Raw genomic sequence first — 40985 nt, forward strand, 5'->3', positions numbered from 1 at the left:
GGAAGAGCTCATTAACCCGGGTGCGCACGGTCTGGCCATCGACGAGGCTCACATAGGGCAGCATATGCGCAAGGCGGGTCTCGCGCGCATACCATTCCGGCGTCATCGTGCGGGGATCGAGCGCAGCATCAGGGGCTTCATCACGGGGCATAGCTGTCCCCGCCATGGATGGACCTGTTGCGCGTGGGCGGTGTCTCCTGCAGCGACGTCATCATCACATCGATGAAGCGCGGGTCCCAATCTGCGGCCTTCCAAAGCACCGGATAGAGCAGAGCCGCGACAGCCAGCATCGCAATATGCTGGACCCAGACGAAGAGAAGCACCGAGCCGAAGAGCCAGACCATCGCATACATGATGGGCAGGCCCAGGAGCTTCGGCGGACGCACGAGGCCGAGGAAGAGAGGCGCGCGCTCAGCCACCGGCAAAGACCGCGGCAACGATGGTGGGGGCGGCGGCGACACCAGCGATCCCGACAAGCACCCAAAGCGCCTGGCGCAGGTCGATGATGTTGAAGAACCAGCTCAAGAAAACGCCGAGGACCGCGAGTGTGGCGATGACCACACCAAGAGGGCCGGTCAGCGCATCGACAATGCCCTGCAACAAGCTCTGGATCGGGGAGAGATCGATGCTCTGCGCAAGGGCGGGCTCGGCAATGAACAGGAATAGCGCCAGCGAGGCGACAAAGAGGTTTGAAATCTGTTTCATGAATTTGATCCTTCCAATCGGGCTACGACAGCCATGACGCGGGCCACGTGGTTCTGGGTTTCTCGGTAAGGGGGAATGCCACCGTGTTGGCGCACGGCGTCGGGACCGGCGTTGTAGGCCGCCAGCGCCAGATGCGGATCGCCGAAGCGCTCCAGCATCATCGCGAGGTAGCGGGCAGAGCCGTCGAGGTTCTGTTGAGGGTCACGCGGGTCAACGCCGAGGTCGCGCGCGGTGTCGGGCATCAGCTGACCAAGGCCAATGGCGCCCGCATGTGAGATCGCATCCTGCCGGTAGGCGCTCTCAACCTCGATATTGGCGCGGTAGAGAGCCAGCCAATCCCTCACGGAGAGCTCTGCGCGCCGCAGGCCCGGATGGCCGGCATAGCGCAGGGCCGTTGCCTCGATGCCTAAGAGAACGTCTGCGCGGGGCAGGGGTGCTGGCTGGGCGAGTGCCGCAAACCTCAGCGCGTCAGGTTCGGAAGCTGCTTCAGTCTCGCCAAGAATGGCCAAACCATCGGACGCCGATCCCTGACCAATGCCGTCATTGTAGTTTCGAGCAAAGCTGCTTTGGGAGCGTGACGGGATCAGGGAGCCGTCGCTCTCCATGACCAGGACCATTTGAGCTGAGGCAGGTGCTGCGACCAGCCAGAGACAGACGAGGTTAGCTGCCAGCGCCCTTGTCTGATGGGGCTTTGTCTGGCGGCGCAAGTTTGTGCGTACGGCTTGTCCCCGCCTCAAGCGGCAGGTCGACATGTGCAAAGCCAAGGCCAATAAAGAAAGACACCACGCCGGAGATCGTCTTGAACTCGCGGATCTTGATATCGTTGTAGGTCGTCCGCGTGCGGGCGGTGACGAGGAGCTTTTCCACCCCGTCATCAGAGACAACACGCATGATCCAGACCCCGTAATAGCTGGGGCCTTTCTTGTGTGCCGACTCTTGGCACAGGATTTCTGCGCTATAGCCGCTTTCCACGAGTTCGCGGAACCTGGCTTCCGTAACCACATTTGGTGCTTCGATGTCCCAGTTCATGGCCCGGCTCACGCTTTCTCCAATGGCGTGACCCCAGGCATTCCTACTTGAAGCCCAGAGTTACGATAGTATACTATCAACCGCAAGATGTAATATCGCGCTTTAGCTGTAGTTTGGTTACGCAAACACTAGTCACGGCCAGTGTCCGCGATCAAGGAGATAACAGGTTTGAGAAACCCAAGGTTGACAGGCCTGCTCCCATTACAAGCTATGGCCCTCCTGATCTGCCTCTCTGGGCCGGGTTTCGCGGAATCCTGCCTCGCGCCGTCCCGTCCCTTCCTGCCAAGCGATTCGCAGGCAGCGCGGGACTATGCGGACATCATCCGTGGCGATTTCGAAGACTACATTCAGGATATCCAGCGCTATTTCCGTTGCCTCGACGGCGAACGGGCCCGTGCCTTCGAGGAAGCGAGGGAGGTTAGTGAGGACTACGGCCAATTTCTGCATTTGGTAGGGGATTGATGGGCAACCTCGGGAGCATCAGACTTGCAGCCCATGGAAACCAGACGCCGATAACACCCTTATATATCTACTTTTTAGATAACAGATTTCATCCGCTAGCGACGTCACAAAAGGTATGTGACGCGTGGCAAAGACAATCAGAAGCAAGGGACAGGTGGCACTCTGCCAGGCGTTGGTCGACGCTCGCATCGATGCGGGCCTTGGCCAGGAAGACTTGGCGGACAGGCTCAGATGCCATCAATCTCTCGTGGCGCGCATTGAGAGCGGCGAACGCCGGATCGACGTCGTCGAACTGGTCGTTCTGGCGCGCGCCATCGGCTTTGACCCGTTCGATGTCTTGGCGATCGTCGAAGCCGCCACGGAGCCCGACCACAGGATTTAAGCGATTTCATCAATCGAGAACACGGGAGGTGACTTCTCCCGGTGTGAATTCGTTACCGCGAGGACGAACAGTAACCGATTTTAACGAGGCCCGGCACACGGTTGCAGCAAACGCTTTGGATCTGAGCTGCTATCCGCAACGCCAAATTGCAGGAAGTCAGTAAACAGTGAACGAAAATGAGGTCGAAGGCGTCGCGATCGCCAATTTGATTGCAACCGATGAAGAAACCATTGTCGGCTGGGTATATCGCTGGAACACAGGTGCTCTGGCAATCCGGTGGGACATCCATGGCCCGCAGCGTGTCTCAAAGATTTACCCGGAGCTCTGCGATGCGGATAAAGCCGAAATTGACTTCGCGTCTCTCATGCAGCTGCCCTGTCGCAACGACTGACATGGTAGAATATGGCCTTTATGGCCCTCGATTGTGTGAGTGTGCCTGCGTTGCAGGTTTGATTTCGTACAAGGCCCTGCGCGACTTCGCTGCGGCTCAATAGTCAGTAATTGACCTGCTCAAAACCGTAATTCCCGCTATAGTCACGCCACTCAACGAAGACGGATCTGTGATAAATGCTCGGGCAGTGCTCGCCCCATCGCTCGAGACCGGCATGCGCATCAGGAAGCGCTGCGGGTGACGACACCCTCCAAGAAAAATCGCCCTGGATCCCGTAGGTGCCGAGGACAACGGCGGCGCTGCGGTTGCAGTCGCCATCTCGCCCGGATTCGTGCTGGCGGGCATAACGAACGTCAAAGACGCGGATGGAACGCACGAAGTTGAATTCCGGCCCGCTGATATCGATGTCGGCGCGGTCTTTTACGAGCTGGAGGGCGTAATCAGCCCTTACGAGGTTGTCCCAAGCCGCGTTGGAGCCTTTGCGCCCAAGCATCCCGCCTGCCCTGGCTGCCTGATCGAAGAGCGGGGTTGAAGAGTTTGGAGGGGTTCCTGAATCACCATATAGGGCATCGAAGATCCGGTCCGCGGGCCGCGATCTAGCAGGTCCATCGTAAGACGCACCCATCGGGCAGCGCCAAATCTGAAGCGGCGGCTCCACCGGCCATGGAGTTATGCGCCGGATGAACTCGGCCCGTGCGCGGGCGCAGGGCACGGAAGCTGGCCATCCACCGGACAAACACAGCAGGATGGCACAATCGATCTGATAGGTTTGGGCGCGTGCTTGTGTCGGAACTGTTGGGCCGGTCAAGGCGAGAGCTAAAAAGGCCGCCAGAGGGAGGTTTTTGAATTCGAAACGCATGGCAAGGACCCTTGACAATCTTCACCCAGCATACCTACGAAAATATACTATTGCAACAATGATGATGCGTGTTGCGGTTGCGGCGGTCAGCAAGATCGCGAGGTGACCGAGCCGCCCGTCGTCATCCGCCACGTTCCGCGCTGCGCCAATCCCACGGCATGTCAAAGCGTCCGAGCCATCTCGATCGTCAAATGAGTCTCGAATTGCCCTTAAATCGGTTCTACCTAAATCTGTTTGGCGAATAGGACGCATTCGGGCTCTCAGCAGTTCTGCAACGGCTCAGAAGCAGACGGAACCTTGAAGGCTTCGAACCTCGTGAGTTCGAGGACCAGGCCAGGCTGGCTTGAAGCAGGCCGTGCACCCGTTTCAGGTCGCTGTCGCTTAGCTTGCACTCGCAATCGACGTCGATCACACCTTCATGACCTCTCACAAGCTCAGTGAAAACGGTTCTCCTCCTCTTCAGGCTTGCCGTGACCGTAGAGGTCGGCGTTTTCGTGTGCACGGTCTTCGTGTTCGAACTCCAGGCTGGAATGGGCGATGTTGAAGTCCTCCTTCAGCCGGTCCTTGATCGCTGCCTTGATCTTTTCGATTTTACCCCAGCCGCCCGCTGTCAGCACCACGTGGCAGTCCAGCGCCGCCTTGTCCTCCTCCATCTGCCACAGATGCACGTGGTGAACGTCCGCGACACCATCGACGCTCCGCATCGCCTCAACGACGGCTGCATTGTCGATGTCGGGGGGGCTGCCGAGCATCAGAGTTCTGATCGGACCGCCAATCTCAGTGAAAGCCAGATAGAGGATGTAAAGGGCGATGCCGATGGTGATTGCTGGATCGACCCATCGCATGTCGTAGAGGATGATCAGGGACCCTCCAATGATGACTGCCACAGAGGCCAAAGCGTCCGACAGGTTGTGCAGAAAAAGCGCTCGGATGTTCACACTGCCTTTCTGCATCGAATAGGTAAGTAGCGCAGTCAACGTGTCGACGACCAGTGCCACACCGCCCAGGATCACCACCGTCCAACCAGCGACCTCGGGCGGGTCGATCATCCGCATGCCACCCTCATAGATCAGGTAGAAACCAATCAGAATCAGGGTCGTGTAGTTGATGAGTGCCGCGACAATTTCAATCCGTCCATAACCGAAGGTCATGCGTTCATCGGCGGGTCGTCTGGCGATTTTGCGCGCAACGAACGCGATCACCAGTGACGCCATGTCCGAAAAATTGTGTAGGGCATCTGCGATCAGCGCCAGGCTGCCGGAAAGGATGCCGCCAACGATCTGCGCGACGGTCAGAAGCCCGTTGGCCCAGATTGCGATGGAGACCCTACGATCACCTGATTCAGGATCAATGTGGGTATGGCCATGATCATGCGGCACGGTTGTTCTCCTCATGGCTGTGGTTCGGTCGACTGAGACCAGGGACCTTTGGCAACATTCCACGACGGATGCGGTGAACCCGGGCATTCATCCAGTGACGGATGACGTGGCGATAGAGAAAATCACGCGCAAATCCGAAGTTCTGTCTATATTTCACGTAAAAGTCGTCGGGCGTATCAAAGGTTCCAAAATCACGAACGATACCGGTTTTCTGAATATAAGTGCTGCCGCCGCTCCAACTGACTGGTGGCGCACTCAGGCAATCCGTTCCGGCCCCGTAGCCGCAAAGGCTTTCTGTTTCGCTGAATTCCTTCTGAAGCGACTGCAGGAAGGGGGCGTCCAGAATGAAGCCTTCGAGATTGATCCAGCCCTCTTCTGTTTCGACTTCGACCCACGAGTGCAGAATTTCGGACGGTGCGAGGGGGTAGACCAGTTCGGGCACCACGCCACGCTGCAGGGCCTTGTGGATGGTGAAGCCGTGCAGGCGGCAGCGGATGCCTACGCTGCGCAGCAGTGCCATGAGAAGCGTCCCTTTCGTGTTGCACTGCCCGTAGCCGTCGGTCAGCACCGCAGAGGCGGGAATGTCGTCGACGCGGTTGTAGCCGAACGCAATCTCGTTTCTTACAAAGTCATAAACCGCGCCAATCCGGTCGACACGGGCAAGGTCATGCCAGCCACGATCTCGTATCAGGTTCGAGATTGAGGGCGAGTCAAAATCCAGCAGTCTTGTCGCGGTTAAATAGGAATCGGTGGATGCCACAGGGTCTCTCCGCGAATCGTTCACGAGGAGTCTTAATCTCTACAGTGACTAGAGAGACAAGCCTTTTCTCAAATGTCACTTTCGATCATGATTTTATCCGATCGTGCCAAGGGCCGGGAAGGTTTCGAGCAGCCAGAAGGCAAGGCGGCTGATTTGACCTGTCATCACGCCGATACCCATCAGCACCATCAGTCCGCCCGATATACGATAGAGCCATCGACCAGCCGCACCGATCCGCTTTAGCCTGCCTGCAATCTCGTTGGTGAAGAGCGCTATGATCAGAAACGGCAGTCCAAGTCCTGCCGAGTAGATTGCCAGCAAGGCCATCCCGTCCGCTCCAGATGTCGCGCTTACTGCCAGGATCGACCCAAGCACAGGGCCTATCCAGGGCGTCCAGCCAAAGGCAAAGGCAAGACCCAAAAGGTAGGCTCCAACGGCGCTGCCGCCGTCAACTTTTACGTCGGGCCTCGTGTCACGCATCATGGCGGGGATCTTGATCGCGCCCATCATGACAAGTCCGAACAAGACGATCAAAAAGCCACCCGCAAGCCCGAGTTCGTATTTCCAGCGCAAGAGCATCCCGCCCAAAAGACTTGCCCCGACCCCGAGCGCCACGAAGACTGTCGAAAACCCGAACACGAACCACAAACTCAGGATCACGCTGCGCGCCCGTTCGGCAATGCTGCGCGCCGCCCCGGATTTCACGGCGGGCTGTCCCGCGATGTAAGACACGTAGCCAGGAGCAAGAGGCAGGACACAAGGCGACAGAAAGGATATGGTGCCACCCAGAAAAGCCGCGACGATTCCAACACCTGAAATTTCGAACATTCAATTCCTGCCTTGCTTTAGCCTGTGAAACGCGCACCGTTGTAAAAGCTAAAGCTACTGTAGGAGCAATGCCGTTTTATTACGCTCTGCGGGGTGCCGCGAGGATGATGGCAGCACCCAACAAGCATACAGTGGTGCCGAGCAGATCCCACCTGTCCGGCCGGTGCCCTTCGGCGAGCCACATCCAGAGAATGGACGCGGCAATATAGATCCCACCATAGGCGGCAAAGGCGCGTCCCGCAGCCACAGTGTCGACCTGAGCCAGAAGCCAGCCGAACGCCACCAGCGCCGCCACACCGGGGACAAGCCAAAGTGGGGACGCGCCAAGACGCCACCATGCCCAGATGGCAAAGCATCCGGCGATCTCAGCCAAGGCCGCGAGCGGATAGACGAGCACTGCGGTCATCTCAGGCGCCGATCTCGTCGTGGTCCGTCAGGCACTCGGAATGGTCGCGCAACACCTCCAGCACACGGCAATCGGCCGTGTGCCCGCCGCTGCATTCGTGCACCATCCTCTGCAATTCTGTCCGAAGGGCTTCAAGTCGGGCCATACGTTGCTCAACCTGCTTGAGTTGTCGGCGAGCGATGGCATCGGCCTCCGCGCACGACTTGTCTGGATGATCGCTCAGATCAAGAAGCTCACGGATTGCGTCCAGCGAGAACCCGAGTTGCCGCGCATGCCGGACGAAAGACAAGCGGTCAAGCTCACTATCTCCATAGCGCCGCTGACCGCCAGCCGATCGCCCGGGCTCGGGCAGGAGTCCGATCTGCTCGTAATAGCGGATCGTCTGCACCTTCGTCCCGGTCCTTTTTGCCAAAGTGCCGATTGTGAGCATATCACCTCTCCAAACTATCTACAGCCCGTGTAGCTTTAAGCGTTTTTTTGCACAAGTTCCGCTCGGCATCTCACAGGTCAGTGAACATCGCTCTTTCATCCAGAATAGGTCTTGAACCTACAGTAGCTAGAGGGTGTAAACGCGCCTAAAATATAGAATCAAATTCGGGCGGAGCGGCGTGCGGCTATCAGGTCTTCAGAAAGTACTACGGGTTTTGGCGGGTGTGGCGGCGCTCGTTTTCATCTGGTCGTTGTTGTGGTGCGACTATTTTGTCGCCCAGCATCGGGTCTCGACGGGCGCACTATCGTAAGTATCGTGAACAGACAAAAAAGGACTAACCTTGAAACGGCGCTAGCCTGAGAGCGCGACACCATGGAGAGCGGGTCCAGCTTGCGTTCGACGCGGAAAAACGACTGTTTTGTAGGAAGCCCAGACGAGCATCGCTGTCGCCTAGTTGGTCGGAGTCTTGGCTCTGCCCACTGTTTGAGGGGTCGACGCCGTCACAAAGGCGTTCGGGACTAGCACGTTGCTGTAACTTCCCGAGACTGAGCGCGAAGAAAAAGAGGTCAGAATATGCGTACAACCTTGGCAGGGTATCAGGGATTGCTTATCAGTCTCGCACTCTTTCTTGTTTTTGTGGCAAGCCCTGTTCGCGCCTTGGAATCCAATGCGTATCGTTCCGAAGTTCTGACGGCACGTTTGATCGTCGCGGAAGCAGGAATCGCCCCAGGATCGCAGTTCCTTTCGGCGGGTTTGAAGATTGAACTGGAGGAAGGATGGAAAGCGTACTGGCGGTCGCCAGGCGAGGTTGGCCTGCCGCCAGAGATCGATTGGGAGGGGTCCACAAACCTTGAATCCGTCGACATGCTTTGGCCCGCACCCACGCGTTTCCGCGCCTTCGGAATTGAAAATTTCGGCTATGCCAAACAAGTAATATTTCCATTGCAGTTGCGGCTTGCGAACTCTGATAGAGCGGCCGAGCTGAAGGGACTCGTCGATCTGCTGATCTGCTCCAATGTGTGCATTCCGGAAAGGTTTGAATTGACACTCCCTGTGCCATTGGGAACGGGCGTCGATGCGAAAGCCGCGACCGATATCGCGACATGGGCCGCTCGCGTACCTGTTGCAGGGCCAGAAAGTGCAATAGCGGTCTCGGGCGCATCGCTGAAGCAGGATCAGGCATTGGTTGTTCAAATGACGCGGCCTTCTGGCTGGAACAATCCCGATCTTTTTCCAGAGTTTGGTGCAGGCTCTGCATTCGGCGCACCCGACATCCGCCTTACAAGTGATCGCACCGGTCTCTGGGCAAGTATCCCGATTCTCGCGTTAAGCGAGGAACAAACCTCCCTTCGAATTACGGTCGTAGACGAGGGTGTCGCGGTTACATTCGATGATGTGAACACTACCGACGTTGTACCTGCGCCACCTTACGCATCCGAGACCAGCCAAGATAGGGGTCAGTTTTTCCCGATTCTCTTGCTGTCCTTCCTGGGAGGGTTGATACTGAACGCAATGCCATGCGTCTTGCCAGTTCTATCGATTAAGTTCGGGTCGGCGCTCCGAATGAAGAATCGCTCCCTTTCACAATTGCGCGCGGGATTTCTCGCTACGGCTGTGGGAACTGTTGCTTTTATGTGGGTGCTGGCCTTGGCGGTCATAGCGCTGCAGACGCTCGGATATGCCGTTGGATGGGGTGTGCAGTTTCAGAATGCATATTTCCTAATTGCACTCATTCTCGTTGTCGGACTCTTTGCGGCAAATTTGTTTGGAGTTTTTGAAATTTCTTTGCCCAGCAGCTGGATGGTTAGGCTATCTGGCCGCTTTGGGCGGGGGTATGCCGAAGACTTCTCCACCGGCGCTCTGGCTGCGATACTTGCAACGCCTTGTTCAGCCCCGTTGCTGGGGACAGCCATTGCCTTCGCCCTTTCTGGCACGACAGGCGATATACTTGCGGTTTTCACAGCGATGGGGATTGGGCTTGCACTGCCATATATTCTGGTTGCCGCTTGGCCTGGTTTCCTGTCTCGACTGCCCAAACCGGGACCCTGGATGATAAGCGTGAAGATCGTTCTCGGATTGCTGCTTGCCGGAACCGTTGCATGGCTATGCTGGGTCTTGATTGGTGTGACGTCGCCAACTCTCACAGGCCTGGTGCTGCTGGGTCTTGGGCTCATCGTACTGGCGGCGAGAGCCTATCAGGTTCAGCCTCGTAACGGTTTGCTGTGGGGAATGACTGCGGTTTTGGGCATGACGTTGGCGGCCCCTGCACTGCTGCCAAAAAGCTCCGATGATGTAACAGCCTCGATCACTTCTTACTGGGTCGAGTTCGACCGGTCCCGGATCGCGCGTGAAGTGTCGCAGGGCAAAACTGTCTTCGTGGACGTTACTGCGGATTGGTGCATCACTTGTAAAGCAAACAAAACCCTGGTCCTGGATCGTGAACCAGTTTTGGGAGCACTTGGCGAGGAAGGCGTGATTGCGATGCGCGCGGATTGGACGCGACCGGACGCGAAAATCCAATCCTATCTCGAGGCGCACGGCAGATACGCAATTCCGCTCAACATCGTCTACGGTCCAGATGCTCCTGAAGGTATCATTTTATCTGAACTACTATCTGCGGATGCCGTTCTCGAAGCACTGTCGGCTGCCAATCTCAGCGCTGTCCGAAAACGATGACATAGTGCCGTTGCATTGCTCAAGGGAGGCAGAACCTACAGTGGTTTAGTTTCAGGTGAAAGGAAAGCTGTTATGTATCTGAGACCACGCGGCCCCAATTTATTTGTTGATCCGATCCAATCGGGCCGTGGCGGCGGCACGCATAGGGTCGGTTTCCGGAAGGCTTTCGGCCAAGGTGCGCGCATTGTCGGCGGCGTTCTGGGCAGCATCAAAGTCACCCAATACACTGTACGCCTCCGCAAGCCGAAGCCATCCTTCAAGATTGTCTTGGTCATCCAACAATCGCGCCGCCAAGCGGTCAACCATGGAGCGGACGAAAGCGCTGCGTTCCTCGACCGACATGTCCTGAGCGGCCTCGATATCGGCCGCACCGGGGCTACGCGCGTCCCGAGAGTCCGGAAAGAAATCAGCTAGGGTGACAGGGCTCTCTCCAACCTGTTCCCCCAATCGGTTGGCGACAGACAGGAAAAGTTCCATCCACGGATAGGCGCGATCCGCTCTCTTGAGGCGCTCGATCAAAAGCGTCCTTGCTTCATCTGGAACCCCGTCCTGTTCGAGGATCCGGGCTCTATAGAAAATTGGGCCTGGATCATCGGGGTCCATCTCCGATGCGCGTTCGATCACGCTTTCCGCTTGCGGCGTCACGATCCCGTTCTCGGCTGCGATCAAGGCCTCGGCATATAGCAATAGGGTTGAGATATCTGCATTGTCGCGGACAGTGACGCGTTCGAATGCATCGGCGGCATCATCGTAACGAGCCATACGCATATAGGTCTGACCGAGCAGAACCCAACCATCACTTGGTCCACCAGACTCGTCTGCTTCAAGCCGGGTTTTTAGTCTCTGGGTCAACTCTGAGAGGTTTGCGGCTTCCTGGGTTTCAGATGCGCGAGACGCCAGAGGCTGGCTTTCGATCTGTGGCGAGCCGATTTGAGAATACAGAGCGAAGGCTACCAATGGCGTGGCAATGGCGGACGCGAAGATGGTGCTTCGCCCACTTGCGCGCGACGATTCACGTGTCGCAAGCCGACCGGCAGCCAGAATGCGGCGTTTGATTTCAACCCTGGCCGCGTCGGCCTCGGTAACGGATATCAGATTCCGCTCTTGATCAGTATCAATTTCGGAAAGCTGATCCTTGAGGATAACCAACGCTCCATCCTTTCTGTTCAGGACTTCACCCGTTCGATAGAGACCGGACAAGAACAGAAGGACAGTGATGGATGCCATCGCGCCTAACACCAACCAAATCATGGGTCTCTCCGTCCTTCATTTTCATGAAAAATGGCTTCGAACTCACGCTCTTCATCGGGGCTCAGTGGATCAGCAGTGCCATCAAGAACGGCCCTGCTTCGGCACCTGATTGTGACAAAGACAACGCCAATCCCAACGGCAAAAAGAACCGCTGGTCCGAACCACAACAGATACGTGGCGGGTTTCAGTCGCGGCCTGAACAGGACGAAGTCACCATATCGATCTACGAAAAACGCAATGATCTCGTCATTTGTTTCACCTGCAATCAGACGTTCGCGCAGCAAGGTGCGCATCGTTCGGGCAACACCCGCATTTGAGCTATCGATATCCTGATTCTGGCAGACAACGCAGCGTAGCTGCTTTGAGAGCTCCCGGGCGCGCGACTCAAGCACCGGATCATCCAGCAACTCATCTGGCTCCACAGCCCATGCCGCGGTTGTTGCGGCAAGCATCAGCACCAGTGAATAGAGCCAACTCTTCATGATTGACCACCTGCTGCGGCCAACGCAGCACGAATTTCATCCTGTGCCTCTGGCGTCACAATGGGACCAACGTAGCGATAGACTACGATACCGTTCGCATCGATCACAAACGTCTCAGGCACCCCCGAAATACCCCATTCGATACCGACCCGGCCCTCGCTGTCTGATCCGATCCTCTCATAGGGGTTGCCAAGCTCCTCCAGCCAGTTTGCGGCATCTGCTGGTTTGTCCATGTAGTTAATCCCCATCAGCCGAACACCGTCCTGTTCAACAAGCCTGGTTAGCACCGCATGCTCAGCACGACAGGGCACGCACCATGAAGCGAATACATTGACCAAAACCGGCTCGCCAATGCTACGAAGGGCTGCGGCCGACAGTCCGGGGGTCTGCGTGCTCTCTACCGGTGGAAGCTCAAAATCCGGAACTGGTTCGGAGACCAAAGCGGAAGGAATTGCGTTAGGATCTCGGTCTGGGTTGAGCCCCCAGAACAAAAATCCACCCAAGACCACTGCGACCAGCGCTGGCATCGCGAGAAGGATTTTCTTCATCATATCATTCCGCCGGTTGAAGCGCTGACGACCGGCTTTTTGGCGACGGCGCACCCACCCGCAATCTGCGGTCCGATAGCGAAAGGGACCCGCCAAGCACCAGCATCGTCGCTCCGATCCATATCCAATTAACCAGTGGTTCGTAGAGAATGCGCAAATTCCACTGGCCCGACGCCTTTTCGGTCGCAGGCTCACTGATGGTGACGTAGAGATCACCTCTGAGCGTTGATCGGATTGCAGATTCGGTTGTGGACGTCCCCGCAACTGGATAGTTTCTGCGCTCTGGACGAAGAAGCGTAATCTCCCGTCCATCTTTCAAGACGCGAAGCTGGCCTTGTTGTGCGATGTAGTTTGGACCACGCAACCGTTCGACACCGTCGAATATTACCTCAAAACCGGCGATTTCCACGGTCGTCCCCGGTTCTGCGAAAAGAACACGTTCTTCCTTCCAGGCTGTGGAACCTACAAACCCAAGCACAAGCATTGCAACGCCAAGATGCGCGAGCGTCATACCGTGCACAGCGCGCGGCAAGTTCCGCGCGCGACGCAGCGACTGTGAAAGGGGTAAATCAAAGAGCTTGATGCGCAACGCCCATTCGCGCAACGTTGCAACAAAAACCCAGGCTGCAATCCCTATTGAGACCACTGCAAGCAGGGGCCCGTCTGTCTGAAGGTACCAAACGATCCCCGCAACACCAATCGCGATACCAAAAACCAAACGCAGCCGCTGCCAGATACCGGGAAGATCGGCCCGTTTCCAAGACAGGAATGGGCCAATTCCCATGATGATGACTAGCGGCAGCATGAAAGGGATAAACGTCGCGTTGAAATACGGTGGTCCTACAGAGATCTTTTCATCAGTCACCGCTTCCACAAACAACGGATAGAGTGTTCCAAAAAGGACGGTCGCCGTTGCGGTCGCGAGCAGAAGGTTGTTGAGCAAAAGCCCCGCCTCGCGGCTAATCGGCCGAAATACGCCACCCGATCCAAGCTGAGGCGCGCGCCATGCGTAAAGTGTCAGTGAGCCGACAATGGTTACGCCAAGAAGGCCGAGAATGTACACGCCGCGCGCCGGGTCGACCGCGAACGCGTGAACGGATGTCAAAATGCCGGATCGGACGATAAATGTCCCCAGAAGTGACAGTGAAAAGGTCAGGATGGCCAAAAGAATGGTCCAGCTTTTGAACGTGTCCCGCTTTTCCGTGACGATAGCGGAGTGCAGGAGTGCCGTACCCAGCAGCCATGGCATGAAGGATGCGTTTTCCACCGGGTCCCAAAACCACCAGCCGCCCCAGCCAAGTTCGTAATAGGCCCACCAAGAGCCGAGTGCGATCCCCGCAGTGAGGCTGATCCAGGCCGTCAGAGTCCAAGGCCGCACCCAACGCGCCCATGCGGGATCCACCCGACCCTCTATCAGAGCCGCGACCGCGAAGGAGAAGACGATCGAGAAGCCGACATACCCAAAATACAAGAGCGGGGGATGCATCGCCAACCCGATGTCCTGCAGCAGAGGATTAAGGTCTGTGCCATCCAGAGGCGGCGGAAACACCCGCTCGAACGGATTGGATGTAAAGAGCATGAAGCTCAGGAAACCGACGCTGATCCAGGCTTGAACGGATAGAGTTCGCGCTTTGAGACCAACCGGAATGTTTCTGCCCAGCAGCGCGACCCCAGCCCCGAAAAGTACGAGAATAAAGGTCCAGAGAACTAGAGACCCTTCGTGGCTGCCCCAAGTGCCGGCAACCTTGAAGATCATCGGCTTCAGAGAGTGGGAATTTTCAACCACGTTTCGAACCGTGAAATCACTGACAACAAAGGAGCGCATGAGCGCGCCAAACGCAATTGCAACTAACGTCACCTGAAGCACCGCTGTTGTCTTTGCACTTTCCATCCAAAGCACGCGTCCCGTGCTTGCTCCGACAATTGGCAAGATGCTTTGAACAATCGCGACGGCAAGCGCGAGGGTAAGGGCGAATTGTCCGATCTCAGGTGTCATTTTGCGTCCTCCTGAGTAGCGCTTCTGCATCCGAGCCGGACAAGGTTTCCGCATCGGGATAGTTCAGCATGTTCATCGTCCATTCTAGTGAGATCATATCGCGACATTCTCCACTTTCCGCCTGTGTTCGCTTCTGTGAATCGCAACCGAGTTGGGGTTGGGCGGAAAACCGAATGGGATGAAGTTCTTTGCGCGTGCATGCCGTGAGCAGGATCCGACAGTTGATTCGCGTCCTTTGTAGTTCCTGTAGTCGCTGTAGGTTCAAGCGTTATTTTAGACTGATACCTTAAAAAATGACCCATGCTTGCAGTGCATCTGCGTAGCAGCTTTGTATCTGCAGGCCCGGTTTCCGCAGGCGTCGGATTTAGCGGAAATTGCCGTTGCCTTCCCTTGATGGCCACCTGCAGGGTCAGACGAAGCAGCGAAACATTGAGTGACGGCAGGTTTTGAAGCGCTGAATAGAGAGCATTAGCTTCACAGGTGCGTGACGTGCTGCCGCAGGGCAAGAATCACGCTTGAACCTACAGTAGCTAGAGGGTGTAAACGCGCTTAAAATATAGAATCAAATTCGGGCGGAGCGGCGTGAAGCTTTCAGGTCTTCAAAAAGTGCTATGGGTATTGGCGGGCGTCGCGGCGCTCGTTTTCATCTGGCTGTTACTGTGGGCGGACTACCGCGCCGATATTTCCCAAGCCGAGACCGAACCACCTTTCCTTGCGCAGTTCGAACTGACGGACCATATGGGCATGATCCGCACCGAAGAGGACTTTGCGGGTCGCTGGATGCTTGTGTTCTTCGGGTTCGCCAATTGCCCAGATGTCTGCCCGACGACGCTTGCAGAGGTGGCGGCGGTCATGGATGGACTTGGCGAGGATGCCGCAAAAGTGCAGCCGATCTTCATCTCGATTGATCCCGAACGCGATACGCCAATGGCTCTTGCCGACTTTGTGCCGCGCTTTGATGCAGGCATCATCGGTCTGACCGGAACATCCGATCAGATCGCTGAGACCGCTGAAACCTTTCCGATCTACTTCGAACGGATCGAAGAGGCCAGCGCGCCGGATGGCTATACAATGGGGCACACATCGCACCTGTTCCTTTTTGATCCGCAGGCGGGCTTCGCCGATTCCTGGCCCTACGGCACACCCGCCGAAGAGATCCTTGCGGATCTGAGAGAGAGGATCTGATCGCCATGACCCGACTTTCCGGAGAAACGGCCCTTGTTCTTGCTTGGATCATTGCGCTTATCTCATCGCTTGCCGTGCTCTTTATTGGCGAGGTTCTTGGTCAAACGCCTTGCGTCCTTTGCTGGTTCCAGCGCGCCTTCATGTTCCCCCTGGCTGTCGTTCTTGGGCTCGGGCTGTGGTGGCAAGATCCTCGCGTGGGGCGCTATGGCGTTGCGCTGGCGCTTGGGGGGGCGGCGGTGGCGTTGTATCACATCGGCCTCTATGTCGGGCTGATCCCCGAGGCGATCCAGCCCTGCAAGGCGACCGGCCCCTCTTGTACCGACGACAACCAGGTGGTCTTCGGCATTCCGATTCCGCTGATGGCGCTTGTCGCCTTCACGATGATCGGGGTGCTGTCGGCCATTTCACTGAAGGAAAAACAAACATGAATCGACGCGGTCTCGTTCTATCCGTTCTGGCTGTTGGTGCCGCAGGTTTTGGCGGCGCGGCCTGGTATGCCACCCGCCCCCAACCCATTGCAGAGGCAGTCCCTGTCGCGCCTGAAGTGAACGATGTGCTGATCCGGCCCTATTCCCCGATCCTCGGCCCCGAAACGGCACCTGTCACGATTGTCGAGTTTTTCGATCCAGCTTGCGAGGCCTGCCGCGCCTTCTATCCCGTGGTCAAGGATATCATGACTGAGCACGGTGATGCGGTCCGTGTCGTCATTCGATACACTGCCTTTCACGGGGACGCTTCGGTGGAAGCGATCCGTGTTCTCGAAGCTGCGCGGATGCAGCATGTGTTCGAACCCGTGCTGGAAGCGGTCCTGCGCGAGCAGCCGCGATGGGCGTCCCATGGCACTCCGGCACCGGGTTTGATCCTTGAGATTGCCGCAAGCGGTGGTCTGGATGTCGAAGCTGCTCGGACACAGATGCTGGCCCCCGGTGTCGTGGCCGTGCTCAATCAGGACCGCGCTGATGTCGAAGCGGTTGGCGTTCGACAAACGCCCACGTTCTTCGTCAACGCCAAGCCATTGAACCCGTTTGGTGAGGCAGAACTGCGGCGACTGGTCGCGGCGGAAGTTGCGGCCAGCCAAAGTTGATGCTCGGCCAGATACAGGAGAATTCTTCATGACAAAACTATCTTACATCAACGGTTTGACCCTTGTCTTACTGCTCTCGGGCATGTCGACTCCGGCATTTGCCGGTTCGGAGGATGTGGTCGTCGAAAACGCGTGGTCCCGTGCTTCAATCGGGGTCAACCGCCCTGGTGCCGCCTATATGACTGTGCGCAACACCGGTGAAGACACGGTCACGCTGACCGGGCTTACAACACCACTGGCCGTGATGCCCCAGATCCATGAGACGAAAACCAACGCCGACGGCGTCAGTTCTATGGCGCCTGCTGACGAAATCACGATTGAACCGGGCCAAAGCGTAGCATTGGAACCGGGCGGACTGCACGCCATGCTCATGAAGCTGCAAAACCCGATGATCGAAGGCGAGACCTTCCCACTGACACTGACGTTCTCGGACGGTGGTGAAGTGACTGTTGAGGTCCCAATTCTGGGGATCGCCGCGCGCGGGCCGGAGAGCTGATGCAGCGTCGGCATGTGGTCCAATACGGTGCAGCCGGTGTAGGCGCTGTCGCTCTGATGCTCGGGGTCGGCTGGTGGCGGGTAGACGGTCCCGGCGCACCAAAACCGGCCGGCCAAAGGCCTCTCCCCCTGTCGGCGATGGATTTCCGACTGACCGATCACGAAGGCAATGAAGTGGGCCCAGAAGCCCTGATTGGACGCCCGACCATGGTGTTTTTCGGGTTCACCTACTGCCCGGATGTCTGCCCCACGACGTTATCGGATATCTCAGGTTGGCTTGAAGATCTCGGGGACGACGCCGCGCGGATGAACGTGGTCTTCATCACAGTCGATCCAGAGCGGGACACGGCCGAGGCCATGGCCGAATATGTCGGCTATTTTCATCCGGCCATTCGCGGCTGGACGGGACCGGAAGACCAGATTTCCCGCGCTGTAGAAGCATTTCGTGCCTCGTATGAGCGCGTTCCGACCGAAGGCGGCGACTATACAATGAACCATACGGCAAGCGTATTCCTGTTCGATGCCAAGGGTGAACTCGTCACCATGATTGACTATCACGAGCCAAGAGAATTCGCAGTGCCGAAGATCCGGCGTGCACTGACAGAAGACGTAGAGGGGGCAACATGAATATTAGAATTGTTTTGGCGAGCGCTGTGGTCGCAGGCGCTTTTTCGGTGACCGCCATCGCCATATCTGGCGTTCTTTCCAAAGAGCCAGTGCCTCCTGCGATTGCTGAAGCCACCCTCTGGACTCCCGATCCGCTCTCGATGCCTCAGATCGCCGACTACGATGTGACACCGCCCGCTGCATTTCACGCCGACAATGCTAGCCCAATGCGACCTCTGCCGCTCTTGCAATCCGTCTTCGCAGAAACCGCCTTGCCCGAGATTGAACCGCCTTTGATAACCTGGTCGCGTGAGATCGCGTCGGGCGAGACGCTGGATGCGGTCCTGGCGAACGCGGGTATCGCTGCGCCTGCGCGTGCCGAAATCGCGCTCGCGCTTGGTGCAGAATATGACCTGCGCCGATTGCGCCCGGGCCATGAGATCACTGTGATCTCAAAGGTGGACGGAAATCCGAGCCGCGTGGAACTGGCAGTTGACGATGGGGTGCGGATCGAAACGGTCTTTGGTCAGGAACTTGTCACACGCGTGTTGGAGCCAGACCCTGAAATGGTGACGTTCGCGGGCGAGGCAGTGATCGAAAGCTCTGTCTTCGCGGCATTGGACAAGGCGGGCATCCCTGCTCGCTTTGCGGTCGACATGGCGCAGATGCTGGGCGGCACAGTGGATTTTCGACGCGAACTTTCCGGTGGCGAGACGATGCTTCTTCTTTGGCGCGAAGCGCGCGACGGAAACGAGAGGATCGGTCAGCCCGAACTTGCCTTTGCCGCACTGAATCTTGGTGAAACGGTCTACGAGATCGTCTGGCCGGATGACGGCAGCGGCAAAGCGACGATCTATGTTGATGGAGAGGTCCTGCGTGTCTTTGCCCAACCGGTGGAAGGAGCGCGGCTGAGTTCCGTCTTTGGCCGTCGCACACACCCAGTCTATGGGAATGTGCGCATGCACACCGGCGTCGACTTTGCTGCAGCAAGCGGTACGCCGGTGAAAGCGACGGCGCCCGGACGCGTGAGCTTCATCGGACGTCGCGGTGGATATGGCCGGGTGGTGGAGATAGCGCATGGATCCGACACCCTGACACGATACGCACATCTCAGCGAGGTGCCGGACACACTCGAACAAGGGCAGCGCGTGATGGCCGGAGACATGATCGGTCGCGTCGGTGCGACCGGCACCGCGACCGGCCCCAATCTGCATTATGAGGTTCTTGTCGATGGTCGCCCGACGGATCCTCTCTCAGACGACCGACTGGCAGAGGCGGCCGAGCGGGATGCGGATGACACGGCTGCACTTGAGCGATTGGCTGAGGCACGCACGCTACTGGCCGAGAGGCTCACCAGCGAATTTATGCAAACAACAACCGAAAGGCTTTAATCCATGAAACGACTGGCTCTCGCCCTTGCAGTCACGCTGGCCTTGTTCCCCGCGGCGCAAGCTGTCGCCGATGCGATCCAGATTGATGTCCGGAAGACAAACGGCTGCGGCTGTTGTCTGTCCTGGATGAAGCACCTCGAGGAAAGCGGATTCGCGCCGACAGGCGAGGACATGTTCGGGGGATCTCTTGTGCGCTTCAAACTCGACAATGGCGTGCCTCAGCGCATGGTCTCCTGCCATACGGCTTTGGTCGACGGCTACGTGATCGAAGGACATGTACCGGCATCAGACATTCAGCGTTTGTTGGATGAGCGTCCAGATGCAGTGGGGTTGGCGGTGCCCGGAATGCCCTATGGATCGCCGGGCATGGGACCGGAAGACGATCGTGAGGCTTATGAGGTCTTCCTGATCCGCGGCGATGGATCGACCGAGATCTTTAGCAGTTATTCGGCCGCTGACTGACGTATCGGCGAGACCTCAGCGCTTGGAACCCTTCTCCCCAATTACCCTTGGCTTTCTTGGAAGCCTGGCCGCCGGATCGCTGACCGCGGTCGGGGCGATCCCCGTTCTTTTCGGGCGCATCCCATCCCGGGCTACACGCGATCTGCTACTTGGCTTCGCAGCGGGTGTCATGCTCGCGGCCTCGTTTTTCTCGCTGATCATCCCGGCTCTCGATGCAGCCGAAGGACAGTTCGACAACGGTGCTCTCCCGGCGGCCATCGTTTGTGTTGCGATCCTGCTTGGCATGGGCGCGGTCGCTCTGATGAACGAATGGCTGCCGCATGAGCATTTCAAGACGGGGCGGGAAGGCCCAGACGCTGCTTCGCTGCGCCGCGTCTGGCTCTTCATCATTGCGATCACGATCCACAATTTCCCCGAAGGACTCGCCGTTGGTGTCGGGTTTGGGGCTGACGGTCTGTCTGGTGGCTTGCCGCTTGCGATTGGCATCGGGCTGCAAAACGCTCCCGAGGGTCTCGCCGTAGCGGTCTCATTGCTTGGTGAGGGTTATTCCAGGCGCCGTGCGTGGGGGATTGCCGCCCTGACAGGTCTTGTCGAGCCGGTAGGCGGGCTTCTTGGGGCTGGGATCATCAGCATCTCGCAGCCGCTGTTGCCATGGGGGCTCGCCTTCGCCGCCGGGGCGATGCTCTACGTCATCAGCCACGAAATCATTCCCGAAACCCACCGTTCAGGCCATCAAAACAGGGCGACACTCGGTCTCGCAGCCGGCCTCGTGATCATGTTGTTCCTCGATGTATGGCTGGGAGGATGAGATGAAACTGACCCATTTCCAAGGTTTCATTGCGGCTGGAACTGCTTTTCTTGTCGATCAGGTGACAAAAGCAATTGTCGTCGCCAATGCGGCAGATTTGAGCGCCGGAATTCCGGTCTTTCCCGGTTTCAATCTCATCTACCTGCGCAACGATGGCGTGACATTCGGATTACTTGGTGGCGCGCCATGGTGGAGCCTTACGGCGTTGGCCCTCGCTGTCTGCGGCTGGTTGACCGTCATGTTGGTGCGCACTGCCAACCCGGTTGAGGCTATCGCCTATGGTGCGATTATCGGTGGCGCGCTCGGCAACGTCCTCGACCGCATCCGGTTTCGGAGTGTGACGGACTTCCTCGATTTCTATGTCGGATCCACGCATTGGCCCGCCTTCAACATGGCGGATGTTTTCGTGGTCAGTGGCGTGGGCCTACTGCTCATAGCCCCTTGGTTGAGCGCCAAGTTGAAAACAGGCACATGATGGCGGGCTTGCGACCACTGACGGGTCGTGGCCGTTACATTCCCCTGCGATCAGGGATTAGCTTTGCAGCGGGCGGTTTAACGGTTTTAACCCTTCCACCATTCTCATGGCTCATCGTTGTTCCAGTCGCCTTCTCAGCACTCTTTCTCGTCCTCCGGCAGGTTTCGACAGCGCCTGCCTTCTTCATCGGCTGGGTCTTCGGAATGGGCCAGTTCGGGTTTGGAGTTTCCTGGATCGCCGAGAGCTTTTACGTCGATTCCGAACGTTTCGGTGCCCTTGCGATCCCGGCAGTCGCGGGACTGTCCGCCGGACTGGCCATTTTCCCGGCGATTGCGGCGATGTTATTTGCCACCATCATGCAGCGCCGTGCTGTCGGCGACACTACGGCAGGTCTTCTGCTTGCAACCTGCTGGGTTGCCGCAGAATGGCTGCGTGGTCATGTCCTGACAGGGTTTCCCTGGAACCTTGCCGCTTATGCCCTTGTCGAACACGCCGCTCTGCGCCAACCCGCCGCCTGGGTAGGAAGCTATGGGCTGAGCTTTCTCACGGTCTTTATAGGGCTGTTGCCCGGTGTGTTGATTGTGGCGGCACCAAACAGACGCGTGCCTGTTCTCGTGCTCTTCGCCGTTGTGGTGATGGGCCTCTGGGGTGGCGGCGCGCTGCGTTTAGGGACGAATGTGCCTCCGACGGACAGCGCTTTGCGCATCGTCCAAGGCAATGTGCCGCAAGTCGAGAAGTGGGCACCGGGCAGCCGCGAGCGAACGCTGGAGAAATATTTGGGCTTGTCGGCGCAACCTGGACGCTTCGACCTGTTGCTGTGGCCGGAAACGGCCTTTCCCGGTTTTCTGGACGAGGACGCCTTGGCGCGTAGGCGGCTATCCACGGTTCTGCCAGACGGCAGGATCCTTTTGACAGGCGTGCCTGACCGCGTAGAGGGCGATGGGGGAACCCGATATTTCAACACGGTTCAAGCCTATGACGGCAGCGGCGAAATTCTGACGGGATATGCAAAACATCATCTTGTTCCGTTCGGGGAATATGTGCCCCTGAGAGGCTGGCTGCCGATCGAGCGGCTGACCGAAGGTTTGGGTGATTTCACGCCAGGACCAGGGCCACGCACGCTGGCGATCCCGGGTGCGCCTCTGGTCGCGGTGGCGATCTGTTACGAAATCATTTTTCCGGGCCAGGTAGTCGATGACCTTTTTCGCCCCGACTGGATTTTCAACGCCACAAATGATGCCTGGTTCGGGACCAGCATCGGACCCGAGCAGCACCTCGCCTCCGCGCGCATGCGCGCGGTCGAAGAAGGGCTTCCTGTAGTCCGGGCGGCCAACACCGGGATTTCCGCGATCATCGACGCCAAGGGAGAGATCATCGCGCGCCTCGAGACCGGACAAACTGGAGTCATAGATGCCAGCCTGCCGACAGCGCTTGCGCCCACACCTTACGCACGTTTCGGTGATTGGACATCGCTGGCGCTCATCTGTGCGGTCTGGGCTCTAGCCTTTACCGTCGGATTGGTCAGACGACGTTTCAATTCAGAAAAATCAAAATCGGAGGAATCGTGATGCTGGTGCTCGCAGGCTTTGTCGGAGGGGCGCTCTGGGGTGGCTATCTGGCGCAACGGCGGAAAGGGAACCGCCTGGATATACTTCAATACGCGACAAGCTTCGGTATTGCTTTCGGCCTGCTCGCTTTTTTCGCCTCGGTGATCCTCTTGCGCATCACGTCTTGAGATTACTTTGGCACCGGCAACGAATTGAAACGACTATTCAACATATTACTGTACTTGCTCCTGGCGGTTTTTGCATTAGGACTGACCGTATCCGGTGTCGTCTACTTTCTTTTGCGCGCCTCCGTCCCCGACTATGACGAGGATTTCAGTGTTGCGGGTATCGAAGGTCCAGTCGATATTCTGCGAGATGCTGCGGCCATACCGCACATTTCTGCAGACTCCGCTCCGGACGCCTATTTCGCGCTTGGTTTCGTTCACGCTCAGGACAGGCTTGGCCAGTTATTGAGGGCAAGGCGGGCAGCGCAAGCCTTGATGCCACTTGACCGGACGATCGAAGTTGAGCCTTCGACAGCCCAAGCGCTCGACGCATATGCCGCAGGTGTCAACGCGTGGCTTGGCCTGGTGTCCGAAGGCGGGCGCGGCAGAGGCTCACCCGATCTGTTGATCGCGGATGAGAGAATGATCGCAGCCTGGAGACCCGTCGATAGTCTCAGACTTGCCCAAGCGTTTCTGAACGATCTTCAACCCGAGAGACGGCAGAATGACCTGTCCGGCTTGTCAGATCTACCGATCCCGTCGGATCGACCTCTTTTGCCCGAGCTGTTTGTGACCTCGCCCAAGGTCAGCCTCGATGCTTGGGCGTTGCCTGGAGACAGAACAGCTACCGGAGCACCAATTCTCGCCGCCGATATACGTGGCCCCTTATCGCTGCCTTCTGAATGGTACCTGGCGGATATTCAACTCCCGACCGGAGCCGCGATTGGGGCTACATTGCCGGGTGTGCCCTTCATTGTCGTCGGTCGCAGCGAACGCGTCGCTTGGGCGTTCCGATCTGTGTCCCAGAAAGCCGTTAAAGAGCCAGAGAATCCCACGGCCGCGCAGGCCAGCAATTTTCTGATGATGCTTGACCGTCTGGCGCGGTCCGCCGATGTGAACGATGCTATGGACGCATGCATGAACCTGTCACCAGCCGGATTGGAGATTCTTGCGATCGACCGAGAAACCCTTGCTCGCTGGCCTGACAGGGAGGTCGAAACTCCTTTATCGTTTCGAGACGCCCGTCTGGCTGCTCTTGATGAGCGGCAGCCGATATTCTCGGTCGAGGGCGCGATTACGGTGCAGCGCGACACGGTCAGCGCTGCCGCGCGGGCGCTTCTTCCTATAATGGCAAAAGAGCTTTGGTTCGTGGGTTCCACAGGTGCTCTCGAAGAGAACCGCGCAGATGAGCTTCGCGGCGATATTCTGGATCAACTTGCCCAATGGAATGGCGACATGGATCGCTTTTCACCGGAGCCGCTCGTGTTCTGGGCCTGGGCGCGCGCGTTGCAAAAGCGAATACTTCAGGATGAATTTCCATCCGCGACGAAGGTCTGGGCCAGGCCAAATCCCGATGTCCTATTTGCGGTGCTTTCAGATCGCGGAGGGAGCGCAATCTGGTGCGACATCCGCCCGTCTACCCGCATCGAGACCTGCCAGGATCAGGTTCGTGCGGCCCTGGATGATGCCATCGGCTGGCTTGTCGACCGCTACGGACCCGATCCGTCCGCCTGGGCCTGGGGCGAAGCACACGCTTTGAATATGGGGTGGGCACCAATCCGATCGAGCGGGATCATCAGCGATCTGCTGTCTCTCGAAGCCCCATCTTCCGGCGATCCCGACACACTGATTGCAACACTGTTCACTTCTGACAATGACCGCCCGTTTGCGACCAGCGCGGGCACCAATTTTCAGGCGGTCATGTCGTTTTCGGAAGAAGCCGGATCCTATTTCATCGCGCCAGCCGGTCAGTCCGGCCACCCGCTCTCACGTTTCTATGAAAACCTTTTTCTCATGTGGATGCAGGGCAAATATCTCACGATGTCCACTGATCTGTCCTTGGCCCGGGGTGGCGCTGTGGGAACATCCCGACTTTCACCGGTATCCGTCGATACGCCGACAATACAAAATGACAGGAGCCGATGATCACTTACTTCCTCCTTTTCGACCCGTTTGGGTATGCGATTTCGCCAGTGTCCCTTGTTTCCGTCAGCTTGGCCGCATGGGTCTACATGCGCGGCCTCGTGCGATCCGCTCGCATTCGCGGGACGGTGTCTATGTGGCGGCAAGCCCTGTTCCTCGCTGGCTTGACCTGCATTCTCGCGGCCACAAATGCGCCTCTGGCTTCGTTGGGGCATAGCCTCTTTTCGGTGCACCAAGTGGAGCACCTTCTCCTCCGCCTTGCAGGACCACTACTCTTCGCGGTCTCTCAGCCGTGGCGATTATTGCAAGCCGGTTTGAACAGACGGTGGCGTCGATACCTCGACGCTCTTGGAAAATCTTTTGCATTTCGGTTCTTGGCACATCCGGTAACCGCCACTGTCGCGTTGCCCTTTAATCTGAGACGGGACGCGTTTGGCGGCAATTTTTGCCCTTAATTGTGAGATGAGGCTGTCATGGGGCCGGCGCTTTTCGCGCGCCTTTGCGCGATGTGATCAACCGCGGCAAGCAATCGAGGCTCCTTCTCGAATGCGCGCAAGAGAGCAACCCTTGCGTAGTCGTCGATGCTTTTGCTGACGATGGCTGCCTTAGCCAAGGGATGAGATCGAGCGGCGGCGATTGCGGCGAGGCAGAACAGCCTAACTTCCGATCTGGGGTTCTGGACAGCGAACGACGGATCCCCGCGGAAGGTTTTGAGTGACATGGCAAAGGTGACTGCGCGCATTGCGCGCCGAAGTTGCTTGGGGCCGCGCGATGCTGCGGCGCACTCAAGCATCCCTGCCCCGCGGCGCGCTCGGAATATCAGTTTTCCGGATATTTGTTCCTCACGGGGTTTGCCAAGGGTCTGCACAAGTCTCGTCCCGCAAACTTGGCAGTCAAATGCCCAGGCCCGCCTCCAATGCCTGAGCGAAAGACCCTCTCTGGAGCATTGCACGCAATGCTGGAATGGCATCTGAGCCGTCAGCGAGGCTTCTCGTGGCGTCATTGCCGGAAAGGTCAACGATCGCACAACATCTGGGTCGACTCGTGCGGCGTTGGCAATCTTCTCCGCCGCAGCCGCGTCGACGTTGAAGTCCAAGGCGATGCCATGCGCGGTATCAATTTTGATATGAGCCAACAGTTCCGCGTCATCGCAGTAGTTGGCCGCCGCCAGCCGAGATAACCAACCTGACAACAACTCGTCTGGCAGCGGCGCGACAGTTTTCGGCAGCGGGTGCGGCTTCACACCCCGGACTTCTCGAGTCGCCGATAGGCGTTCGCATGGCGCGACCAAACCGGCGTCCATTTTGCGATCGCGTCATCAGTAATGCATTCATCACCTGTGACAATGGCGTCGATAGAAAGATCCTTGATCAGGGCGAAGATGCGCGAGGTCACCCCACCGGTCAGCGCAAGTATCTGCTTGAGTGACTTGACCTTCAGATTGGATTTCTTCTCGAGGGGCATTGCCGCGATGAGTGTCTGGATCATGTCCGAGAACTCGGCATCGTCGCGCCAGTTTGGCAGGTGATGTTCGTCCAGCCGCCTGGCAAGCTGGATATCACCACGGATGGCATCAACGGCCTCGCTGACCCCGAGGCAGACCAGCGACACCTCGAGTTCATTGCTAAGATACCGCAGAACATTGAGAAAGCGGCGCTGTTCGCGGTGGGTCCCGGCCAATAGGTTGTGAACCTCGTCGATCATGATCATCCGAAGGCCAAGGTCGCGCAGAAGGGCGATGACGCGGACTTCGAGGGAAGCCACATTTTGAGCGCGGGCGCTCAGTGCCGTCGCCGGGGCGCCGACGGCGGCCAAGATGTGCAGGTAGAACCGCCGTTCGTCTGGTGCGGGCGGCGCTTGCAACAGCAACAGCGGTGTGCGGGTGATGCCTGACGCCGGATCGTATTCTGGTGCGTATTTGCGCGACAGGTTTCGGGCGATCATCGTCTTGCCGATCCCGGAGGCACCATGCACAAGAAGCCCAGGCATACGGGTTTGCCGTGGCGCTTCGATCAGACCCTGCAAGCGGTCCAACACCTGTTCGGCCCGCGGAAAGCCGATCCAGATATCCGATTGAATGAGGGCGATCCGACCGTCTTCCTCAGTTGTCCTTGCCCTCAATTCACCATCTCTCCACCTTGAACAATGGGCGCGATGTATCACCCGTGTCGATCGGCCGCAGCCCTTCGGTTGTCGAGACAGCCGAGTTGGCGCCCTCCAATGTCCCTTTTCTTTCACGGGATCGGCGTTCGGCCTTCGTCAGGCCCCGGCTTTCAGTCTCGATCTGGCGTTGCTGTCGGATCAGCTCAGCCAATACCAGCTCATTGGACCCGGACTTGCCAAGGGCACGGGCCTTCCTCATGGCTTCGCGATATTCCCAGAGGGACACAGGCGGAATTTCAAGGTTTCTGTACCGCGCCTCAACATATCGGCCATCTTCCAGTTCAACCCAGATCATTGAAATATCGCGAGGATCGTAGCGAACAACCACCTTTCCATCGCCGCGCCCAATGTGGCCTGCAAGGGCATCAGACCAGTACCGTATCTGGAACAGATGGATGCCGTCACGCCTGACTTTGCGCAGTTCGCTGGGCAGGAAGCTCACCTGAAAGGCTTCCATCTCGAAGGGGATGTCGCCCGTCATTTGCTCTGAGAGCGCTTCCCATTTGGCAACGGGCGTACAGCCAAGGCTTGAATGAATACTGTTGTTGTAACGGCAGATTTCGAGAGCAAACCAATGATCGAATTCGCTCAGGGTCATCGTGGCCTGGCCTTCGGCGTCATAGTCGCCCTTGGCCGCGACCGAGGATTGCGTTGTTCCCGGCAACAGGTGCACGGCCCCCATCATCGTCCCGATCAACCGCTCGATGTGACCCCCGAAGTGAGGACTTCCCGGCGGCCGATAGATCAGATCGATCCCCCATTCCGCACATGCCGACCGAAAGGCCCGCGACCGGAAATCGCGGCCATTGTCGACATGGATGCTCTCCGGTTTGCCTTGTGCGGGCCAAGGAGTATTGCACGCTAATTCCGCCTGAAGTTCCGCCTTGGGGGCAACCGCTTGTGTCAGGCAAAGCGCCACTGACAGACGCGAAGGGGCCTCCAGAGAGGTGTAGTATCCAGTTACCATCCGCGTTGCGATGTCGATCGCCAGCGTGACCCACGGTCGGCCTATTGGTTGGCGCTCAAAGCTGTCGACAAGAATGATGTCCGCGGGCGTATGATCAATTTGCACAATCTCCAAAGGCTGACTGGCCTTGTTCTCACCTGTGACCGGCGCAAATTTCTGGCGGGCCGCCTTTGCGCCTTCTCGTGCCTTCGCAACTTCGCGGGCATCCATTGCATCCAGACGACGCTGAACCGTCCGCCGTGTCGGCGGCTGCAAGCCCTGTTGCCAGCACGCGCTGCGGATTTCTGTCACGGCGCGCGAGAGGCTCGAACGCTCCCGGCGCAAGTAATACCGTCGAAGGTGCTCTTCGAGCACCGCTTCAACCTTGCCGGATATCAAGGTCGTACCGGTCGGACGGCCCCGTTTTCGCGGAGCCAGCGCGCTGGTGCGCCCACCCTCTTCAGCCAGCCGCTTTATCCAACGCCAGACCGTCGCCCTGCTGACACCAAGCTCCCAAACGGCGTCATTGATGCCACTTTCCAGACTGCCGGTCCCATTGAGATATGCCTGAACAAGCGGACGCAGCACGGCGGCCCTGCGCGACTCTTCAGCACCAACTGCAACGGAGTCTTCGCCATCATCATCCATCGAAAATTGCCGCGCATGTCTGTGAACCCTGTCTCGGCTTTAAGGACAAAAATATCGGAATTAAAGGCAAAATTTCAAATTTAAGGGCAAAGCTCAGCCGTTGATTTCGTTGGATTTCTCATCTCACAATTATGGGCTACGCGACACGTCCCCCTCGAACTGCTTGTGACCTTCGGGCGCGAAGCCTAATCCGATGGGATAGGTCCGCAAGACGTCATCCACCCCGTCCAGAACCAGAAACCGCTGTGCCTTATACATGCGTAGCCGGGTCACTTCGGGTCCGTTGTAAGACCGGAACTTGCTGGCACAACCTGACAGGAAGGAGGCCAATCCGCCCATCAAAAAGGCGCGCCGTGGAAATCTGGTGTTTGTCACTGCTCGACGCCCCTTTTTGCGAGGTCTGTTGGTGCCAGAGGTTACTCTACCGAAGACGTCGGATCAATGACCGTGCGCCAGTGCTCCCTTCGCCATCTGCTCGCCCACCGGTTCACCGCCCGAAGGCCCGTCCTTGATCCGATGGCCGTTCAAAAGCCGCAGCGCATTGGCGACCACCAACAGGGAAACGCCTACATCCGCAGCGATGGCGCCCCACATCGAGGCCATCCCGAACGCGGTCAGCCCGACGAACAGCGCCTTTGTTGCCAGCGATATACCGATATTCTGGTGGATAATCGTCATTGTCCGCCGAGAGTGAGTAATCAGCCACGGCACTCGAGCCAGATCGTCGGTCATCAGTGCAATATCTGCCGTTTCGATCGCCGCATCCGATCCGACAGCCCCCATGGCAATGGCATAATGCGCGCGCGCCATTGCGGGCGCGTCGTTCACGCCGTCGCCGATCATCGCCACCATATCGTGGCATTCCACCAGTTCCTCGATGGCCTTCACCTTGTCTTCTGGCAAGAGTTCGGCGCGCACCTCGTCAATGCCGACCTCGGCCGCCACCGCACGTGCGGTGCGTTCGTTGTCGCCCGTCAACATCACGATTGTCTTCACACCCTGCGCGTGCAGACGCGCAACGATACCCTTTGCATCGGGGCGAATGCGGTCACGAAGCTCCAGCACGCCGGTCACGCCGGTCTCGTCACCCACGGCAACCAGGGTGCTGCCTGCCCCTTCGATCCGGTCCCGAAGATCCGCCGGAATGGCATTGCTGAAACCTTTCTCTTGGGCAAACCGATCTGATCCGAGCCAGATCGCGCGCCGGTCGGCGCGTCCTTCGAGCCCGCGCCCAGGCACGGTCCGCGTGTCCTCTGCGGCAGACACGGAAACACCATCGCTTTCTGCGCGCGCGAGGATGGCGCGTGCCAGCGGGTGCGAGGACCGCGCCTCCAGACTGGCTGCCAGCGTGATGATTTCGCGAGCGGAGGCTTCACCCAGCGGGTGAACCGCCGCCACCTCAGGCTCGCCCATGGTGATCGTTCCCGTCTTGTCCATCGCCAGCGCTGTGGTGCGCCCTGGCGCTTCGACATAAGCGCCGCCCTTGATGAGCACCCCTGCTCGCGCCGAAGCGGCCAGCGCTGCTACAATGGACACCGGCGTAGAAATGACCAGTGCGCAAGGACATGCGATGACAAGAAGGACCAGCGCATTGTAGAACCAATAGTCCCAGGCGCCGCCGAGCAAGAGTGGCGGCACCACCGCGATGGTGATCGCCACCGCCATCACGATGGGTGTATAAATGCGCGCGAATTTCGCCACCCATTGCTCGACCGGCGCGCGGCGGGCATGGGCATCACCGACCAGACGGATGATCTTGGCCAACACTGTGTCGGAAGCTGCCTTGGTCGCTCGTACCGTCAGTGTGCCTTCGCCGTTGATCGTGCCGGCATAGACCTCATCGCCCGGCTCCTTTGGCACGAGCGCGCTTTCTCCGGTAATGGGAGCCTGATCGACGGCTCCCGCCCCCTCCACCACTTCACCGTCGAGGGGGATGCGGTCGCCGCCGCGCACAATGAAGCGATCGTTCACGGCGACCTCTGCCGCAGGCACATCGGTTTCGCTGCCATCTGATCGGATCACCCGAGCTGTCGGCGGCGCCAGATCCAGCAAGGCCGATACCGCGTTGCGGGCCCGCCCCACACTCCAGCTCTCAAGGTAAAGCGAAAGTGAGAAGAAAAACGCAACCGTCGCGGCCTCGAAGAATTCGCCCAGCCCGATGGCACCCGCCACTGCGACCACCATCAACAAGTTCATGTCAGGGGAAAACCGTCGCGCGGAAGACCAAGCCTTGGGCGCGACCAGCCAGACCCCGAAGAGAATTGCCACCGCGAATAACCCTGCTTCCGCGAGTGGCATCGGCATTTCTCCGTGCCCTGCGAATAGCCCGAGCGCACCACCCATGCCGGTTTCGACGATGTGGTAGAGAAAACCTGCCACCCAGAAGCCGCCGCTGAGCGCGGTAAACCGCTTTTGACGTGCCAGATGCGCGGCCTGATTCTCTGCTGCGTTGTCGGCGTCCCACGGTTTTGCGCTCATGCCGGTACTCGCGACCAGTTGCGAAATCTCGTTGTCCGAAATCCCGACTGCGGTATCCAGAATTGTCATCCGCCCATTGATGACATCGAACGCCAGATGCTCAGTCCCGCCGACTTTTGGACCGACCACCCTATTCAGGATTGCCACCTCTTCGGCACAATCCAGACCGGAAACTTGAAAACTTCGCCCATTCGACGGGATGGATTCTGCCGGTCCCGTGTTGGCTCCAGCACCGCAGCACGCAGCACCATCTCCATGAGAGTAGCGAGCTACGCTCGCATGTTTGTGATCATCAACATGATCGTGACTGCAGTCAGAGCTGTGCTTGTGGTCGTGGCGGTGGCCATTGGAAGACATGGGATTGACCTCGGGATTCGTTCATTCCACATTGAGATAGCCCCTACAGTAACTAGAGCTTCAAGAGCTAAAACAGAAACTTGGTCAAGTAAGGACACCGATCTGCGGAACCTTGAAACGCGTTGCCAAGTCTGTGGACGCGGCTGACCTGCCAAAAAGTGAGATAGATATGCTTCAAAAATATGCGGTGATCATGGTTGCAACATTGGCCCTGGCTGGCTGTGCGGTACCTCCGAAGGAAGACAACGATCCATTCAGGGTCGGGAATATTCCAGAATCTGTCGCAGCCCTCGCTGCACCCGACCAGGATCTCAACACGGCACGGCTACGTCCCGAAGATAATTGCTATTGGTATGCGCATAGTGGGCCTGTGGAAACGACCTTGGTCCCGTTGCGATCGGCAGGCGGCAATCCCATCTGCGTCGCGCGCCAATCCTGATTGACGCGTCCAAGCGTCGGATTGACGGCGCGGCTTGGGTCAACTCTGCGGAGTCACGCTGTCCTCGGCCGAATATAGGAACGCCATCGAGCCAATCTCCACATTCGGATACAGATCGTTTATGTGCGCCATGACCATCCGGACGCAACCGGAACTTGCTCGGCCGCCGATGCTTCGCGGCTGTGGTGTACCATGGATGCGCAGATAGGTGTCTCGGTCCCCGACAAAGAGATAAAGCGCCCGTGACCCGAGCGCGTTCTCAGGTCCGGGTTCCATACCGTCAGCGATATCGGCGTAGAGCTCCGGGTCGCGGTCAATCATGTTCTGTGTTGGCTGCCAATGCGGCCACCTGACCTTGCGCTTAATCGTGTAGACACCCGGCTCATAAAGTTTGCCACGAGCAATCGCTACGCCATAGCGCATCGCCGTTCCGCCTTCCTCGATATGGTAAAGATAGCGCGCAACAGCATCGACATGGATGTCACCGGCCACAAGACCATCTTTAGCTACAACCCGCTGCGGCAGAAAGCGCGGATGCAGGCCCCACGGGTTTGATGTGGCTGGATTATAGCCCGGCGGTGTAACCTGTGCATCCCAAGCAGCCTTTTCCGCTTCAGTGGGCCAGGTGTCAGCGAGGAGCGGACTCGAGATAGACGCCGAGAACAATGCGGTAGTCGTCTGGATGAAGTGTCGTCTTGTCAGCATGTATCGTGCTCCGCGCAGTTTCTATTTCGGTGTCGGATCTGTCAGATCGATTTGCTCCACGCTAAAACGTCTAGCAACTAGAGGTTCAAGGGTTAAATTTTCACTTAACCGCGAGAAGCAGAGGGTTGAATAGCGATTTCAATGCTAGACGTTCACGCGCCAACTGGGTCAGCAAAGGGCTAAATCCAAAAAGGCTTCTCTACTATATCGTTGCACGCCACATCCGATAGCGCCCCTGCCCGGTCACCTCACGGATCAGACCCCGCGCTTCCAACCAGCCAAGGTTGCGCTGGACGGCGGCGCGGCTGGCGCCAGTCAAGATTTCGGTCATCGGTGCAGAGACGAGTGGCCACTCGGTCAGTAAGGCGCGGAGAGCAGGTGGCGTCTTGCCCGAGAGCGGTGCCATTTCGGCGTCTGCGCGCATAGCCCATGCCTCTATGTCGTCTAGGTGCCGCATCGCGCTCAAGGATGCTGTCATCATCCCATCGAGCCAACGCGCCAGACGGTCAGCGGGTGGGCCGCCAGCGCGCAGCCCCCCTGATCCGCCCATGGCCAGAGGTGCAAAGACTGCCCCCCTTCCCTCACCGGCCGCAATCCTTGCGGCTGTGACTGCCGCCTCCATCCCGTCTCCGTGCTGTCCAAGACCAGCGAGGTTCCAGAGGTGGAAACCCATGCAGGCGCGGCTGATCGGATGCAGATCGACAGCTCGCGCCATCAGATCCAGCCAGCCGCTCGCACGATTCATGAAAGGTTCGGCATCATCACCAAGGTTCTCGGGGTCGCGGCGGTCGAGAAAGGCGGAAAGGTCCACCTCGGGCCCCGGCCCGCCGCTCAAACGGCGAACTGCCCATCCGACACGCGCGAGTGCTGCGGTGTCCTCCTGAACGCCTGACAGGCGCATGGATATCCAAAGAGCAAGGCGATCCGGGACGATACGATCACCCACAAACCAGCTGAGGTCAGCTGCCTCGATCAGGGCAAGCCTGTGTCGCCATCCTTCGGGGCCGCGCTTCAGGCGGTCGTCCAGCGCGCCGACGCGACCAGCTACACTGGCAAGACGCGCGGCGAGACCCGCCTCTGCTTTCCGCCATTCATCAAGGACTTCGGTTTCGCGCGGTTCGGCCCGTGGTCCGGGCGGCAGATAATCCGGCTCCTCTTCCATGGGACCGGGCAAGAACCAAAGATCGTCCTCGGACGACTGTTCCACCCCCTCAGCATCGAGAAAGAGAGCGTCCGATTCATCATGAAAGGCAGGCGCTTGAGGCTTCATATGTGCAAAATACTGGATTTTTGCATTTTACCCAAGGGTTTTGTCAGAGTGGACCCACGCTTCTTAGATAGCACGCGCGGGCGATGGTCGGCGAGGGCTCTCTGATCGCGCTCAGCGCAAGGAAACCAAGGGTTTTTGGACGAGCACGACGAGCGAGCACTTACTTGCTTTCGTTTACAAACGGTCGTTTAGTAGCGATACTGTAAATTGCAAATGGCCCGTTTTCATGCCCCTGATCGGCTACGCCCGCGTTTCCACTGAGGATCAGACCCCCCTGCCCCAGTCTGAGGCTCTGCAAACTGCGGGATGTGTCGAAATCCATGAAGAGCACGCCTCAGGCGGCAATCGCGCGCGACCGGTGCTGGCGCGCGTTCTCGAACGCGTCCGGAGCGGTGATACGCTGGTCGTTGTGCGGATCGACCGGCTTGCGCGGTCTCTGTCGCACTTGCTGGAGGTGATCGAGCGTCTGGAGGCCAAGGGAGCTTTCTTCCGCTCGCTGCAGGACCCGATCGACACCGCTTCCCCGCAGGGCAAGTTCACATTGCAGGTTCTGGGCGCCGCGGCCGAGTTCGAGCGCGCGCTGATACGTGAGCGCACAAAGGCCGGGCTTGCCTCTGCCCGCGCCAAGGGCCGCGTTGGTGGCAATCCTGGGCTACGCGCCAAGGATCCCGCTGCGCTGCGCAAGGTGCGGCTGGCACGACAGGACGGCTACATGGAGCGCCTGAACGAAACCGCGCAGGATTGGGTGCCCCACGTGCGACGCCTGCGGCCGGATATGGCCTGGGAAGATGTATTGCGAATCATTAATGGCCCCCTGCCCCACGACAGGCACTGGACCCAAAGCCGCCTACTCCGTGCTGTGAAAGCCTATGTCCGCGACGGCTTTCTACCAGATGCAGTGCTTGGCCGCGCCGGACGCCGCGAAACCGATGACCGCCTGCCGGCTATCGTGGCTGCCATCAAAGGCTCAGACCCCGAAATAACACTGCAGGCGATATGCGACCGGCTGGAATCGCTGCGTGAGCGCACCCCTCGAGGGCGCACTAGCTGGCAGCCGTCTTCGGTCAAAATGCTGCTTGAGCGTGCGGAAAAGTTGGGGCTCCTCTGAACACGACACTTGTGTTGGCCTAACGGATTGCCACTAAATCTAGAAAGTGCTTGCACGAATCTGGCTGCTCGGGCAATAGTCTCGAAAAATAACGCGCGGTCACATAAAAAACGCGCCCACGGATCGGGGCAGACATGAGCGAAGCAGAACAGGATCTAGATATCGCCATCGGGCACTACGCGGAACTTCTCGCGTCGAACCTGCATGCTCAGCGCGCTGCACACTTCCCACCAGATGCAAAGAAGGTGATGCGCACTTTGACCAGCGGCGAAGCTGCTGAGCTCCTTGGCGTCGACCATACCTATCTTCGGAAGCTTCATCGAGAAGGAAAGATCGTTGACGTCGAGACGACGGCTGGAAGTCATCGTCGCTATACGCTCGACGATATCTGGGAAATCCGGCAGACGCTTGAAGGAAACGCAAAAAAGTCTGGAACTTACGTGCCTGGTCGTCGCGACAGTGACGAGCTTCAAGTCATTTCAGTGGTGAACTTCAAGGGCGGGTCCGGCAAAACGACGACGTCTGCTCACCTCGCTCAGCGCTTGGCGCTCAAGGGGTACAGGGTTCTTGCAATCGACCTCGACCCCCAAGCATCTCTTTCGGCTCTTCACGGAATCCAGCCAGAACTCGACCTCATGGAGGGCGGAACCCTCTATGATGCCGTTCGCTATGACGATCCGGTTCCGATCGCCGAAGTGATCCGCAAGACCTACATCCGCGGCCTTGATCTTATCCCGGGCAACCTTGAACTCATGGAGTTCGAGCACGAGACGCCTGCTGCAATCCAGCGAGGCGGAGCGAAGGCGTTCTTCGCGAGAGTTCACGACGCACTCGATAGTGTTGAAGCGAACTACGACGTTGTTGTGATCGACTGTCCGCCGCAGCTTGGCTTCCTGACCATGTCTGCCCTATCCGCGTCCTCAGGGGTCCTGGTTACGGTCCACCCGCAGATGCTCGACCTCATGTCCATGTCGCAGTTCCTGCGGATGACGGCCGACCTGTTGGGCGTGATCCGCGATGCAGGCGCCAACCTGCGGTTCGATTGGCTGCGCTTTTTGCCAACGCGATACAAAGTCGGCGACGCACCACAAACCGAAGTCATCGCTTTCATTCGAGGGCTATTTGGGAGGTCGGTCCTGACCAACCACATGGTTGAGTCGACCGCGATTTCTGATGCCGGCTTGACCAAGCAAACGCTCTACGAAGCTGACAAGAAGGACTTCACGCGTCAGACGTTTGATCGTGCGATCGAATCTATGAACGCAGTGAACGATGAGATCGCTGAAATCATCCAGAACACATGGGGGCGGAATGGCAAGAAAGCCTAAACTTGGCCTGCCGCTGCAGACCCTTCGCAACGCTCCTGACGCTCTTGAAGGGCGCCGACTGCGTGGCGGTGTATTTGAGATCGATCCGGCGCAGATTGTGACCGAAGGCCGCTTGGATGACAGGCTTCAGATCGAAGTTGAGGGCCTGAAGAACTCTATTTCCAAGAACGGTCAGCGTGTGCCTGTCTTGGTCCGCCCACTGGAAGGCGATCGCTACAACCTGATCTACGGCCGTAGACGCTTGGAAGCATGTCGCGAACTCGGTATCAAAGTTCGAGCCATCGTCACAGAGGTTGAGGGTGATCAAGCGCTTCGTGATCAGCTTCTCGAGAACCAAGAGCGTCGTGATCTGAGCTTTATTGAACGTGCGCTTGTTGCGACAGCGCTTTTGGACGGTGATCATCTGGAAGGGGCTGAGCGCACCAATCGAGGTGTCGCCGAAGTCCTTAACCTCCACGAAGCTGGGGTTTCACAGCTCTTGAGCGTCGTTCGGACGGTCGGCGAGGATCTCATCCAGGCAATTGGTGCAGCTCCTGGGATTGGTCGCCCGAGATGGGAAGAGCTCAAAAAGGCTTTGGGTGCCTACGACGGTGATCGGGACCAGCTGCTAGCCATAGCTCATGCAGCCAAGTCCGAAAGTTCCGGCTCGGTCGATGAGGTTTCTGAGCGTGCGTTTCTCGCAGTTCTGGCAGCTGCGAAGAGCGCAGAGAAGAAAGCAAGCCCGTCTAGAAAGGGTGTGCCTGCTTTGGCGATCCCCGGTGTTGGAGCTGCGACGGTCAAGACCGGCCGCCAAGGCAAGCAGCTCAAACTTGATCTAACTACGGATGAACCTGATTTTATCAGCTGGTTGGAGGGCAACGCCCCAAAGCTGATTACCGAGCTTCATGAGCGCTGGAAGCGTTCAGGAGACTGAGGAAGAGCAACCAACAAGAAGGAGGCACGATACAGGCAAAAAGAAAAAGGCCCCGAGAAGCTAGCTTCACGAGACCTTTGTAAGGTTTCGCACCGGGATCAGCCCGCTACAAAATCTCAGTTTTCGCACTTCTGACTGTAGCGTTCTGGCCCCTACCCCGCAAGCGCAAAGCGATTCGCGGGCCCTAGAATTTTTGTCTTCGTGGACATTTTCATGGAGTACACACCAATCTCGCCGTTTATGCGGCCGATTTCGCACGCCCATTTGCGCGTCATTGAGCGACCCGAGGCATCTGTTCCAGCCAGACCCGTTAACAAGTGGGAACTCCTGCGCGAGCTCTCCAAGGCGCAAGCGGCCTTTGGGGTCTCGGAACGTGATCTGACGGTTTTGCAGGGGCTTCTCAGCTTCTTTCCGGACGATGCGCTTGGCGGGAACGCCGAGATGGTCGTCTTCCCCTCGAACAAGGCGATCTGTGAGCGCCTGAATGGTATGCCCTGCTCCACGATGCGTCGTCACCTCGCGCGTCTTGTCGAGGCTGGCTTGCTCCAGCGGCGTGATAGCCCCAATGGGAAGCGCTATGTCCGCAAGCACGGCGAAGACCGCGTTGTCTTTGGCTTCGATCTTTCCCCGCTCTACTGTCAGTCCGAGGAGATAGCACGGGCCGCAGAGGCCGTACGTGAGGCTGAGGAGCGAGTCAGGCGCCTGAGAGAGGTCGTGAGCCTCATGCGACGCGATCTCGCGGCCCTCGCCGAGTTCGGAGACGAGATACAGCCAGGCCTAGGCCTCTGGGATCAGCTCCGCGACAAGGCCGCACTCACAGCCCGCGCGCTTCGCCGCAAGCTTTCAATTGAGGACCTCGCGGCCTATCGAGCCGACCTTGGAGCTCTTCTCGATCAGGCACGCAACATCATTGATGGCCCTGAAACAGAGGAAATGAACACCAATGATGCTCATTCTGAGCGTCACCATCATAATTCAAACAAAGAATCTATAGATCTTGAACCTGCTTTAGAAAAAAGCGGGGCGGCGGCGGGCGTGCCAGATGTGGATACGAATGAGCCGGTGGCTGACGTTGATGAACAGGACACAAGACACCTGCCAAAGATCCCACTCCACCTAGTGATCGCGGCATGTCCCTCGCTCAAGACCTTCTACCAAGGTGAGGTCCGGCATTGGCATCAGCTTTTCGATGCGGCGTGCCATGTGCGCCCAGCCATGGGCATCAGTGCGTCTGCATGGGAAGAAGCACAGCGGTTCATGGGTCCGGAGCAAGCGTCGATCGTCGTTGCTGCCATGCTGGAACGCTTCGCCGACATAAGATCACCTGGTGGATACTTGCGAGCTCTGACTGCCAAAGCTGCGGCAGGCGAGTTTTCTTGTGGCCCAATGGTCATGGCATTGATTGGCCGGCGGAACGCGGCTTAACAGCTGTTAAACTCCAATCGCGTGCGGCTGGCATGGAATAGTTTAACAGCTGTTAAGTAGGCTCTCGGCACACAAACGGTGTTCGAGAGAGAAAAGTTAGGGGGGTTGAGGTGTGGCGGTATTTGAGATCGTGAAAGTGGCTTTCGCCTTCGTCGCGGCGAAGATCTGATGACGAGGGCATCCCGATCATCATGGTAAAACCTCAGCTGGTGACCATCGCTGCCAGTAGCGCAAAGGCGGCTAGCGAAGAACATACAGCGCGTTGCGCTGCAGCCAACCTAGCAGTTGCGCGCCTCCGCGGCCCCTGCCCTTTTCGATGTCTGAGATCTGATGATGAATACCCTCAACAATTGGCTCTACGCTATCCGGCGCCTGCTGACGGCGATTTGGGTCCTGGCCTCGGATATTCCCTTGGCCTTCATCGCTGCTAATGCCTGAGAGGTAGGTTGTGGATGTCTGTTGCATGATATCGTGGCTACGGGCCGTAGCGCACAAGGAGCAGACGATCGATGGTTGCCAAAACCGTTTGACCAAGGGCTCGATCCTCGAATTCCCGCGCGCGGGGAAGGGGACCGCGAAACTTCTCAGGCACTTCAATAATGGCGACATGCTGAGCGAGGCCAGCGGCTTCTCAAGCGCAACAGTTGGTTGCCCGCGGTCCCGCGTTCCGCTGAGTTAGTCGTAGTGGACGACAAGGAAATCGCAGAACAGCGGGTGCAACTCAATCTCTTGATTTCATGACACCCAAACTCTTCAAAAGAGTGCTTTGATGTTGGCTGCGGAATAATCTGATCCATTCGACGAATGAAAATGATTTAATAACAATAGGTTATTATGTTTTTTAGTGTTCGCGATGAGAAATCATGCCCACAAAAGCCATCATCGACATGGTTTCCCTTTCCAGGGTGCCGATCCGCTGCATTGGTGGGAAGCCAAAGCATCAGCACGCTTTGCGAAGAAGTTGGCAGTTGCGGGCCGAATGAGCGGTTTGGGCTATCTCGTGAAGAAGAAACCGCCACAGGTCTAGCCGATGGGCCCTGTGGAAGTTGTGGTCCCTTCGTACCATTACAGTTCGGTGGCGGTTGGGTGTTTCACGGGTTTGGTCAACGAAAAGTAAAAGTGTCCTTCGGGTTTTGTGACTGACGGATGAGGGCCTTTGGGGTCCTTCAAATGGGTCCGGACCGGATTCCGGTCTGTCTTTCCTAATGAAGGGCATTCCCATGCAAACAGGTGTCTTGCGCGTGCTGCGCGCGACCGCTGCCTCTTGGTGGCGGCATAGAGAGCTGCGCCGAACCGGCGAGACGGAGCTGGCACGGCAGCTCGAGCGGACAGCCGTTCTCCGCGATCTCGGCTATCTCAGGCAGGCGGCGTCATTGCCAAACGCGCATGTGATCTGCGGGGAGGGTGGGACATTCCTCCATCTCGGGTGGACCGCCGTGTCGACTCTCGCGCCTATCGAGCGCTTCCCCCTGGCCGCTCTTGCGGTCGCCCGAGGGACCCCGTTCATCGATATCCGACCCGTCACCGATGTTATCGCTTTCGCGAACCTGCCGCGGGTGACGCGGGACGGATCGGTTGACCCTGAACCTTCGGGTTCCGGCAAGTCCGTCTCGCTGACCACCTACATCGACATGGTCGAAGGGCTTGGCGCGAGGATCCTCAACGATCCGCGGTCCCATCAGTCAGCCTGATCACCACTTACTCTCACCAAAACTCGAAAGGAGGCCAGCCATGGCCCGATCCCGCACGCCCAAATTCGATGCCTCCGAGGTCATCACCAACGAAATCATCCGTATCATCGAGCGCGGTGTCCTGCCCTGGCGCAAGCCCTGGACCGCAGGTGGCAGCTCTCGCCCCCTACGCGTGGGCGGTGAACCCTACCAGGGCGTGAACAACTTCCTGCTGACGATGCGAACTATGATGGCGGGCCATAGCTCGCCCTTCTGGATGACGTTGCCGCAGGCCAATGCCTTGGACGCAAAGGTTCGCAAGGGCGAGAAGTCGTCTGTCGTCGTCTACTACGGACAAAGCCGGACGAACGCCGCCGATGAGGACGGTCGCAGCGACGGGGATGATCACTCCGAGGAAGCCCGCATCTTTCGCTTCCAGAAATCCTATCGCGTGTTCAATGCCTGCCAGATCGAGGGCTTGCCCGACAATTTCTACCCTGACCCGGAGCCTGTGCCTGAACATCCGCCGTCCAAGCCCATCCCGCATATGCAGGCGTTTTTCGATGCCATCGACATCACGACCGTCTTTACGGGCACGGAGGCGTACTATTTGCCCCCCGTGGACAAGGTTTACATGCCGTCCATCACGCGGTTCCACGACCCGCGCAATTTCTACGGGGCCTGGGCCCATGAGCTGGCCCATAATGCCGAGGTTCGGATTATGCCGCGCCGTTCCTCATAACCTGTTGTT

At 58.2% G+C, this 40985-nt stretch carries 44 protein-coding genes and 2 pseudogenes (1 of these 46 cut by a window edge); 24 read left to right on the forward strand and 22 right to left on the reverse strand.

Going from position 1 to position 40985, the window contains the following annotated elements; all coding sequences use genetic code 11:
- The 5 genes in view from TL5118_RS14525 to TL5118_RS14545 are tightly spaced (at most 43 nt apart) and all read right to left on the reverse strand, a layout consistent with a single transcriptional unit that may run on beyond the window.
- Positions 1–151 carry the beginning of a VirB4 family type IV secretion/conjugal transfer ATPase gene (locus tag TL5118_RS14525; protein WP_058243500.1) on the reverse strand. 2225 nt of this gene lie to the left of the window's left edge, so only the first 151 of its 2376 coding nucleotides appear in the window; it begins with the start codon at positions 149–151; the stop codon falls past the left edge of the window.
- Positions 141–419: a VirB3 family type IV secretion system protein gene (locus tag TL5118_RS14530; RefSeq protein WP_058243499.1), complete on the reverse strand. Its 279-nt coding sequence runs from the start codon at positions 417–419 to the stop codon at positions 141–143. The genes TL5118_RS14525 and TL5118_RS14530 overlap by 11 nt, the downstream gene beginning before the upstream one ends.
- Entirely contained in the window at positions 412–705 is a 294-nt protein-coding gene (locus tag TL5118_RS14535) for a TrbC/VirB2 family protein (protein ID WP_008282963.1), read from the reverse strand. Before TL5118_RS14535 ends, TL5118_RS14530 begins: the two co-directional genes overlap by 8 nt.
- Positions 702–1322 carry a lytic transglycosylase domain-containing protein gene (locus TL5118_RS14540; protein WP_058243498.1) on the reverse strand — a complete coding sequence of 207 codons (621 nt, stop codon included), beginning with the start codon at positions 1320–1322 and terminating at the stop codon, positions 702–704. The genes TL5118_RS14535 and TL5118_RS14540 overlap by 4 nt, the downstream gene beginning before the upstream one ends.
- A gap of 43 nt (positions 1323–1365) precedes the next feature.
- Positions 1366–1734 carry a hypothetical protein gene (locus TL5118_RS14545; RefSeq protein ID WP_009807505.1) on the reverse strand — a complete coding sequence of 123 codons (369 nt, stop codon included), beginning with the start codon at positions 1732–1734 and terminating at the stop codon, positions 1366–1368.
- A gap of 210 nt (positions 1735–1944) precedes the next feature.
- Here TL5118_RS14545 and TL5118_RS14550 point away from each other — a divergent pair, with 210 nt between their 5' ends.
- From TL5118_RS14550 to TL5118_RS14560, 3 genes are all read left to right on the forward strand, one after another.
- Positions 1945–2196 carry a hypothetical protein gene (locus TL5118_RS14550; RefSeq protein ID WP_058243497.1) on the forward strand — a complete coding sequence of 84 codons (252 nt, stop codon included), beginning with the start codon at positions 1945–1947 and terminating at the stop codon, positions 2194–2196.
- A 124-nt stretch (positions 2197–2320) separates the two neighbouring features.
- Positions 2321–2578 (forward strand): helix-turn-helix domain-containing protein, encoded by a 258-nt coding sequence (locus TL5118_RS14555; protein WP_058243496.1) that lies wholly within the window; start codon positions 2321–2323, stop codon positions 2576–2578.
- Positions 2579–2744: 166 nt separating this feature from the next.
- Complete coding sequence (locus TL5118_RS14560) at positions 2745–2969, forward strand: hypothetical protein (protein WP_008282968.1); 225 nt, start codon at positions 2745–2747, stop codon at positions 2967–2969.
- A gap of 103 nt (positions 2970–3072) precedes the next feature.
- Here TL5118_RS14560 and TL5118_RS14565 read toward each other — a convergent pair whose 3' ends face one another.
- The 6 genes from TL5118_RS14565 to TL5118_RS14590 all read right to left on the reverse strand — a co-directional run bounded on the left by TL5118_RS14565 (position 3073) and on the right by TL5118_RS14590 (position 7631).
- Complete coding sequence (locus TL5118_RS14565; RefSeq protein ID WP_085976983.1) at positions 3073–3828, reverse strand: hypothetical protein; 756 nt, start codon at positions 3826–3828, stop codon at positions 3073–3075.
- Between the two features lie 434 nt (positions 3829–4262).
- Positions 4263–5207 carry a cation diffusion facilitator family transporter gene (locus TL5118_RS14570; RefSeq protein ID WP_058243495.1) on the reverse strand — a complete coding sequence of 315 codons (945 nt, stop codon included), beginning with the start codon at positions 5205–5207 and terminating at the stop codon, positions 4263–4265.
- Positions 5197–5967 carry a transglutaminase-like domain-containing protein gene (locus tag TL5118_RS14575; protein ID WP_058243494.1) on the reverse strand — a complete coding sequence of 257 codons (771 nt, stop codon included), beginning with the start codon at positions 5965–5967 and terminating at the stop codon, positions 5197–5199. Before TL5118_RS14575 ends, TL5118_RS14570 begins: the two co-directional genes overlap by 11 nt.
- A 93-nt stretch (positions 5968–6060) precedes the next feature.
- Positions 6061–6795, reverse strand: coding sequence for a cytochrome c biogenesis CcdA family protein (locus TL5118_RS14580; RefSeq protein ID WP_058243493.1), 735 nt, complete (start codon positions 6793–6795; stop codon positions 6061–6063).
- 79 nt (positions 6796–6874) lie between these two features.
- Positions 6875–7201, reverse strand: coding sequence for a YnfA family protein (locus tag TL5118_RS14585; RefSeq protein ID WP_058243492.1), 327 nt, complete (start codon positions 7199–7201; stop codon positions 6875–6877).
- A gap of 1 nt (position 7202) precedes the next feature.
- Positions 7203–7631, reverse strand: a complete 429-nt coding sequence (locus tag TL5118_RS14590; RefSeq protein WP_008282975.1) for a MerR family transcriptional regulator — start codon at positions 7629–7631, stop codon at positions 7203–7205.
- Between the two features lie 573 nt (positions 7632–8204).
- On the opposite strand from TL5118_RS14590, the gene TL5118_RS14595 reads away from it, so the two are divergent.
- On the forward strand, positions 8205–10307 hold the full coding sequence (locus TL5118_RS14595; RefSeq protein WP_008282976.1) for a protein-disulfide reductase DsbD family protein: 2103 nt from the start codon (positions 8205–8207) through the stop codon (positions 10305–10307).
- A gap of 99 nt (positions 10308–10406) precedes the next feature.
- Here TL5118_RS14595 and ccmI read toward each other — a convergent pair whose 3' ends face one another.
- Genes ccmI through TL5118_RS14615 form a run of 4 tightly spaced genes read right to left on the reverse strand, consistent with a single transcriptional unit; the run spans position 10407 to position 14584 of the window.
- On the reverse strand, positions 10407–11558 hold the full coding sequence (ccmI, locus tag TL5118_RS14600) for a c-type cytochrome biogenesis protein CcmI (RefSeq protein WP_027263709.1): 1152 nt from the start codon (positions 11556–11558) through the stop codon (positions 10407–10409).
- Entirely contained in the window at positions 11555–12040 is a 486-nt protein-coding gene (locus TL5118_RS14605; RefSeq protein WP_037240132.1) for a cytochrome c-type biogenesis protein, read from the reverse strand. The genes ccmI and TL5118_RS14605 overlap by 4 nt, the downstream gene beginning before the upstream one ends.
- Positions 12037–12591 (reverse strand): DsbE family thiol:disulfide interchange protein, encoded by a 555-nt coding sequence (locus TL5118_RS14610; RefSeq protein WP_273183981.1) that lies wholly within the window; start codon positions 12589–12591, stop codon positions 12037–12039. Before TL5118_RS14610 ends, TL5118_RS14605 begins: the two co-directional genes overlap by 4 nt.
- A gap of 1 nt (position 12592) precedes the next feature.
- Positions 12593–14584 (reverse strand): heme lyase CcmF/NrfE family subunit, encoded by a 1992-nt coding sequence (locus tag TL5118_RS14615; protein ID WP_058243491.1) that lies wholly within the window; start codon positions 14582–14584, stop codon positions 12593–12595.
- Positions 14585–15202: 618 nt separating this feature from the next.
- Here TL5118_RS14615 and TL5118_RS14620 point away from each other — a divergent pair.
- The 13 genes from TL5118_RS14620 (at position 15203) to TL5118_RS14680 (ending at position 25239) form a co-directional block, all read left to right on the forward strand.
- Positions 15203–15769 carry an SCO family protein gene (locus TL5118_RS14620; RefSeq protein ID WP_008282981.1) on the forward strand — a complete coding sequence of 189 codons (567 nt, stop codon included), beginning with the start codon at positions 15203–15205 and terminating at the stop codon, positions 15767–15769.
- A gap of 5 nt (positions 15770–15774) precedes the next feature.
- Complete coding sequence (locus TL5118_RS14625) at positions 15775–16197, forward strand: disulfide bond formation protein B (protein WP_037239850.1); 423 nt, start codon at positions 15775–15777, stop codon at positions 16195–16197.
- The gene (locus TL5118_RS14630) at positions 16194–16853 is read left to right on the forward strand and encodes a DsbA family protein (protein ID WP_058243490.1); all 660 of its coding nucleotides are present in this window, start codon (positions 16194–16196) and stop codon (positions 16851–16853) included. The genes TL5118_RS14625 and TL5118_RS14630 overlap by 4 nt, the downstream gene beginning before the upstream one ends.
- A 28-nt stretch (positions 16854–16881) precedes the next feature.
- Complete coding sequence (locus TL5118_RS14635; RefSeq protein WP_008282825.1) at positions 16882–17349, forward strand: copper chaperone PCu(A)C; 468 nt, start codon at positions 16882–16884, stop codon at positions 17347–17349.
- On the forward strand, positions 17349–17975 hold the full coding sequence (locus TL5118_RS14640) for an SCO family protein (protein ID WP_037275514.1): 627 nt from the start codon (positions 17349–17351) through the stop codon (positions 17973–17975). The genes TL5118_RS14635 and TL5118_RS14640 overlap by 1 nt, the downstream gene beginning before the upstream one ends.
- A complete protein-coding gene (locus tag TL5118_RS14645) occupies positions 17972–19345 on the forward strand; it encodes a M23 family metallopeptidase (RefSeq protein WP_058243489.1) in 1374 nt (457 codons plus the stop codon). Before TL5118_RS14640 ends, TL5118_RS14645 begins: the two co-directional genes overlap by 4 nt.
- Before the next feature lie 3 nt (positions 19346–19348).
- Entirely contained in the window at positions 19349–19807 is a 459-nt protein-coding gene (locus TL5118_RS14650) for a DUF411 domain-containing protein (RefSeq protein ID WP_008282828.1), read from the forward strand.
- Positions 19808–19829: 22 nt separating this feature from the next.
- A complete protein-coding gene (locus TL5118_RS14655) occupies positions 19830–20615 on the forward strand; it encodes a ZIP family metal transporter (protein WP_008282829.1) in 786 nt (261 codons plus the stop codon).
- Positions 20596–21090, forward strand: coding sequence for a signal peptidase II (gene lspA, locus TL5118_RS14660; RefSeq protein ID WP_008282830.1), 495 nt, complete (start codon positions 20596–20598; stop codon positions 21088–21090). Before TL5118_RS14655 ends, lspA begins: the two co-directional genes overlap by 20 nt.
- On the forward strand, positions 21087–22658 hold the full coding sequence (gene lnt, locus TL5118_RS14665) for an apolipoprotein N-acyltransferase (RefSeq protein ID WP_050775788.1): 1572 nt from the start codon (positions 21087–21089) through the stop codon (positions 22656–22658). The genes lspA and lnt overlap by 4 nt, the downstream gene beginning before the upstream one ends.
- Complete coding sequence (locus TL5118_RS21095) at positions 22658–22825, forward strand: hypothetical protein (RefSeq protein WP_008282832.1); 168 nt, start codon at positions 22658–22660, stop codon at positions 22823–22825. The genes lnt and TL5118_RS21095 overlap by 1 nt, the downstream gene beginning before the upstream one ends.
- A gap of 24 nt (positions 22826–22849) precedes the next feature.
- Positions 22850–24787: a penicillin acylase family protein gene (locus TL5118_RS14675; protein WP_058243488.1), complete on the forward strand. Its 1938-nt coding sequence runs from the start codon at positions 22850–22852 to the stop codon at positions 24785–24787.
- 86 nt (positions 24788–24873) lie between these two features.
- Positions 24874–25239 (forward strand): cytochrome c oxidase assembly protein, encoded by a 366-nt coding sequence (locus TL5118_RS14680; RefSeq protein WP_278044380.1) that lies wholly within the window; start codon positions 24874–24876, stop codon positions 25237–25239.
- On the opposite strand, the gene TL5118_RS14685 is transcribed toward TL5118_RS14680, so the two are convergent.
- From TL5118_RS14685 to TL5118_RS14705, 5 genes and pseudogenes are all read right to left on the reverse strand, one after another.
- Positions 25236–26027 carry a TniQ family protein gene (locus tag TL5118_RS14685; RefSeq protein ID WP_058243487.1) on the reverse strand — a complete coding sequence of 264 codons (792 nt, stop codon included), beginning with the start codon at positions 26025–26027 and terminating at the stop codon, positions 25236–25238. The two genes, TL5118_RS14680 and TL5118_RS14685, sit on opposite strands and share 4 nt — an antisense overlap.
- Positions 26024–26905: a TniB family NTP-binding protein gene (locus tag TL5118_RS14690; protein ID WP_058243486.1), complete on the reverse strand. Its 882-nt coding sequence runs from the start codon at positions 26903–26905 to the stop codon at positions 26024–26026. The genes TL5118_RS14685 and TL5118_RS14690 overlap by 4 nt, the downstream gene beginning before the upstream one ends.
- Before the next feature lies 1 nt (position 26906).
- Entirely contained in the window at positions 26907–28541 is a 1635-nt protein-coding gene (locus TL5118_RS14695) for a TnsB C-terminal domain-containing protein (RefSeq protein ID WP_082626271.1), read from the reverse strand.
- A gap of 132 nt (positions 28542–28673) precedes the next feature.
- Positions 28674–28880 (reverse strand): annotated as a pseudogene (locus tag TL5118_RS14700) (L,D-transpeptidase family protein); the annotation flags it as partial.
- A gap of 99 nt (positions 28881–28979) precedes the next feature.
- The gene (locus TL5118_RS14705; protein ID WP_234994810.1) at positions 28980–31376 is read right to left on the reverse strand and encodes a heavy metal translocating P-type ATPase; all 2397 of its coding nucleotides are present in this window, start codon (positions 31374–31376) and stop codon (positions 28980–28982) included.
- 169 nt (positions 31377–31545) lie between these two features.
- Here TL5118_RS14705 and TL5118_RS21640 point away from each other — a divergent pair, with 169 nt between their 5' ends.
- On the forward strand, positions 31546–31815 hold the full coding sequence (locus TL5118_RS21640; RefSeq protein ID WP_050686128.1) for a hypothetical protein: 270 nt from the start codon (positions 31546–31548) through the stop codon (positions 31813–31815).
- 39 nt (positions 31816–31854) lie between these two features.
- Here TL5118_RS21640 and TL5118_RS14710 read toward each other — a convergent pair whose 3' ends face one another.
- Both TL5118_RS14710 and TL5118_RS14715 read right to left on the reverse strand, forming a co-directional pair.
- Positions 31855–32520: a L,D-transpeptidase gene (locus tag TL5118_RS14710; RefSeq protein ID WP_043872284.1), complete on the reverse strand. Its 666-nt coding sequence runs from the start codon at positions 32518–32520 to the stop codon at positions 31855–31857.
- Between the two features lie 202 nt (positions 32521–32722).
- A complete protein-coding gene (locus TL5118_RS14715; RefSeq protein WP_050686115.1) occupies positions 32723–33790 on the reverse strand; it encodes a hypothetical protein in 1068 nt (355 codons plus the stop codon).
- A 226-nt stretch (positions 33791–34016) separates the two neighbouring features.
- On the opposite strand from TL5118_RS14715, the gene TL5118_RS14720 reads away from it, so the two are divergent.
- From TL5118_RS14720 to TL5118_RS14750, 6 genes and pseudogenes are all read left to right on the forward strand, one after another.
- Complete coding sequence (locus tag TL5118_RS14720; RefSeq protein ID WP_058243485.1) at positions 34017–34898, forward strand: recombinase family protein; 882 nt, start codon at positions 34017–34019, stop codon at positions 34896–34898.
- 134 nt (positions 34899–35032) lie between these two features.
- Positions 35033–36226 carry a plasmid partitioning protein RepA gene (gene repA / locus TL5118_RS14725; RefSeq protein ID WP_058243484.1) on the forward strand — a complete coding sequence of 398 codons (1194 nt, stop codon included), beginning with the start codon at positions 35033–35035 and terminating at the stop codon, positions 36224–36226.
- Positions 36210–37139 carry a plasmid partitioning protein RepB gene (repB, locus tag TL5118_RS14730; RefSeq protein ID WP_058243483.1) on the forward strand — a complete coding sequence of 310 codons (930 nt, stop codon included), beginning with the start codon at positions 36210–36212 and terminating at the stop codon, positions 37137–37139. The genes repA and repB overlap by 17 nt, the downstream gene beginning before the upstream one ends.
- Before the next feature lie 213 nt (positions 37140–37352).
- A complete protein-coding gene (gene repC / locus TL5118_RS14735) occupies positions 37353–38564 on the forward strand; it encodes a plasmid replication protein RepC (protein WP_058243482.1) in 1212 nt (403 codons plus the stop codon).
- Positions 38565–39769: 1205 nt separating this feature from the next.
- Positions 39770–40255 (forward strand): hypothetical protein, encoded by a 486-nt coding sequence (locus TL5118_RS14745; protein ID WP_065324508.1) that lies wholly within the window; start codon positions 39770–39772, stop codon positions 40253–40255.
- 40 nt (positions 40256–40295) lie between these two features.
- Positions 40296–40937 (forward strand): annotated as a pseudogene (locus TL5118_RS14750) (ArdC family protein); the annotation flags it as partial.
- Between the last annotated feature and the right edge of the window lie 48 nt (positions 40938–40985).

The organism is Thalassovita autumnalis (genome assembly GCF_001458255.1).
Classification (GTDB): Bacteria; Pseudomonadota; Alphaproteobacteria; order Rhodobacterales; family Rhodobacteraceae; genus Thalassobius; species Thalassobius autumnalis.

Coding starts and splice junctions, on each gene's coding strand:
- TL5118_RS14535 (WP_008282963.1), bottom strand. CDS start 705: ATGAAACAGATTTCAAACCTCTTTGTCGCCTCGCTGGCGCTATTCCTG.
- TL5118_RS14540 (WP_058243498.1), bottom strand. CDS start 1,322: ATGGTCCTGGTCATGGAGAGCGACGGCTCCCTGATCCCGTCACGCTCC.
- TL5118_RS14545 (WP_009807505.1), bottom strand. CDS start 1,734: ATGAACTGGGACATCGAAGCACCAAATGTGGTTACGGAAGCCAGGTTC.
- TL5118_RS14550 (WP_058243497.1), top strand. CDS start 1,945: ATGGCCCTCCTGATCTGCCTCTCTGGGCCGGGTTTCGCGGAATCCTGC.
- TL5118_RS14565 (WP_085976983.1), bottom strand. CDS start 3,828: ATGCGTTTCGAATTCAAAAACCTCCCTCTGGCGGCCTTTTTAGCTCTC.
- TL5118_RS14580 (WP_058243493.1), bottom strand. CDS start 6,795: ATGTTCGAAATTTCAGGTGTTGGAATCGTCGCGGCTTTTCTGGGTGGC.
- TL5118_RS14585 (WP_058243492.1), bottom strand. CDS start 7,201: ATGACCGCAGTGCTCGTCTATCCGCTCGCGGCCTTGGCTGAGATCGCC.
- TL5118_RS14590 (WP_008282975.1), bottom strand. CDS start 7,631: ATGCTCACAATCGGCACTTTGGCAAAAAGGACCGGGACGAAGGTGCAG.
- TL5118_RS14595 (WP_008282976.1), top strand. CDS start 8,205: ATGCGTACAACCTTGGCAGGGTATCAGGGATTGCTTATCAGTCTCGCA.
- ccmI (WP_027263709.1), bottom strand. CDS start 11,558: ATGATTTGGTTGGTGTTAGGCGCGATGGCATCCATCACTGTCCTTCTG.
- TL5118_RS14605 (WP_037240132.1), bottom strand. CDS start 12,040: ATGAAGAGTTGGCTCTATTCACTGGTGCTGATGCTTGCCGCAACAACC.
- TL5118_RS14610 (WP_273183981.1), bottom strand. CDS start 12,591: ATGATGAAGAAAATCCTTCTCGCGATGCCAGCGCTGGTCGCAGTGGTC.
- TL5118_RS14615 (WP_058243491.1), bottom strand. CDS start 14,584: ATGACACCTGAGATCGGACAATTCGCCCTTACCCTCGCGCTTGCCGTC.
- TL5118_RS14625 (WP_037239850.1), top strand. CDS start 15,775: ATGACCCGACTTTCCGGAGAAACGGCCCTTGTTCTTGCTTGGATCATT.
- TL5118_RS14630 (WP_058243490.1), top strand. CDS start 16,194: ATGAATCGACGCGGTCTCGTTCTATCCGTTCTGGCTGTTGGTGCCGCA.
- TL5118_RS14635 (WP_008282825.1), top strand. CDS start 16,882: ATGACAAAACTATCTTACATCAACGGTTTGACCCTTGTCTTACTGCTC.
- TL5118_RS14640 (WP_037275514.1), top strand. CDS start 17,349: ATGCAGCGTCGGCATGTGGTCCAATACGGTGCAGCCGGTGTAGGCGCT.
- TL5118_RS14645 (WP_058243489.1), top strand. CDS start 17,972: ATGAATATTAGAATTGTTTTGGCGAGCGCTGTGGTCGCAGGCGCTTTT.
- TL5118_RS14650 (WP_008282828.1), top strand. CDS start 19,349: ATGAAACGACTGGCTCTCGCCCTTGCAGTCACGCTGGCCTTGTTCCCC.
- lspA (WP_008282830.1), top strand. CDS start 20,596: ATGTATGGCTGGGAGGATGAGATGAAACTGACCCATTTCCAAGGTTTC.
- lnt (WP_050775788.1), top strand. CDS start 21,087: ATGATGGCGGGCTTGCGACCACTGACGGGTCGTGGCCGTTACATTCCC.
- TL5118_RS21095 (WP_008282832.1), top strand. CDS start 22,658: ATGCTGGTGCTCGCAGGCTTTGTCGGAGGGGCGCTCTGGGGTGGCTAT.
- TL5118_RS14680 (WP_278044380.1), top strand. CDS start 24,874: ATGCGCGGCCTCGTGCGATCCGCTCGCATTCGCGGGACGGTGTCTATG.
- TL5118_RS14695 (WP_082626271.1), bottom strand. CDS start 28,541: ATGGATGATGATGGCGAAGACTCCGTTGCAGTTGGTGCTGAAGAGTCG.
- TL5118_RS14705 (WP_234994810.1), bottom strand. CDS start 31,376: ATGTCTTCCAATGGCCACCGCCACGACCACAAGCACAGCTCTGACTGC.
- TL5118_RS21640 (WP_050686128.1), top strand. CDS start 31,546: ATGCTTCAAAAATATGCGGTGATCATGGTTGCAACATTGGCCCTGGCT.
- TL5118_RS14710 (WP_043872284.1), bottom strand. CDS start 32,520: ATGCTGACAAGACGACACTTCATCCAGACGACTACCGCATTGTTCTCG.
- TL5118_RS14715 (WP_050686115.1), bottom strand. CDS start 33,790: ATGAAGCCTCAAGCGCCTGCCTTTCATGATGAATCGGACGCTCTCTTT.
- TL5118_RS14720 (WP_058243485.1), top strand. CDS start 34,017: ATGCCCCTGATCGGCTACGCCCGCGTTTCCACTGAGGATCAGACCCCC.
- repA (WP_058243484.1), top strand. CDS start 35,033: ATGAGCGAAGCAGAACAGGATCTAGATATCGCCATCGGGCACTACGCG.
- repB (WP_058243483.1), top strand. CDS start 36,210: ATGGCAAGAAAGCCTAAACTTGGCCTGCCGCTGCAGACCCTTCGCAAC.
- repC (WP_058243482.1), top strand. CDS start 37,353: ATGGAGTACACACCAATCTCGCCGTTTATGCGGCCGATTTCGCACGCC.
- TL5118_RS14745 (WP_065324508.1), top strand. CDS start 39,770: ATGAAGGGCATTCCCATGCAAACAGGTGTCTTGCGCGTGCTGCGCGCG.